Source organism: Thioclava sp. 'Guangxiensis' (assembly GCF_045348365.1).
Lineage (GTDB): Bacteria > Pseudomonadota > Alphaproteobacteria > Rhodobacterales > Rhodobacteraceae > Thioclava > Thioclava kandeliae.
Genome location: NZ_CP155822.1, coordinates 1,364,664 through 1,420,030 on the forward strand (window position 1 = coordinate 1,364,664; position 55,367 = coordinate 1,420,030).

Consider the following 55,367-nt stretch of genomic DNA (forward strand, 5'->3'; position numbering starts at 1 on the left):
GCCCTGTTGTCGGTGCTTACAGTGGCGCTGATCTTGTGGAAACTCTATCGCTTCGCCTGTTTCGGGGCGTGGTCCGGCGGGCGCCATTCGCAGGCCGCTCTGATGAAGTGGAAGGCAGGGCAGCACGCCGCCGCCATTGGCCTCCTTGACGGACGCCGCAGTCTGCGCGCGCGTTTGACCCGCGCGGCCATGATGGCCGCCCATTCCAATCTCAGCGATACCGAGGCGCGCGAAGAAACCGGCCGAGTGGCACATGGCCTGCTGGCCAAGGCACGCGGGGGGCTGCGCGGTCTGGAGCTTGCCGCGACGATCGGTCCGCTGATCGGCCTTCTGGGCACGGTGACAGGGATGATCTCGGCGTTTCAGGCCTTGCAGGAGGCGGGTGCCCGTGCCGATCCGTCCACGCTGGCGGGGGGGATCTGGGAGGCTCTTCTAACCACAGCGGCGGGTATGGCGGTGGCCATTCCGGCGCAGGTCGCGCTGACCTGGTTCGAGAGCATCACCGATCGGCTACGCGAGGATATGGAAGACACCGCGACACAGGTCTTTGTGTCCCGCGAGGCAACGCCAGAAACGATCCGCGCGCTTGCGGCGGAGTGAGACCCGATGTTCAATTTCGCGCCCGACCGTCCGCGCCGCAAGCCGGATCTGACCCCGATGATCGATGTGGTCTTTCTGCTTCTTGTTTTCTTCATGCTGGCATCGCGTTTCAGTCAGGATGTCAGTCTGCCGCTGGCCTCTGCCAGCGGGGCAGCCTCGGAATGGACAGGCGCGCCGCGGCTGGTCGATATCGGCCCCGAGGGTGTGGTCGAGCTGAACGGTGTCCCGCGGAGTTTCGATGATCTGCTGGCCGAGCTGGACCGGCTGACCGAGACCCGTGCCGATCCGGTGATCCTGCGCGCCAAGGAGGCGGATCTGCAGGATCTGGTTTCGGTGATGGACCGGCTGACCGCCGCTGGGTTCAGTCGCTTGATTCTGGTGGAGTGAGGCCCATGCAATTTGCGCCGCCCAAACGGCAGAAGGGCAATGCCTCGCTCTTGCCGATGATCAACGTGGTGTTCCTGCTGCTGATCTTTTTCCTGATCTCGGCAAAATTGGCGCCGCCCGAACCTTTCCCGACCGAGCCGCCGGTCTCGGTGGCAGCCTCCGAGGCCGAAGGCGAGTTCAGCGTTTATCTGGGCGCGGACGGGAAGCTGGGTTTTCGCGAACTGACCCTTGCCGCAAAGGATGATGTTACACCGCTGCTCGACGCGCTCGTTGCGGCGCGCGAGGCGTATTGTGCGCAGTCGGATTGTTCGGCGCAACCGGCGCATCTGCTATTGCGCGGAGATCAGAGTGCCGGGGCCACCCGTCTGGCCGCGCTATTGCCGGTTCTGGGCAAGGCCGGATTCGCTCAGGTCGAGCTGGTGACATCGCGGGGAGACGCCCGATGACCACGATGCGGATCTTCGAACTGGGCAGCTTTGCTATTGTCGCGGCGGCGCTGCATGTGCTGGCCTTCGGGCTTGTCTCGCGTGACGAGGGCTCGATGTCGGCAGGTGCTGCGGGCGATGCGATGGTCAGCCTCGAGGCAGCCGATGCGCAGGTCGCCGCTATGGTAGAGCAATGGGAAAATCCGCAGGTGCCGGAGCCGGTGATGCAGCTGTCTTCCGAGCCGCCGGTCATCCAGCCGCCCAAGATCGAGCTGCCGCCATCCGATCTGCCCATGTTGACCGACGCGCCGCCGATCCCCGAGGTCGAGAAGGCGGAACCCGAGGTTCCGCCGGAGCCGGAGCGCTCTGCCCTTGCGCCGGAGGCCACGGAGCGCCCGATGGCACGTCCCGAGAGGCCAGCACCCAAGCGTCAGGCCAAACCGGAGCCCACGCCGGAACCCGCACGCAAGTCGGACCGGACAAGTGCCGCACAGGCGGCACAGGCGGCCTCGGGCAGCGGCAATCGTGGTGCGGCGGGCGAGAACGGACAGGCCAAGGTTGCTACCCTCTCCAAGGCGCAGGCCGACAATCTTCGTGGCCGTTGGGGCGCGCAGATCCGCCAGCGGATCGAACGGCGCAAGCGGTATCCGTCTGCGGCGCGTGGCGCGCAGGGACAGGCTGTCGTGCGCTTGACGGTTTCGGCCGCAGGCCAGCTGGTCTCGGTGTCGCTCGCACGGTCCTCGGGCAATGCCGCAATCGATCAGGCGGCTGTGACCGCAGTGCAGCGGGCAGGGCAGTTTCCGGCCGCTCCCCGCGGGCTTGGCGCCTCCAGCCTGAGTTTTTCGCTGCCGATGAGCTTTGCGCGCCGGTAGGCTGGAAGGCTTCGTTGCTTTGGATATATGTATCGCTAACTATAGGCGGATATAGAGTCCGGAGAATGAGGGAATACGGATGCTGCAAGAATTTAAGGACTTCATTGCCAAGGGTAATGTGATGGACATGGCGGTGGGGATCATCGTCGGCGCGGCCTTCACCGCGATTGTCAAATCGATCGTGTCGGATCTGCTCAATCCGATTATCGGCCTCATCATCGGCGGGCTGGATTTCAGCAATATGTATGTCGTTCTTTCGGGCGATGTGCCGGCCGGATCGAGCTTGCAGAGCGCGCGTGATGCGGGGGCGGCGATCTTTGCCTATGGGGCCTTCCTGACCTCCGTGATCAATTTCCTCATCATTGCTTTCATCGTCTTCTTGCTGGTGCGTATGGTGAACCGCATCCGCAAGGCCGCCGAGAAGCCGCAGGAGGTTGCGCCGGAGGTGAAAACCGGCCCGAGCCAGCTGGATGTTCTGATCGATATCCGCGATGCGCTGAAAAAAGAGTGATTCTTGCCGTTTTTTGCGGTGATGCTTTCTTGAATAAACTCTGAAATTAGAAGATTCTTCGGCCCGGACGAGTTTGGGTCGAAGGAAACCATATGTCACTCGATGCGACGGATCGCCGGATACTGATGGTCCTGCAGCAGCAGGGCCGCATCTCGAACGCCGATCTGAGCGAGCGGGTCAATCTGTCGGCCTCCGCCTGTCATCGGCGTGTGCAGCGGCTCGAGGAAGAGGGCTATATCCGCGATTATGTCGCGCTTCTCGACCGCCGTAGGCTTGGTCGGAACACTACGGTCTTCGTCGAGATTACCCTCTCGAGCCAGAAAGACGAGGTGCTGCGCGCGTTCGAGAGCGAGGTGCGCAAGGTCCCCGAGGTTCTGGAATGCCATCTCATGGCGGGCAAAGCGGATTTCCTTTTGAAGGTCGTAGCGCAGGATACTGACGATTTCGCGCTGCTGCATCGCGCGCGTCTGGCCTCGCTTCCTGGCGTGGCGCAGCTTCAATCGAGCTTCTCGTTGCACGAAGTCCAGAACACCACAGCGCTTCCGATATAATTTAATCGCGATTTAAAGATTCAACCTTAGACAGTTCCAGTGCTCAGTGTGTGAGGTTGGGATGAGGCTTGAGGTAGCGATTCTGTTTTTTTCCATGTTGGTTGCGCCTTTGGCCCATCTGTCAGGCTCCGTTCCGGAACGGGTGGGGCTAGTGGTGATGATTGTGCCGCCATGGAGCGATGCAAGTGTCGTGGCAGAGGATGCGGGGGCGCAGCTGATCGGTCCGACACGCGCTCCGTTCGGGCAATTGGTTTCTATCGATAATATGGCGCAGGCCGAGCAATTGGAAAAGGCCGGTGCTTGGTTCCTCTTGGACGCCGAAAAGGTGGAATGGATATGCGGATGAATAGTATTCTGGCGTTTTTTCATGATGATAGTGATCAGCCCTTTGCTGGCCGCGAAGCTGCGATCAAATATCTCGCAATCGGCATGGTCGCTTCGGCGGCAGGGATTTCCATCGTGGCATGGATCATTGGCACGGCCTTCTGGATCGCATCCATCTCCGCGATAGGCTTCGCGGCGCTGGCGGTCTGGGGCTGGCGTCTGGGCGACACCAAGAAGGGTCGTTCGATTCTCGCGCAGGGGATGATCGGCCAGTGTTTCTCTTTTACCGCTGCCTTTGCCGGACATCCGTGGATCATCGATACCCATATGGCATTCTTCGTCATGTGTGCAATGGCTACCGCCCTTGTCGATGTGCGGGCGTTGACTGTGATTGCGGTCAGTACTGTGATCCACCAGGCTGGGCTCGGCCTTGCCTATCCGGTGCTCGTCTATCCCAGCACGGATGTTTACGAGAATATGGAGCGGATACTTCTGCATGGCGGGCTCTTCTCGCTGGAGGCTGGTGTGCTGATCGAGGTCGTGCGCCGCCGCCAGAAGCTCTTCCGCGATGCGATGGAGCGCATGGCCCAGCTGGAGGTGCTGACCGCCGAATCCTCTGCCGCCCGTGAAAAGGCCGAGCAGATGTCACAGGAGGCGAATGAGCACCGGAAGATCGCAGAGGCAGCAGCAGCAGAGGCGAAGCAATCCGGTGAGCTAGCGGCCCGTCAGGCCGAAGAGAAACACGCAGCCGATATGGCGGTCATGGAAGCCGAGCGGAAACAGACGGCCGAGCGCGAAGAGCGCCAGAAAAAGCAGGAAGCCTTCGTTGTGGCGCTGAAATCGGCGCTGGAACGTTTGGCAAACGGGGATCTCTCGGTGCGCATGACGATGCCTGACGATCCCAATTACGCCGACCTTGCCCAGAATTTCAATGTGTCGGTCGAACAGCTTGCGCGGACCGTGACGACCGCTTTCGAATGCTCTGCCGATATCCGCGCGCAGATTTCCGAGATCACTGCAGCAGCCGATAACCTGTCCTCGCGGTCCGAACGTCAGGCGAGCGCGCTGGGTGATGCGGCCGCGGCCATCAACCAGCTGACGGTGTCTATCGAGCAGGCCGCGATGGTCAGCCGCGATACCTCGACTTCCGCCGAGAAGGCCCGACAGGCCGCAGGTGAAAGCTCGACCGTCGTCGCGGAGTAGATCGAGGCGATGGCGGCAATTGAGGAAAGCTCGAACCAGATCGCCCGTATCTCGTCTGTGATTGACGATATCGCCTTCCAGACCAATCTTCTGGCGCTCAATGCCGGTGTCGAGGCGGCGCGGGCGGGTGATGCAGGGCGCGGCTTTGCCGTCGTTGCATCGGAAGTGCGGGAGCTGGCGCAGCGTTCCTCTTCGTCGGCGCAGGAAATCAGCAAGCTGATCGAGGCTTCCGGCCGTCAGGTGAAAACCGGTGCCGAGCTCGTGAACCGGACCGTTTCCGAGTTGGATCGGATCATCCGCCATGTCAGCCAGATCGCGACCCAGATCCGCGAACTGGCCGAGGCGGCAACCGAACAGTCACGCTCGGTGAATGAGGTGAACAGCTCGGTCGAGCAGCTCGACCGGACGACCCAGCAGAACGTGGCCATGCTCGAAGAGACCACGGCCGCCCATAACGCTCTGAACGAAATGGCAGGGCGCCTTGAGCAGACGATGTCGGTGTTCCGCCGAAATCTCGCGCAGGAGCAGGCGGGCTGGTCTGCCGAGCCTCAGGCGCGCGCGGGCTGAGGGCTTATTTCGGGCTGCGCTTTGCCAGAATGCGTTGTAGCGTGCGGCGATGCATATGCAGACGCCGCGCGGTCTCAGAAACATTGCGGTCGCAAAGCTCGTAGACACGCTGGATATGTTCCCACCGCACACGATCCGCGCTCATCGGGTTTTCCGGAGGCGCGGGTTGTGTATCTTCGCGGGCGAGAAGCGCGTTGGTGATATCGGTCGCATCTGCCGGCTTCGAGAGATAATCGGTTGCGCCCATCTTCACTGCGGCCACCGCGGTCGCGATTGCGCCATATCCGGTCAGAACCACGATCCGCGCATCCTCGCGGGCTTCACGCAGGGCTTCGACGACATCGAGCCCGTTGCCATCCTCTAGCCGCAGATCGATGACCGCATAGGCTGGGGCGGATTGTGCCACGAGGTTTTTGCCCTCGGCCACAGAGGCTGCCACGCGCACTTCGAAGCCACGCTTCTCCATTGCACGCGCAAGGCGTGTCAGAAAGGCCTGATCGTCATCGACCAGCAACAGGCTCCGGTCGGAGCCGATTTCGGCAGAGAGATCTTCAACCATTGGACAATCCGGACAGTTACAACGCTTGTCGTCTTTTACGCAGCGATGTGGACGGGGTCAAATGCTGCAGGGACGAAAGCGCCTAGGGTCAACTGTTTTTTGCGTGATCCAGATAGCAGCCGATACGGTCTGCCATCTCGTCGGGCGTGGCGTCGCGGTCGAAATAGTCCACATAGCCGAGATCCGGCAGGATGAGGTAGCTCTGCGTCGAATGGCTGATCAGGGTGTAGGGGTCGTTCGGGTCCTGAACCGAGAACAACACGCGATAGGCTTTCGCGACTTGTTTGATCTGTTCGGGGGTGCCTGTCAGGCCGATCATCTTCGGGCTCATGACATCGGTAAAGGCGGTAAGGCTCTCGGGCGTATCGCGGGCGCTATCCACCGACACGAAGACCGGCTGGACATCGTAGCCGCGCTCGTCAAGGATCTCGGTGGCCTGCGCATTCCGCATCGTGTCGAGCGGGCATACGTCGGGGCAATAGGTGTAGCCGAAATAGAGAATGGTCGGCCTGGTGAAGATATCCCTATCCGTTACGGTCTCGCCGGTTTCCGAAGTCAGCGTGAAGGCTCCCCCCAAATCCGCACGGGTCCCGCTACCCGCAGCGCGGCATTCGGCAAAGACATCTTTCGGGCCGCTTTGTGTGATCGCCCAGCCTGTCACGAGCCCTGCCAGAACGATTATGGCGCCCGCGATAGCGTAATGTTTGGTCTGGAGAGGCATCGCTTTTCTCCCGTATCGACGACAGACAAGTTGAAGTCACGGTGGTAAGAGGATTTTGCGTAACTGTTACCAGCAACGGCATCCTCTTTGAAGCTCGTAGATTGTCCTTGCTGTATTTTGACTTAACGGAAGGAAAGCCGCATGGTTGCTCCAGATCTGACGCTCCCTGCCAATCGGCCCACCTCCCATGAATGGGTGCGGCTGCGCACGCTGACATTCCTGCGTTGGACTGCGGTTATCGGGCAGCTGATGGCCATTCTGGTGGCGTGGTTCCTGCTCGGAATCGGGCTCAACCTTGTCTGGTGCCTGGCGACGGTCGGGACATCGGTGCTGGTCAATCTGCTGGCGCTGTTCCTGACGCCGGAAAGCCGCAGGTTGTCGCAGGGGGCGGTTCTGACGCTCCTGCTGTTTGACACGGCGCAGCTCGCGGTGCTGTTGCTGCTGACCGGCGGGCTGAACAATCCTTTCGCGCTGCTGATCCTTGTCCCTACCACGATTGCGGCGACCACACTTGAATGGCGGGCCACGATGCTGATCGGGGCGGTGACGCTGGTGCTGACGACGCTGGTGGCGGGGCTCTATATTCCGCTGGTATCGACCGGTGGCGAGGTGATCCAGCTGCCCGAACTGTTCGAGTTCGGATACTGGACGGCAATCGTGATCGGGGTGGTGTTCCTTGGTGCCTATGCGCAGCGGATATCGCATGACAGCCGCGTGATGGCCGAGGCCCTTCTGGCCGCGCAGCTGGCTCTGTCGCGCGAACAGAAGCTGACCGACCTGGGGGGAGTGGTGGCGGCTGCCGCGCATGAGCTGGGCACGCCGCTTGCCACGATCAAGCTGGTCTCGAGCGAGCTTGCCGACGAACTGGCCGATGACGAGGATCTGCGCGCGGATGCGCTCCTGATCCGCGAACAGGCCGACCGTTGCCGCGATATCCTGCGCTCGATGGGGCGGGCGGGGAAGGACGATCTGCATCTGCGCACCGCGCCGCTGATCTCGGTTCTGCGTGAGGCGGCCGAGCCACACATGGATCGCGGTAAGGAAATTATCTTTACGACAGAACCGATTGGCGATGGCAGTGATAAGCAACCGGCGATCTATCGCTATCCCGAGTTGATCCATGCGCTGCGTAATCTAGTGCAGAATGCGGTGGATTTCGCTGACGGTCGGGTCTGGGTCGATGCGCTCTGGAGTGGCTCGACCATCGTTGTGCGGGTCTGTGATGACGGGCGCGGTTATGCGCCGGATGTGATCGGCCGGATCGGTGATCCTTTCCTGCACGGGCGCAGCTCGAATAGCCGCAAAGAATATGAGGGGATGGGGCTGGGGCTGTTCATTGCCAAGACCCTGCTCGAGCGGACGGGCGCACGGATCACCTTCCGTAACGGGACCACGCCTTTTGTCGCGGCCAATCGCAAGCCCGAACGCTCCGGCGCGATCGTGGAGCTGGCATGGCCGCTCGAGCGTCTTCTGGCACCCGAGCGCGAGGCCCTTGGCGAGAATGTTCCCATAGAGAGCTGATGCGAAACGTTTTATTAAGCTTAACTACGCATTAACCATTGTGTTGCATTCTTGGTCTCGGTTTATGGCGTGAGGCTGGGAAATGTTGGAAATTTTGGTCATCACTGGGTTGGTTGCGATCGCATCTGCCGTTTCGGCGTCGGTGGCGATCTTGCTGCTTACACGCCTGCAGGCCGGACAGCGCAAGAAGGACGCGCGGTCCCTCCAGCCGATGATCGAGCAGACGGTCCTGCTCTTCGATGACGAGGAGCTTGTCGATGCGACCGCTCCGGCACGGACTCTTCTGGAAGCCTCCCCTCTGGCCTCGAGTGACTGGGGACGCCTCATCGCCTTCCTGACGCCGCGCTTCGAATCGGTGCGTGACCGGCTCGCGGGTATTGCCGAGATCGGGCGAATCGAGGTCTCCGGCTTTCCCGGTCCGAATGGCGGGGCGCCGTTGCGGCTCATTGCCGAGGATGTGAACGGCTTGACGCGGATCACATTGGTTGATCCGGAAGCCGAGGGCCAAGGGCTTCTGGTGGACGGGCTATCGCAGCGCGCGCTCGAGGACGAACTCGAGAACCTGCGCCATGCGCTCGATCTGTCGCCCTCTCTGGTTTGGCAGGAAAGCGCAGCCGGCGAGACGATCTGGGCCAACCGAGCCTATCTGCTGCGGGCCGGGTCTCTGGCGGAGGAAGAGGTTACGCTCAGCTGGCCACTCCCGCAGCTGTTCAAACTCGAACAGGAACAGACCGAATATGCGCCGCGCCGCGTGATGCTCCAGGACGAGGACGGGATCGATACATGGTTTGATTGCTACAGCTATCATCTGGGGGACAACTGGGTGCATTTCGCGCAATCGGCGGATGCCACGGTTTATGCTGAAAAAGCACTGCGCGATTTCGTCCAGACGCTGACCAAGACCTTTGCCGATCTGCCGATCGGGCTGGCCATCTTCAACCGTCAGCGCCAGTTGCAGCTCTTCAACCCCGCGCTCAGTGATCTGACCGCCCTCGGGGTGGATTTCCTCTCGAAACGTCCCTCGCTCTATGCCTTCCTCGACCGCCTGCGCGAGACCCGAATGATGGCCGAACCGAAGGATTACCGAAGCTGGCGCGAGCAGATGACCACGCTCGAGAAACAGGCGGCAGCCGGTTATCATTCCGAGACGTGGAACCTGCCCAATGGTCAGACCTATCGCGTGACAGGGCGTCCGCATCCCGACGGGGCGATCGCTTTCCTTTTCGAGGATATCACCTCCGAGATGACGTTGACGCGCAAGTTCCATACCGAACGCGAGATGGATCGCGCGGTGCTGGACAATATCGCGGAAGCCGTTGCCGTTTTCCTGCCGTCGGGCGAGCTGAATTCGGCCAATGCGGCCTATCATCGTCTTTGGCCCGCGCAATCGGCAGGGATGTGTCTGCATGATTCGTTGCGCGCATGGGCCGAGGCCTGTGTGCCGACCGAGGTCTGGAGCCGCGCGCGCCTGCGTTTGGGAGCGATGGCCGAGCGCGAGCCGCTGGCGGGGGATGTGACCCTGCGCGACGGGCGGGTAATTGCCTGCCGTTTCGTGCCACTGGCGGGCGGAGCCCTTATGGCGAGCTTTGCCGAAAAGGAACTGCTGGCCGAGGTAGAGCCGCTTCGCAAACTCGCAGCGCAATAGCGCCTTTGCATGGACGAACGGTCAGGATAGAACGGGCGCTATGACCGCTCCTATCCTGACCCTGCCTCTCGCCGATCCCGATGCCACCGCCAGACTTGGCCGCGTCATCGCCCCCTTCCTGAAAGCGGGCGATGTTCTGTTGCTCGACGGCCAGATCGGGGCAGGGAAAACCCATTTTTCTCGGGCGTTGATCCAGTATCGGCTCGAAAGGCTCGGCATGTTCGAGGATGTGCCCTCGCCGACCTTTACTCTCGTGCAGGTCTATGAGGCCGAGCCCGAGATCTGGCATAGCGATCTCTATCGCCTTTCCCATCCCGATGACGTTCTGGAGCTCGGGCTCGAGGAGGCCTTCCATGACGCGATCTGTCTGGTTGAATGGCCCGATCGTCTGGGAGATCTGGTCCCCCATGCCGCGCTGCACCTTGCCTTCTCGCTGACAGAAGATGGTGCGGCACGGCAGGTGGTCTTCAGCGGCGACGAGACATGGGCGCGGCGTCTGCCGGATATGCTGGAGGGGCTGTGATGGACATCGAGCGCTTCCTCGCGCAGGCAGGCTGGGGCGGTGCGCAGCGCGAGCCGCTTGCCGGCGATGCTTCTGCCCGTCGCTACGAGCGGGTCGGGGGAGAGCGCCCCGCCGTCCTCATGATCACCCAGCCGGGAGACGAGTTGCAACGGTTCCTCCGCATGACCGACTGGCTGGCGGCGCAGGGGTTTTCGGTCCCGCAGATCTATGCCCGCGCGCCAGAGCAGGGGTTGCTGCTGCTCGAGGATCTGGGGGATGACCTTGTGGCGCGGCTCATTGGCGCCGACCCCGCCCGCGAGGACGAGCTTTACGGTCTGATCACCGATGTGCTGGTTGCCCTGCGTGCGGTGACACCGCCCGCGGGTCTGACGGAACTGGATGGCCGCGGGCTTGCCGCGCTGACGAAGCTGACCGAGGACTGGTATCCGATGACGGCGGCGGATCTCTCGGGGGACATTGCCCGCGCGTTCGAGGCGCTGGATGACGGTCAGCGTGTTGTGTCGCTCCGGGATTTCCACGCCGAGAATGCGCTCCTTCTGCCCGCGCGGCAGGGCGTCGCCCGGCTCGGACTTCTGGATTATCAGGACGCGGTCCTGGCCCATCCCGCCTATGATCTCGTCTCGGCCCTGCAGGATGCACGGCGCGATGTCTCGCGCCAGACTGAAACAGCCCAGATCGCGCGCTATTGCGCCATGACGGGGCAGGATAACGCAAATTTTTCCGCCATTTACGCCTGTCTCGGGGCGCAGCGTGCGTTGCGCATTCTGGGAATTTTTGTGCGCCTGTGCGTGGCAATGGGCAAGCCGCGCTATCTCGAGTTCATGCCGCGCGTCTGGGGACATCTCGATCACAATCTGGCCCACCCCGCCCTCGCGCAATTGCGCGCAACGGTCATGGCAGCTATGCCGCGCCCCGATGTCCCCCTGATCGAGGAGATACGCCGACAATGTGCGACACGCCCGATAGTCTGATGTTGTTTGCCGCCGGTTTCGGCACGCGGATGGGGGCGCTGACCGCGGATTGTCCGAAGCCGCTCGTTGAGGTGGCGGGGCGTCCGCTCATTGATCATGCGCTCGATCTGGTCGTGGAGGCCGGGATCGGAAGGAGCGTCGCCAATATCCATTATCGCGGCGATCAGATCGTCCGGCATCTGGCAGGGTCCGATGTGATGATTTCCGACGAGACGGACGAGATTCTGGAAACCGGTGGCGGGCTGCGCAAGGCGCTTCCGCTTCTGGGGCAGGGGCCTGTGTTTACGCTCAATACCGATGCCATCTGGACAGGCCCGAATCCGCTCGCGGCCCTGCGCACAGCATGGGACCCGAAGAAGATGTCAGCGCTGCTGATGCTGGTGCCGCCGGAACGGGCGACGGGTCATAAAGGCGCGGGCGATTTTACCCTGACGGAGGGGCGCCTGACGCGTGGTCCCGGATTTGTCTATACTGGTGCGCAGCTTATCGATCCGTCAGAACTTTCGGAAATTCCTGAAGCCGCGTTTTCGCTGAACCTGCTCTGGGACAGGATGCTGGCACAGGGGCGGGTGTACGGTCTCGTCCATCCGGGCGGCTGGTGTGATGTCGGGCGTCCCGAAAGCATTCCGCTGGCCGAGGCGCTGCTGGAGCAGGCCGATGATTGAGCGCGGCATCTATGCGCTGCCTTGCGGCGTGGATTTTCCCCGCGAGCTGGTGGCAGGTCTGATCGCGCGGATGCAGGACCAGCCGCCCGAGGCCATGGCGCGGGTGCGGCTCTATCTGAACTCGGGGCGGATGCTACGCCGTGTGCGTGAGGAATTCGACCGAAATGGAGCGCGGTTTCTGCCGCAGCTGAAACTGGTGACCGATCTCGGGCGGGCGCCCATGCGCGGGCTGCCCCCCGCCGAGCCCGCGCTCCGGCGGCGGCTCGAGCTGGCGCAGCTGGTCGCGGGGCTGGTCGACCGTTTGCCGGGGTTCGAGGCGGGGCACGGGATCTTCGGGCTGGCTGACAGTCTGGCCACGCTGATGGCCGAGATGCAGAGCGAGGGCGTGACGCCCGACGATCTCGAGGCGCTGGAGATTGCCGATACCCATGCGCAACACTGGCGGTTGAGCCTTGATTTCATTCGCATTGTTGCCCGCTATTTCGAGGCTGACGCAACCCCCGATGCCGAAGCCCGCCAGCGCCGTGTGGTCGAGCAGATCATCGCGGATTGGGCGGAAGCAGGGCCGACAGATCCGATCATCGTGGCGGGTTCGACCGGCTCGCGCGGGGCCACGGGGCTGTTCATGCAGGCGGTTGCACGGCTTCCCCAAGGCGCGCTGGTGCTGCCGGGGTTTGATTTCTCGATGTCGGAGCATGCGTGGAAAAGCCTGAAGTCGGGCAGTTTCCCGATCGAGGATCACCCGCAATACCGCTATCGCGCGATGCTGGATGCGGTCGAGGCGGAGCCCGGCGATGTGCTCCGCTGGCATGACCGCTCCGAGCCTTCACCCGAGCGTAACGCGCTGATCTCGCTGGCGCTGCGCCCCGCACCGGTGACCGATCAATGGATGCGCGAGGGCGCGGATCTGCCCGATCTGCTGGACGCCTGCAAGGATCTGACGCTGATCGAGGCGCGTGATCCGCGCGCCGAGGCCAATGCCATCGCGCTGGTTTTGCGCGATGCGGCCGAGCGTGGGGTGCCGACCGCGCTCATCACGCCCGACCGGATGCTGACCCGGCGGGTGGCGGTGGCGCTTGACCGCTGGGGGATCATCCCTGATGACTCGGCGGGGCAACCGCTTCAGCAGACTGCGCCGGGGCGGCTCTTGCGCCATTTGGCGGCGATGCGTGGCGAGGCGCTGACGCTGGACGGGCTGCTAATCCTGCTCAAACATCCGCTGACCGCCACAGGCTCGACGATGCGCGGGACGCATCTTCGCTATACCCGTGAACTGGAGCTGGATCTGCGCCGCAACGGGCCGGCGTTCCCCGATCATCCGGCGTTGGTGGCATGGGCACAGAAATATGCCGATAAACCCGACTATGTTGAGAAACTGACATGGGCGAACTGGCTGGGCGCGTTTTTCCCCATGCTGATGTCGCCTTATGAACAGCCGCTTAGTGACTGTGTCAGCCACCATCTGGCCCTTGCGGCGCATCTGGCGACAGGGCCGGATGGCTCGGTCGAGGCGAGTGAACTCTGGCTGCAGGATGGCGGGCGCGAGGCATGGCGGGTGTTTTCCGAACTGGCCCGCGAGGCGGTGAATGGCGGCAGCTATACGGCAGCCTCCTATACCGATCTGGTCAATCACCTGCTGCAGGGGTCGATGACACGCGCGGGTCTTGCTGCCCATCGTGACATCACCATTTTCGGGGCGCTCGAGGCGCGGGTTCAGGGGGCCGAGCAGGTCATTCTGGCAGGGCTGAACGAGGGCTCGTGGCCCGAAGCCCCCGATCCCGATCCGTGGCTCTCGCGGCAGATGCGTCTGGCAGCGGGACTGTTGCTGCCCGAGCGCCAGACGGGTCTTTCGGCACATGACTTCCAGCAGGCGGTCGGTGCCCCGCGTGTGATCCTGACGCGCGCGAAACGCGATGCCGAGGCCGAGACCGTGCCCTCGCGCTGGGTAAACCGGCTGGTCAACCTGATGTCGGGCCTGCCCGACCGGCGTGGCCCTGAGGCGCTTGTCGAGATGCGCGTGCGCGGCGCGACATGGCTCGGGCTTGCCTCGAGCCTCGACCGTCCGCTGGGCGAGACCAAGCCCATGCGCCGCCCCTCGCCGCGCCCGCCGATTGAGGCGCGGCCCAAGGATCTGTCGGTCACGCAGGTGAAGACGCTGATCCGCGATCCCTATACGATCTATGCCCGAAAGGTGCTGCGGCTTTATCCGCTCAACCCGCTGCGCCCCGAGCCGGATGCGCTGCAACGGGGCAATGTGCTGCACGAGATCGTCGAGCGTTATGTGAAGGAGCGCCCCGAGGGCGAGCAGGCGGCAGAGGGTGAGCAGCGCCTCATCCGCATCGCCGAGGAGGTGCTCGGGCAATCGGTGCCATGGCCCTCAGTGCAGCGGCTCTGGCTCGCGCGGATCACCAAGATCGCGCAGCGATTTGCAACGGACGAGGTGGCGCGCGCCAAGCTGGGCAAACCCGCGATCATCGAGGAAAAGGGCGGGCTTGCCGTGCCCGACCTCGCGTTCCGCCTGACCGCCAAGCCCGACCGGATCGACATTCTGACAAACGGGTTGAGCCGGATTTACGACTATAAATCAGGGGTTCTACCCTCTGCAGGCGAGATGATCCATTTCGACAAACAGCTTCTGCTGGAGGCGGCGATGGTCAGGCGTGGGGCCTTCAGCCAGATCGGCCCGAGCGAGGTGGAAGGCATGACCTATATCCGTCTGGGCGGCGAGGGCGAGACGGCCCCCTATACCACGACAGTCGAGTTCAAACCCCGCGGCGGTGAGCTTCAGACCGAGACGGCGGAAGAGGCATGGGCCAAATTCTGCAAGCTGGTGGGCACTTACATGAAGCCGGAGCAGGGCTTTACCGCGCGGCGCGCAATGCACGGCGCGCAGGATAGCAGCGATTACGACCAGCTCTCTCGCTATGGCGAGTGGGAGCTGAGCGAGATACCGGACGGGGAAGATCTGACATGAGCACCACCCCCTTGCGCAATGACGCCACGCTCCGCCAGATCCGCGCGGCCTCGCCCACGGCCTCCACATGGCTTTCGGCCAATGCGGGGTCTGGCAAGACGCGGGTGCTGACCGACCGTGTCGCGCGGCTCCTGCTGAACGGGACCGAGCCGCAGAAGGTCCTGTGCCTGACCTATACCAAGGCGGCGGCAACCGAGATGCAGAACCGTCTGCTGAAACGTCTGGGCGAATGGGCGATGCTGCCCGATGACGCGCTACGCCAGCAACTTCTTGATCTGGGTGAGGAAATCACCATTGATGCCGAGCGTCTGGCCGAGGCGCGCAGGCTCTTTGCCAAAGCGATCGAGACGCCGGGCGGGTTGAAGATCCAGACCATCCACTCTTTCTGTGCAGCCCTCCTGCGGCGGTTCCCGCTTGAGGCGGGGGTGCCGCATGGGTTCTCGGAGATGGATGACCGCTCGGGCGATCTCTTGCGTCAGTCCATCCTCGAGGAGATTGCCACAGGTGAGGATTGCCCTGTGCTGGACGGGCTGGTGCGGTATTATTCAACCGATGATCTGGGCGGGCTGCTGGCCAATATCGCGGGCAACAAGGACGGGTTCGCACAGGATCTGACCCGCGACAAAATCCTTGCGCTTTATGGTCTGCCTCCCGGGTTCGACGCTCAGGCGCTGCTGGACGAGGTGTTTGACGCCCATGATCTGAAGACCCTGCGGGATCTGGTGGCGGTTATGGCCAAGGGGGCGGCGACCGATCAGAAAAATGCGCTGAAACTCGGCCTGATCACGGCACCCGATCTGGAGGCGCTGGCCATTCTGGAGGATGTCTGCCTGACGGGGGCCACGGCCAAGGCGCCGTTTTCGGCCAAAATCGGCACGGTCCCCACCAAGGCGACACAGAAGGCGGCGGGGACGGCGATGGACCCGTTCAACGAACTGATGGAGCGGGTCGAACAGGCCCGTCCCTTGCGTCTGGGGCTGCAAGCCGCCGACCGCACCGAGGCGTTGCAGACCTTCGCGCGGGTCTTCCTGCCGAAGCTCGAGGCGGCAAAGGCCGCGCGAGGCTGGCTCGATTTCGACGATCTGATCGAGCGGGCAGGACGGTTGTTGTCGGATAGCACCATGGCGCAATGGGTGCTGTTCCGGCTGGATGGCGGGATCGACCATATTCTCGTGGACGAGGCGCAGGATACCTCGCCCAGCCAGTGGAAGGTCATCGAGCGTCTGGCCGACGAGTTTACCGCAGGCGAGGGCGCGCGCGACGAGACGCGCACGATCTTCGTGGTGGGCGATCGCAAGCAGTCGATCTATTCCTTCCAGGGGGCGGATTTGCGCGCGTTCGAGGCGATGCAGCGGCATTTTGCGCAGAAATTCGCAGCCGTCGGGCGGCCTTTGCAGGAAGCGCAGCTTCTGCACAGCTTCCGGTCCTCGGCGGCGGTGCTGGGCCTGACCGATGTGACCTTTCTGGGCGAGGCCAATGAGGGTCTGGGCGGCGCGCCCGAGCATATCGCCTTTTTCGACCAGATGCCCGGTCGGGTAGATCTGTGGCCGGTGGTCGAGAAGACCGAGACCGAGCAGGAAGAGACATGGGAGAACCCCGTTGACCTGCGCACCGATACCGATCCGACCGTGGTGCTGGCCCGCACCGTGGCCGCCGAGATCCGCGCGATGATCGATCAGGGTGTGCGCCTGCCCGAGGGCAAGGAGAGCCGGCCGCTGCATGAGGGCGATATCCTCATTCTGGTGCAGCGGCGCGGCGCGCTCTTTTCCGAGATCATCCGCGCGTGCAAGGCGGCGGGGCTGGCGATTGCCGGCGCCGACCGGTTGAAGCTGGGGGCGGAGCTGGCGGTGAAGGATATCCGCTCGGTGCTGGCCTTCCTTGCCACGGCCGAGGATGATCTGGCCTTGGCCGAGGCGCTGAAATCGCCGCTGTTTGGCTGGAGCGAGCAGGATCTCTATACGCTGGCGCAGCCGCGCAAGGGCTACCTGTGGGAGGCTTTGCGCAAATCCGAAAGCCATCCCGAAACGCTGAGGATCCTGCAGGATCTGCGCGATCAGGCCGATTTCCTGCGTCCGCATGATCTGATTGAGCGGCTCCTGACCCGCCATGGCGGGCGCGAGCGGCTGATCGCGCGGCTGGGGGTCGAGGCCGAGGACGGGATCGACGAGCTGATCTCGCAGGCGCTGGCATTCGAGCGGGCCGAGGTGCCGAGCCTGACGGGGTTCCTCGTGTGGCTCGATGCCGATGATGTCGAGGTCAAACGCCAGCTGGCCGGGGCGGGGCGCTCGATCCGTGTGATGACGGTGCATGGCTCCAAAGGGCTCGAGGCGCCGGTAGTCATCCTGCCCGATACGGGCAAGCCGCATGTCAAGGCACGGCCGCTCAATATCTACCGGCTCGAGGATGGCACGGCGGCATGGGCCGCGCCGTCTGCCGACCGGTCTCCCGAGGAGGCGGATGCGCAGGCGGCCAATGTCGCGCGCCAGACCGAGGAGAAGATGCGTCTCCTCTATGTGGCGATGACGCGGGCCGAGAAATGGCTGATTGTGGCCGCGCAGGGCAAGATCGGCGAGGGCGATGACAGCTGGTATTCGATGATCTCGACCGGCCTTGTGCAGGCAGGGGACCGCCCCGCCACGGGCCATTCCCCCGATCTGCAGAGCCTGGGAGAGATCCGCCGCGTGCAATATGGCACCTGGCCCGAGGCGGGGTTCAAGGCCGGGCGCGTGGTCGAGACTTATCCCGAGCTGCCCGATTGGGCGCGTCTGCCCGCCTTGCGCCCCGAGCGCCCGAAGCGGGTGCTGACGCCTTCGGATCTGGGCGGGGCGAAAGCATTGGCGGGCGATCTGCCCGGTATCTTCGACGAGGAGGCGGCCAAACGGCGCGGGCGCCAGATCCATATGTTGCTCGAGCATCTCCCTAACTGGCCCGAGGCCGACTGGGAGGACTGGGCACGCGATCTGCTGCTGAGTGGCGAGGACGCGGCCCATGAGACCGAGCTACCCGCGCTGATGGCCGAGGCCCGCGCAGTGCTGGCCTCCCCCGCGATGCAGCCTTTCCTTGCGCCCGAGGCTCTGGCCGAGGTGGAGCTGACGGCCACGCTGGACGGTGAACTGATGCACGGGATTATCGACCGGCTTCTGGTCGGGCCGGATCTCGTGCAGGTGCTGGATTACAAATCGAACCAGATCGTGCCTGCCGATGTGGCGCAGACGCCGCTCGGACTGGTCCGCCAGCTGGCGGCCTATCGGGCCATGCTGCGCCAGATCTATCCCGACCGCCGGATCGAATGCGGTCTCCTGTGGACGGCGCAGGCGCGGATCGACTGGCTGGGGGACGCACAGATAGATGCGGCTTTGCGCACCGAGAGCGCATCTTGACGGCGCGGGGCCGCATACCTACGTTCTCATCAACTTAGTATTCAGGAGAAATCCCATGGCAACAGTCGCAGTCACCGACGCAACCTTCGATTCCGAAGTCCGTAAATCCGACGTCCCCGTCGTCGTCGATTTCTGGGCGGAATGGTGCGGCCCGTGCCGCCAGATCGGCCCGGCGCTCGAAGAGATCGCAGGCGAGATGGCCGGTAAGGTCAAGATCGTAAAGGTCAATGTCGACGAGAACCCCGAAAGCCCCGCCGCTCTTGGCGTGCGCGGTATTCCGGCGCTCTTCCTGTTCAAGGATGGCGAGGTCGTCTCCAACAAGATCGGCGCGGCTCCGAAAGCGGCGCTTCAGAACTGGATCAACGACGCGATCTGATCGTTTTGATATCGCTCTGAAAAGGCGCCTTCCGGGGCGTCTTTTTTATGCCGGTTCAGCCGGTCGAATGGCTTGAGATCGCAAAGCTCTGCGGGTGGAATTTTGGCTGGCCATCGCTCATTGTGGTGACATCCGGCGTGGCCTTCAGCCCGAGGGCGGTCAGAAATTCTGTATAGGGGCCCTCTTCAAGGCGGGTATCAAGCCGCACGAACCTTCCCGCAAGCCCTGCCATGAGCGAGGTGGTCAGTCGGATCGCATCCTGGCTCCCTGTGGCGGTAACCGGTCCGATAAGTGTGCCGCGCCCGAAGCGCCTGCGCATGCCAAACCCCGTGATTTGTCCGCGCGCCTCGATCACATAGCAATCCGAACGATCCGCCAAAACGGCAAGCAGAGCGCGCCGGTCGGCCTCATAGCTTTCTCCGTCAAGCGCATAGATGGCCTGCAGATCTTGCGCTTCGGCCTTGCGGACTTCGCGGGCGATAGAAAAATCGCATGGCAGGATCCCCTCGTATTTATAGACAGGCAGATCCGCCCGCATTCCGAGATCACGATAGGAGGCGACATCATTTTTGCAGGCGTTGAGAAAAACGCCTCCGGTGCTGCGGCTTCGCGTGCTCCGGTCGATCATTTCATGCGCCAGCGTTCCGAACAGGCTGGTTCGGGCCAGTTTGGGATGGGCAATCACCATCCCGATGGAGGTCAGATCGCCCTGATAGGGGAAATACATTGCCGAACCATGCACCCGATCCAGCGCATCGACCGCCACAATCCCGTGCCCGATCTGTAGATTGGTCTCCCAATCGGCCCGCCGATGTGGCCAGCCCAAAGAGACCGAGAGGCCGTGCAGCGCATCGAGATGTTCGAACCCCATCGGCCTGAAAACGAGGTCGAGAGTGTCCGTGTGATGTCGGGGTGGATGGAGATAGGCCATATATATAGTGCCCTCAAGAGGCGATCGGGGTGGGTATGTCGATGTCTGCCTCCGGCACCGGCCAGCCTTTGGCATGCAGATGCGCCAGAAGACGGGCCTCGAATTCGGGGCGGGCGGCATTGAGCGCCTGATCACGCAGGAACCATGTCAGGTATTTAGCGAAATTCTGGCGTTTTGCCAGCATTTCCAGCGCTGCATCAAGCCCCATATGTGGCACGGAGCCCGCGATATGGTGGAAGTCGACCTGCGCGAAGAGAAGCGCGGGTTTGCGCAGGATATAGCCCTCGAAGGCGACCGAGGAGTTCTGCGTGATTACATAGGAACAGCGGCGCAGCAACTCGGGCGTGCCGCCTTCCTGCACCGAGAAATGCGGATAGCGGTTGGCCAGCGCCACCAGCATCTGGCGTTCGGCGGGGGTATAGTCCTCATTCGGATGGAGCGTGGCAATTACCGGCTGGGTCACGCGCACCATCACCGTCTCGATCATCTCCATGGGGCTCATCGACTGGAAACTGCGATGCTCGGAGAGCCGGCCCTGCAGGGGCATCAGCGCGAAGCCCTCATCGGTGACCTTGTCCTTGCCCAGCACCTTCTCGCGCAAGGCGCGGTAGAAGGTCTTGGCCGCCTGCGTGTCGATTTTGCGGGCGGGGAATTTCTTGTGTGCGACAGGCCATTCCCAGCGTGCGGCCTGCGCCTCCACATGCCAGTAGGCACCGGTATAACTGCGGCGGCAGGTCAGCGCCCGGTCATGGGTGGGCTCTTCCATATGATAGAGCGCATAGCCCTTCTTCTCGGGCGCTTCCAGCCGCGCGTTGAGCGTGCTTTCCTCGACCGATACCGTCCATCCGACGGATTCCACCGCGCCGATGACGCGCTGGAAAAAGTTGTGCTGCCCCGCGTTCAGGCGGGCGAGGGCAGGCGGATCAAGGTAAAGTGTAAGATGCTGGTCCATTTTATCAGCTTTCCACCGCTTATCCATTTCGGCAAGTGCCAAGGTAGGGTTGCAAGCGTTTTCCTGCGCCTACATATCAGGGTCAAACGGAGGTTTGTATGTCGGAAGATAAATTCCCAGGCTGGCACGGCACAACAATTATCGGTGTGCGTAAAGGTGGTAAGGTCGTGGTGGCGGGTGACGGTCAGGTCAGCCTTGGCCCGACAGTGATCAAGGGCACGGCGCGCAAGGTGCGCAGGCTCAGCCCCGGTGGCCATGATGTGGTGGCGGGATTTGCAGGCTCGACGGCGGATGCCTTCACGCTGCTCGAGCGTCTCGAGATCAAGCTGGAGGCCGCTCCCGGTCAGCTGGCGCGGGCTTGTGTGGAGCTGGCCAAGGACTGGCGCACCGATAAATATCTGAAAAATCTCGAGGCGATGCTGATCGTGACCGATGGCACCGATCTGTTTGTCATCACCGGCGCAGGCGATGTGCTCGAGCCCGAACATAATATCGCGGCGATCGGCTCGGGCGGGAATTATGCGCTGGCGGCGGCCCGCGGCCTGATCGAGACCGATCTGGATGCCGAGGACGTGGCGCGCAAGGCGATGGCGATTGCCGCCGATATCTGCGTCTATACCAATGGCAATGTGACGGTGGAAACGATTGGCTGATCTCTCGTGGGCAGATCTGCGGGCGGCCGTCGCGGCGGGCCATCTGAGCGAGGCACAGGCTGCCTCGGTACAGGCGCTGGCCGCGGCACGGGCCAGTCACCGCGCTGCCGAGGACGAGCCGTTCGAGCTGTTCCGTGGCTTTGCCGAGATCTTTGTAACCGTGGGTCTGGGCATCCTGATTGCGGGGGCCTTCGGGCTGACGCTGACCGCAGGTGTTCTGCTGCCCGATCCGCAGACGGTGTTTACCACCGGCGTGGTGATGATCTATTCGCTTTGGGCTGTGGTCACATGGGGTCTGGCCGAGTATTTCACCCGCAAGCGGCGGATGGTGCTGCCCTCGATTCTCCTGGTGCTGACCTATGGCGCCTCGGTCCTGCCGCTGGCGATCTGGTGTCTGGGCCATGTGTTCAGCCTGCAATCCAGCCCCAAAGCCGTCGTGCTGACGCTGTCGGTGGTGATGGCGGGGGCGCTGGCGGCGTGGTATCGCCGCTTCCGGCTGCCCTTCACCATGGTGCTGATCGCGCTTTGCGGGCTGGCGGGGTGTTTCGTGCTCTTCGGCTCGACCGAGGATCTCTTCACTGCGCCCTTCACCGCCTTTGACGAGACGATGGATCTGCGCAATTCGACGCTGGCGCTTGGCACGCTGATCTTCGGGCTAGCGGCCTTTGCGGGCGGTATGTGGTTCGATATGCGTGACCCGCACCGGCTGGGGCGGGCCTCGGCCAGCGGGTTCTGGCTGCATCTGTGTGCAGCCCCCGCGCTCGTCAATACGGTGGCGATGACCTTTATCGGCATGGGGCCGGGGCTGGGCTATGCGCTTCTGGCCCTGTCTCTGGTCGCGATCGCCCTGCTGGCGCTGATCATCGACCGTCGTTCTTTCCTGACCGTGGGCATCGGCTATCTGATCTTTCTGGTCAGCTGGCTGACCGATGCCGAGACCCCGACCGATAACTGGTTCGAGGTCTCGGCCACGGTTCTCTTCTTTACCGGCATCGTGCTGACCGCGCTTGGCGCGTGGTGGACGGGGCTGCGTGTCGCGCTGATGCGCGCGCTGCCCGAGTTTCCCGGCAAGTCAGCCCTGCCGCCCTATAAAACGGAGTAATCCATGAGCACTCTCACCCCGCGTGAAATCGTATCCGAGCTTGACCGCTTCATCATCGGCCAGTCCGAGGCCAAGAAGGCCGTAGCTGTGGCCCTGCGCAACCGCTGGCGCCGCCACAAGCTGTCCGATGACATCCGCGACGAAGTCTATCCCAAGAACATCCTGATGATCGGCCCGACCGGCGTCGGCAAGACCGAGATCTCGCGTCGCTTGGCGAAACTGGCCAAGGCGCCCTTCCTGAAGGTCGAGGCGACCAAGTTCACCGAAGTGGGCTATGTGGGCCGCGATGTCGAGCAGATCATCCGCGATCTGACCGATGTGGCATTGGTCGAGACCCGCGAGCATATGCGTGAAGAGGTCAAGGCCCGCGCCCACGCAGCCGCCGAAGAGCGCGTGATCGAGGCGATTGCCGGCACCGACGCCCGTGAGTCGACCCGCGAGATGTTCCGCAAGAAGCTGCGCGACGGGATGCTGGACGATAAGGAAATCGAGATCGAGATCTCCGATCCCACGGGCGGCATGCCTTTGGGCATGATGGGCGGCCAGCCTGGCATGGAGCAACAGATGCAGGGGCTGCAGGAACTGTTCAAGGCGTTCGGGTCAGGCCGGAAGCAGCGTCGCAAGGTCACGGTGAAGGAAAGCTATGAACTTCTGATTGCCGAGGAGGCCGACAAGCTGCTGGATGACGAGAAGGTCAAGGAGGCCGCGTTGGAGGCCGTGCAGCATGGCGGGATTGTGTTCATCGACGAGATCGACAAGGTCTGCGCGCGGCAGGAAACTCGTGGCGGCGATGTCTCGCGCGAGGGGGTGCAGCGGGATCTGCTGCCGCTGATCGAGGGCACGACGGTCTCGACCAAACATGGTCCGGTGAAGACCGACCATATCCTGTTCATCGCCTCGGGGGCCTTCCATATCGCCAAGCCTTCGGACCTTTTGCCCGAGCTGCAGGGCCGTCTGCCGATCCGTGTGGAACTGCGCGCGCTGACCGAGGCGGATTTCGTCCGTATCCTCACCGAGACCGACAATGCGCTGACCCGTCAGTATACCGCCTTGATGGGCACAGAGGAGGTGGTGGTGGAATTCACCGAGGACGGGATCGCCGCTCTGGCCCGAATTGCCGCCGAGGTGAACGCCACGGTCGAGAATATCGGGGCGCGCCGCCTTTATACCGTGATGGAACGGGTGTTCGAGGAACTGTCCTTCACCGCGCCGGATCGTGGCGGCGAAACGGTGCAGATCGATGCCGCCTTTGTCGAGAAAGAGGTGGGGGCTCTGGCCAAATCTTCCGATCTCAGTCGGTATGTTTTGTAACATATGCCTGATTTATGGGCGCAAGGCACTGCTTTGCGCCCCTATTTACGACAGGTTTGTAACCGTCGGATAAATTCTTATTGTTGAATTAACCTTTCTTGCCGACCCTTTTGATTAGGCCCCTCGTTCCGAGCGGCTGGAAATCGAAAGGAGAGCGTATGAGACTCCAACGATGGATGGTTGCCATTGGTTTGGCATTGGGGCTTTTGCCCCTGCAGGCACAAGCGCGCTGCGATCTGGCACTGGTTCTGGCACTCGACATTTCCGCCTCGATCGACAGTCGCGAGTATACTTTACAAAAAGACGGAATGGCCTTGGCTCTGGCCAATCCGGAGGTAATACAGGCCATCGAGGATCGTGGCGGGATCTGGCTTTACGGCTTCGAGTGGAGCGGGACCTACCAGATCTACGAGACCCTGCCTTGGGTCTTTGTGGATAGTCCCGATACGATCATTGGCGCGGCCGAGCGGATGCGGGCCATGCCGAGGCCGGTCAGCAATTATCCGACCGCTCTGGGCTATGCGTTGGGCGAGGCCGTGATCGCGCTCAACCGCGCACCCGAGAACTGCTATCGTAAGATCATCGATGTGGCAGGCGATGGCATCAATAACGCGGGCTTCCCGCCACAAAGCGCCTATGCCGCGGCCGATATGTCGGGGATCACGGTGAATGCGTTGGTGATCGAGGGAGAATTACCCTCGCCGATCCCCTATTTCGAGGCGCAGGTGCTTCACGGACCTGCGGCCTTTGTGGAAGTGGCGCAAAGCTATCAGGATTATCAGGAGGCGATGACGCGCAAACTCTTGCGGGAAATCTCGCCGGCTTCCTTCGTGATGCTGGAGCCTCGGCTGCAACCGGATTATCCGCGCAGTTTGCGAAGATAGACGTAATAGGCCCCTTCGCCGCCATGGCGCTGATGGGCCTGTGACACCTGCATCACCACGGGGCCGAGCGGCGGCAGACGTAGCCATTGCGGCACCTGATGGCGCAGAACACCGCGACGGGTCGGGATCGGATCCCAATCCTCCATGATCTTGCCCTTGCCGGTGATCACCAGAACCAGCCGGTGCCCGTGATCCTGCGCCCGCAGGATGAAGCTGATCAGCTCGGGATGGGCTTCCGCCTGTGTCATCCCGTGCAGGTCGATACGGGCATCGGGCACCAGCTTGCCGCGGGTCATCTGCTTATGGGCCTTGTGGTCCATGCGCAGGGGCTGGGTCCTGAGGCTTTCAGCGATCGGTTTGGGCGGGGTATGGTACCACCCCGTCCGCGGGGTCGCGCCGCCCAGCCGCAACTTGCCCAGATCAGCTTTAGGCGGATCGGGGAGGGGCTTCTCGAGGGGCGTCGGCGGTTTGGCCAGCGCCTCCTCATCCGGCTGCTCGGGTTTGCGTGTGCCATGAAAAAGCCGCGTGGTGCGTGCCACGCGGTCCCAGAGCTCGCGCTCCTCCTCGCTGAGTTTGCGTTTGCGCGCCATCCGCCTCAGCCCCGCCTTGTCTGGAGGGCGATGCAAAACGCCGCCCCTGTGGCGGCGTAGAGCGGAGATATGCAGGCGCGGGCCATCTTAGCCGCCCGTGGCCACGAGCACCCAGTTCGGGTCGGCTGCGCCCATCTTGCGGGCAAAGGTCCAGACATCGCGCTGTTTGCGGGCCGTGCGCGGGTCGCCTTCGACCACGTTGCCCTGCGCATCGCGCGAGACCGAGACCAGCTCGCCCACAAAGCGCACGGTCAGTTCGGCATCATTATCGCCATCAAGGGTGGCCGCATCCAGAGCCAGTTCGCGCAGGCCCATGAATTCGGCCTCGACCGTCAGGCCACGCGCCTTGCGATCGGCGATGGCTGCTGCGAATGCCTCGTAGACGGGCGGCGACAGGAAGGGTTTGACCTCGTCCAGCTGGCCCCGCTCGAAAGCCATCAGGATCATCTCGTAGGCCCCGCGGGCGCCTTTGAGGAAGCCACCGACCTCGAAGCTGGGCTCCAGCCGTTTCATCGCGGCCAGCGCATTGGCCGAGGACGAGCCCTCGGGCACATGGTCGGTGATGTCCAGATCGGGGCCGCCATCAATGACCTCGAATTTCTGTTTCGTCTCCTCGGGTCCCGGCGCGGTGTCCTTCGCGGAGCGTTCGAAGCCGTCGCGGGTTCCAAGCACGCTTTTGAGGCGCAGGATCAAAAAGATCGCGACAGCTGCAAGAACGATTAGCTGGATGATTGAGTTGTTCATCTGGGTCCCTTGGGCGACGGCATCTGGAGGGCGACTTGGTATTTCGCTCTTGGGCACATATGTATGACAGGAGGCCGTTCAAGTCCATGCCGTGATCTAATGCAGGCAAGAGGGCGGGAATGGCAGTTTTATGGACTGGATCAAGGACTAACCCATGTGGATCTTTCTGGCCTTTCTGCTGGTGCCGATTATCGAGATCGGCCTGTTCATTCAGGTCGGCGGGCTGATCGGGCTGTGGCCAACGCTCGCCATCGTCGTGCTGACGGCGATCATCGGGACTTCGCTCGTGCGCTCGCAAGGGGCCCAGGCCATGGCCGAGTTGCGCCGCTCGATGGCGGAGCTGAATGATCCGTCCCGTCCCTTGGCGCATGGTGCGCTGATCCTGCTGGCGGGGGCGCTGTTGCTGACGCCGGGGTTCTTCACGGATGCTTGTGGTCTCTTGCTACTGATCCCGGCTGTGCGTGACTGGGTGACGGGACAGCTGGCCAAGCGCGTGAAGATGCAGAGCTTCCAGATGGGTGGCGGGATGGGGTCGCAAGGCTTTGATGATCCGCGTGACTTCGGTTCTGCCCAAAATCGCGGCGCTAAACAGGGGCCGGGCGTAATTGACGGCGAATTTGAAGAAATTGATTCCGAAAACCCGCCCCGTCCGGGGAATTCCGGCTGGACGCGGCATTGAAGAGAAGGCCGCGCCAGTGCTAGACATTTCGTTAAAGTGATTTGGAGAACGATATGACCGAAGAAACCACTGCGGCCGCTCCGGCAGCTGGGGATGCCCAGCAGGCTCTGAAGATGCAGATCCTTGCGCAATTCGTGCGGGATATGTCCTTCGAGAATATGGTCGCCCAGAAAGGTCTGACCTCGGCGGATGTCCAGCCCGAGATGCAGGTTCAGGTCAGCCTTGATGCCAAGAAGCGTCAGGCCGACAACCAGTACGAGGTGATCTGCAAGTTCAAGGTCACGTCGAACAACAAATCCACCAATACGCCGCTCTATCTTCTGGAGCTGGAATATGGCGGGATCTTCCATGTCGAGGGCGTGCCGGCCGACCAGATGCACCCCTTCCTGCTGATCGAGTGCCCGCGCCAGCTGTTCCCCTTCATCCGCCGGATCGTCTCGGATGTGACGCGCGATGGCGGCTTCCCGCCCTTCAACCTCGAAATGGTTGATTTCGTGCAGCTTTACCGCTCCGAACTGGCGCGCCGCGCCGAGGTTCAGGCCGCTTCCGGCGAAACCGCCAACTAAGCCTGACGGGGTAGGCGTGGGCGCGGCCTGAGACAGGCTGCCCCCGCGACAATCTGTCTCCCGCGACGATCTGCCCCCGTGACTTTTGACGCCGCTGCAAGCATCTCTTGCAGCGGCGTTCGCTATTGAGGAGTGTGCGATGACCGATCTTATCCCTGCCTGGGTCGGCGAGGAGCTGACCCCCGTCGACAAGCTCGAGGCGCATCGTCTCGGGCTGCGGCACAAGGCTGTTTCGGTTTTCGTGATGTCGGGGCGCGAGGTGCTTATCCAGAAACGCGCCGAGGGCAAATACCACTCGGCGGGTCTTTGGGCCAATAGCTGCTGCACCCATCCCCATTGGGACGAGGCGCAGCATGACTGCGCCATCCGTCGTATGCGTCAGGAGCTGGGGATCACGGGGCTCTACCCGAGCCATGCCGACCGGCTGGAATACCGCGCGGATGTGGGGGGCGGGCTGATCGAGCACGAGGTGGTGGATGTGTTTCTGGCCGATGCGCCCCGCGATCTGGCGGTGAGCCCTGCGCCCGAAGAGGTGGCCGAGGTCAAATGGGTCGATCTGCATGATCTGGCCGCCGAGGTCGACCGGCATCCCCATCGTTTCTCGCGCTGGCTATCGATCTATATGACGGGTCATAAAGACCGGATTTTCAAAAGCCTCGGCTGAGAGCCGCGTCGACCGGATCACATTTGTTGATCTCGGCAATATTCCCCGCAAATTGTCGCCGCCGGACTGGAAAAATCTTCCGATAGCTGCAACTGTTTCGCAAAATACCGCGAAAAGGGGCAGTCAGGTGCGCGTCACAAAATTAGGTCTGGCAGGGGTCGTGCTTTCCGTAATCGGAGGGGCGGCATTGGCGCAGGGCAATCTTCAATTTCAGGTTGCCGGCGGCGACGAGGATCTGACAGAGGCGCTGAAGGGCGCCTCGCTCGTGGTCAGCGCCGAGGATAAGACAGGGGACGATGCGCCCGATGCGCAGGATCTCTTTGGCTCGGCCCGCGCCGATTATGCCCGTATTCTCGCCGCGCTTTATGATGAGGGATATTATTCGCCCACGATCTCGATTCTGGTGAATGGCAAGGAAGCCGCGAGCATCGCCCCGCTCGATGCGCCTTCGACCATTTCCTCGATCCAGATTACGGTCGATCCCGGCCCGAAATTCACCTTCTCGCAGGCCGATATCGCGCCGCTTGCGCCCAAGACCGAATTGCCTGACGGTTTCAAGGCGGGGCAGACCGCGCGCACCAGCGTGATCCGGTCTGCCGCGCAGACCGCCGTCACTGGCTGGGAGGCGCAGGGCCATGCCAAGGCCGATGTGGCGTCCCAGAAGATCACCGCCGACCATCGCAGCGACACGCTGGCCACCGATATACGCCTAGATCCGGGCCCGAAGGTCAGTTTCGGTAACCTGACGATCACCGGTTACAAGCGCATGCGCGAGGAACGGATCCGTGCAATCGCGGGCTTCCCCAAAGGACAGGTCTTCGATCCCGACGAGCTGGAGCTGGTGCGCACCCGCCTCCGCCGCGCCAGTGTCTTCAGCTCGATGACCTTGACCGAGGCCGATGCTCTCAATCCTGACGACTCGCTCGATTATACGCTCGGCGTGGTCGAGGATAAGCGCCGCCGTCTGGGGGCGGGTGTCGAATACCAGACCGTGGACGGGCTGACGCTCTCGGGCTACTGGCTGCACCGCAACCTCTTTGGCGGGGCCGAGCGGCTGCGGGTGGATGCGGATGTCTCCGGGATCGGTGGTTCGGATGGTGGCGCGGATTACAGCCTCGGCGTGCGCATCGACCGTCCGGCGACCTTCTCACCCGATACCTCGGCCTATGCCGAGACCTCTGTTTCCCGTGAATCAACCGATGATTACGACGAGAACGCCTTCGAGATCGGCGCGGGTCTGACGCGCTATTTCAACGAGGATATCACTGGCGAACTGGGCTTGGCCTATAACTGGTCGCAGGTGACCGATGATGTGGGCGATACCTATTTCAGCCAGATCTCTGCTCCCGGCACGCTGACCATCGACAAGCGCGACAGCTCGACCGACGCGACCAAAGGATATTACGCCAAGATCGGGCTGACGCCTTTCGTGGGCCTCAACTCCTCGACGGGCACCGGTCTGCAATCCACCGGTGACCTGCGCGGCTATTTCGGCTTTGGCGCCGATGACCGTTTCGTGCTTGCTGGACGGGCACAATACGGCATCGTTGTGGGGTCCTCGCTCGAAGAGACTCCGCGTGATTATCTGTTCTACTCGGGCGGTGGCGGCACCGTGCGCGGCCAACCCTACCAGTCATTGGGCGTCACCAAGCTCGAAGACGGCACGCTCAAGACCGGTGGCACCGAATTTGCGGGGCTTTCGGGCGAATTCCGCATGGGTATTACCGAAAGCATCGGGGCGGTGGCCTTCTATGACATGGGCTGGGTCGGTGATGACGGCACGGGAGACTGGCAATCCGGCGCAGGTCTGGGCCTGCGCTACAAGACCGGCATCGGTCCGATCCGTCTGGATGTGGCCGCACCGGTTGATGGGGATACGGGCGAGGGCGTGCAGCTTTACGTCGGTTTGGGGCAGGCATTCTGATGATGAAGAAACTTGCAATCGCACTGGTCGCGCTCTGGCCGCTTATGGGCTTTGCGCAGGATACGACGACCACCCAATCGGCGGATGGTCAGTCCACGACCACCCAGACCGAGGATGGCACCACCGTCAAGACCACCGGTAGTGACACGTCTGATGAGTCCAAGCGTGACCGCTCCTATCTGACCGGCCTGATCGAGGACAAGCTCTCGGGCGAGGGGCGCACGATCCGTCTGGACGGGTTCAAGGGGGCACTGTCCTCGCGCGCGACTTTCGACAAGCTGACGATTTCCGATGATCAGGGTCCGTGGCTCGTGATTAACAATGCGGGGCTTTCGTGGAACCGCTCGGCCATTCTGCGCGGCAATATCGACATCAAGGAGCTGTCGGCAAGCTCGATCGAGCTGACCCGCCTGCCTGCTGCTCAGAAAGGCGTCGAGGTGCCCGATGCCGAGGCCAAGCCCTTCTCGCTGCCCGATCTTCCGGTGTCGCTGAATGTCGACAAGCTGGATGTGGGCGAGGTGAAGCTGGGCGAGGCAATTCTGGGCGAGCCGATCACCTTCAAGGTCAACGGATCGCTCGGGCTGGCGGATGGCTCCGGCAAGGCCAAGCTGACGGTTGACCGCACCGATGATGTCGAGGGTCAGTTCTCGCTCAATGCCGCCTATTCGAATAGTGATCAGACCCTGTCGCTGGACCTCCTGACCAAGGAAGGCAAGGGCGGGCTCGTGTCGAAGAAACTGGGCCTGCCGGGGGCGCCTGCGGTGACGCTGGCGGTCTCGGGCGATGGCCCGCTGAGCGATTTCTCGGCCGATATGGCGCTTTCGACCGATGGTCAGCAGCGTCTGACGGGCAAGGTGGTGCTGGGCCAGACCCAAGGCGATGATGGCACCGACAAGACCTTCAAGGCGACGCTGTCGGGCGACGTGACCCCGATGCTGGAGCCCGAATACCACGACTTCTTCGGCAAGAATATCTCGCTGGATGTGGAGGGCGTGTCCAAAGCCTCGGGCGAGACCGATATCAACCAGCTATCGCTCGATGCGCAGGCCGTGGATGTGAAGGGCTCGCTGGCGCTGGCGGCGGGCGGCTTGCCGGACCGCTTCGATCTGGATCTCAATCTGGGGCTTGATACCGGCGAGCCGGTCGTGCTGCCGGTGACAGGCGCCCAGACCACGCTGCAGGATGCCTCGTTGAAACTCAGCTATGACAAGGCCGATGGCGATAACTGGACCCTGACGGGGCTTGTCGATGCGCTGAAAAGCCCGACCGTCTCGCTGGATAAGGTGAACCTGGACGGCGCGGGCACGATCACGCAGGATGCGGATGCACCGGCTGTGGCGGGCAATGTGACCTTTGACACGCAAGGCATCGCGATGGGCGATCCGGCGTTGGCCGAGGCGGTGGGGCCTGCTCTGACGGGGCGCACCGATTTTGCATGGACCAAGGGCAGCCCGATCAAACTGACCACCCTGCGGGTGGCGGGGCGCGATTACGGGCTGGAGGGGGATGTCTCCTTCGAGAACCCGACCGATGGTCTGGTGATCACCACAGATGCGCAGATCCGCCATGACAATCTGGCGCGTCTGGCGCAGATCTCGGGGCGCGATCTTTCGGGCTCCATCCTCGGGGCGGTGAAGGGCAGCTTCACGGTGCTCAGTGGCGCCTTTGACGCCGATGTGGATGTGACGGGCCAGAATATTGCCATCGGTCAACCGCAGGCGGATGCCGCACTCGCGGGCCAGTCGAAGATCGTGATCTCGGCCAAGCGCGACGAGAACGGCCTTGTGCTGCGCAACTTCTCGGCGGATGCCAGGGCGCTGACGGCCAAGGCCTCGGGGTCGCTTGCCACCGGCAATGCGGATGTCACGGCCACGGCTTCGGCCAATCTGAACGTGCTGGGCGCGGGCTATGGTGGTGCGGTCGATCTGAACGCGCATTATACCGAAGGCGGAGAGGGCCGCCGCGTGGTGCTTAATGCCACCGGCAACGGCGTGGCCGTGGGCCAGCCGCAGCTGAACAAATTCCTGCAGGGCAAAACGGTAATCGACCTGAATGCGCTGGAGAAAGATGGCGATATCTCGCTCGATCAGTTCAATATCTCGAACCCCAATCTGAAGGCCACGGGCTCCGGCGCGCTGAAGGACGGGCAGGGAGAGATCGATGTGAACCTGACGAGCGATCTGTCGGGGCTGGGCGCGCCTTACCGCGGCAAGATCACCGCCGATGCAGCGGTGAAGGAGCGCGCGGATGGCCGCCTGATCACGCTCAAGGCCAATGCCGCCAATGTGGCGGTGGGTCAGTCTCAGGCCGATAAGCTTCTGGCGGGCAATTCCGCGCTGGAACTGGCGGTCCTGCAGAACGGCACGGATATCGAGCTGCAGAAATTCACCCTTTCGAACCCGCAGCTGAGCGCCGATGCCAGCGGCACGGTGACCTCGGGCGCGCGCAAGATCGATCTGAATGCGCGGCTGGCCAATACCGCCCTTCTGGCACCGGGTTTCCCCGGTCCACTGACGGTGAAGGGGCAGGTGACCGATAATGGCAGCCAGTATGGTGTGAATATCTCGGCGAATGGACCGGGCAACACCGATGCCACGGTCACCGGCACGCTGGCGTCCGATTTCGGCACGGCCAATCTGGCGGTGAAGGGCGGCACGCAATCGGCGCTGGCCAATGCGTTTATCTCGCCGCGCTCGGTCGAGGGGCCGCTGCGCTTCGATCTGGACCTGAACGGGCCACTGGCGCTCAATTCGCTGTCGGGCACCGTCTCGGGGCAGGGGCTGCGGTTCAGTGCGCCGACGCTGTCGCTGTCGCTGGAAGGGATCAATGTGGATGCCCAGCTGGGCAATGGCCGCGTAAACCTGACCACCAGCGCCAATTTCCAGGAAGGTGGCACGGTGAAAGTGTCGGGCCCGATCACGCTTTCGGCGCCCTATAATAGCGATCTGACCATTGCGCTGGACCGCGCGCGCTTCCGTGACCCGAACCTCTATGACACCCGTGTCACGGGGCAGCTGGGGATCAATGGCGCGCTGACCGGCGGGGCGAAGATCGCGGGCAAGCTCGCGCTCTCGGATACCGAGATCCGCGTGCCCTCGACCGGCCTTGGCGGGGTGGAATCCATTCCCGATATCACCCATGTGGCGGAATCCGCGGCCTCGCGCGCCACGCGGGCCAAGGCGGGTGTGCTCGAGACCGAAAGCGAGAGCTCGGGAGGGTCTTCGGTGGCCTTCCCGCTCGATATTACCATCTCGGCGCCCAACCAGCTGTTCGTGCGCGGACGCGGGCTCGATGCCGAACTGGGTGGCCAGCTGCGGATTACCGGCACCACGGCCAATGTTATCCCGATCGGCAGTTTCGAGCTGGTGCGCGGGCGGCTTGATGTGCTCAATCAGCGCTTCACGCTCGATAACGGCTCCATCGCGCTGCAGGGCGAGTTTGTGCCCTATATCGATTTCTCGGCGACCACGACGAAGAATGACTACGCGATCACGCTGGGGATCTCGGGGGAGGCGACCTCGCCCGATCTGGATGTGACCTCTTCGCCGGAGCTGCCGCAGGAAGAGGTGCTGGCACAGCTGCTGTTCGGGCAGGGGCTGAACAATATCTCGGCGCTGCAGGCGGCAGAGCTTGCGTCCGCTGTGGCGACGCTGGCCGGACGCAACGATAACGGGATCATGTCCAAGCTGCGCAATAGCACGGGGCTCGATGATCTGGATGTCGGCACCGATAGCGATGGCAATGCCACCGTGACCGCCGGCAAATATATCTCGGACAAGATCTACACCGATGTCGAGCTGGGCTCTTCGGGCCAGACCGAGATCAATCTCAATCTCGATCTGACCAAAACCATCACGGCCAAAGGTTCGGTCGGGTCGGATGGCGATAGCGGGATCGGCGTCTATCTGGAGAAAGACTACTGAAAAGGGGCCTTCGGGCCCCTTTTTCATTCCGTCTGTTCGGGTAGCGGTTTGGTAGAGCCGGTGCGCTCCTTGCGCAATTCGGCATTGAAGGCGGCGCCGAACAGGATCGCGAAGGCCGAGAGATAGAGCCACAGCAAAAGCGCAATGACCGCCCCAATGGAGCCATACAGTTTGGAATAGCTGGCGAAATTGCTGAGATAGAAGGTCAGCCCGTAGCTGGCCGCTCCCCAGACCAGCGTGGCGATCACCGCGCCCAGCGTAAACAGCTTCTCGCGCGGGCGGCCCATTTTGCGCGGGCCGTAGCGGTAAAGAATGCCCAGCACCGTCAGCATCAGAAGGAACATCGCAGCCCAGGGCAAGCCGGAGAGCATCAGGTTGGTCAGCGCCATCAGCGCCGGATTGCTGTGGAAGGGCAGGACGTTGAGAAAGACCGGCACGGCCACAATGGTGGCCAGCGCCACGATCATCACCGCGACCAGCGCCATCGTCATGAAATAGGCGAAGAACAGGCTCCAGATCGTATTGCGCGGCTTTACCCCGTGGATCACGTTCAGTCCGAGCACCAATGCGCCCACGCCTGCGCGTGCCGAAAACAGCGTGATGGCCAGTGAGACGATCGTGCCCCAGCCGATGGAGGAATTGGTCGAGATCAGCCAGCTCTGGATTTGTGCGTAAAGCAGGTTCCATGCCTGCGGCGGAATGAAATTATCGGCCACCGCCAGATAGGTGCGGATGGTGTTGGCATCGGCGAAGGCGGTCCAGATCGCAATGGTGGCCGACACACCCGGAAAGACTGCGAACATCGCATAGAAGGCCACGCCCGCCGCGATCAGCCCGATATTGGCATTTGCCAGTCGTCCGACCAGCTGTGCCGTGAATCTCCACGAAAGGCTCAGGATATGGGGGGAAATGACGGCCACAGTGTCTCCTTTTCGCTTGTTAGCTAAGCGGCAAGACAGGTTTTGGGCAATGGGTCGGAGAAAATCTGTCTGACGCATTGCCCTTTTGGTCACGGTTTCGTATCCAAACTCCAATCGTCAGGACCCGGGTGCGACTCCCGGGTGGCTCTTCCGGCCGCCGATCCGCCGGAGAAACCCGTTAAAAAACGAACCGAAGATTCCGTGAAGCCCGCAAGATCCGCAGGCCGAGACGGTTAGGATATGACATGAACCTTGATGCTTATCGCAAATCTTGGGTCGGCAGCTTGCGTGCAGACGTGCTGTCGGGCCTTGTTGTGGCGCTGGCGCTGATCCCCGAAGCCATCGCCTTTTCCATTATCGCCGGTGTGGACCCCAAAGTGGGTCTCTATGCCAGCTTCTCCATTGCCGTGATCACCGCCATCGTGGGCGGCCGTCCGGGGATGATCTCGGCGGCCACCGCCGCCACCGCCGTCCTGATGGGCAGCCTCGTACGCGACCACGGGCTGGAATATCTGCTGGCGGCTACCGTGCTGGCGGGTCTGATCCAGATCCTGATCGGCGTCAGCCGTGTGAGCTTCGTGATGCGATTTGTCTCGAAATCGGTGATGACCGGTTTTGTGAACGCGCTGGCGATCCTCATCTTCATGGCGCAGATCCCCGAGATGGATCCGTCGAGAGTGCCGATGTTCACCTTTGTGGTGATTGCGGTGGCCTTGGCGATCATCTACATCCTGCCGCGCTTCACCAAGGCGGTTCCCTCGCCGCTGGTGGCGATCGTGATCCTCACGGCCTGTTCCATCGGCTTCGGGTGGGATGTGCGCACCGTGGGCGATATGGGCAAGCTGCCCGATGCGCTGCCGGTCTTCCTGCTCCCCGATGTGCCGTTCAACCTCGAGACACTGAAGATCATCTTCCCCTATGCGCTGGGGGTGGCCGTGGTCGGGCTTCTGGAAAGCCTGATGACGCAGAACCTGATCAATGACCTGACGGATACGAAATCCTCGCGCAATCAGGAATGTGTGGGGCAGGGCATCGCCAACGGGATCACCGGTTTCATCGGTGGTATGGCAGGCTGTGCGATGATCGGCCAGTCGATGATCAATATCAAATCCGGCGGTCGCGGGCGTCTGTCGACGTTGGTGGCGGGCGTGATGCTGCTGATCTTCTGTGTAGTGCTGGGCCCGTGGGTCAGCCAGATCCCGATGGGGGCGCTGGTGGCGATCATGATCATGGTGTCGATCGGCACGTTCAGCTGGTCCTCGATCCGCGATCTGGCGACCCATCCCAAGACCTCGAGCGCGGTGATGCTGGCCGTGGTGGTTGTGGTTGTGGCGACCCATAACCTTGCCATCGGTGTGTTGGTGGGTGTGCTGCTATCGGGCTGCTTCTTTGCGGCCAAGATCGCGCGCCAGTTCCATCTGACCTCCGAGCTGTCGTCCGACGGGCGCGTGCGCACCTATCGGGTGCACGGGCAGCTCTTCTATGGTGCCACGGAAGATTTCATGGCAGCCTTCGATTTCCACGAGACGCTGGATCGGGTGGTGATCGATGTGACCGATGCCAAGATCTGGGATCTTTCGGCGGTTTCTGCCGTTGACATGGCGGTGCTGAAATTCCGCCGTGACGGGGCGGAGGTCGAGCTGGTCGGGATGGACCGGATGTCGGAGAGCCTTGTCGGGCGTCTGGGGCAGGCCGATAAACCCGGTGCCGATGCGGCGCTTTCGGGCCATTAAGGAGAAGAGAATGGACAAAAAGATCATCTCTTTCGTCGACGGATCGCATTATTCCGCGAGCGTGTGCGACTATACCGCCTGGGCGATGGCGCGGCTGGGCGCACCGGCCGAGCTCGTTCATGTGCTGGGTCGTGCGCCCGAACCCAAGGAGGATCTGTCGGGGACGATCGCGCTTGGCGCGCGCTCGTCGCTGATGGAACAGCTGGCCACCATCGATGCACAGCGCGCCAAGCTTGTCTCGCAGCGGGGCCGTGCAATCCTCGAGGATGCACAGGCGCGGGTGATCGAGGCCGGTGGCACCGGAGTAACCACCCAGCTGCGCAATGGCGAGCTTCTGGATGCGGTGACCGAGCGCGAGGCGGAAGCCCGCGTCATGATCATCGGCAAACGCGGCGATCAGGCCGATATCGCGATGGACCATCTGGGCTCCAATCTCGAGCGGGCAATCCGCTCGAGCAAGGTGCCGGTGCTGGTAGCCAACCGTGCCTTTTCGCCGGTGGCCAAGGTGGCCATCGCCTATGATGGCGGGGTCTCGGCCAAGCGGGCGATGGCCGTGCTGGCCACCTCGCCGATCTTCACCGACCTGGAGGTGCAGGTGGTGTCGGTGGGCGAAGGGGCCGAGGCCAAAGCCCGCGAGGGCTGCGCGATGCTCGAAGGGTCGGGCCTGAAGACCCGTCCCGTGTCCATCGAGGGCGAGCCCGAGAAAGCGCTGGTGAAACATATCGAGAGTGACGGGATCGATATGATCGTGATGGGGGCCTACGGCCATTCGCGTATCCGCTCCTTCATCATCGGCTCGACCACCACCGCCTTGATCCGCGCCTGCAAGGTGCCGGTGCTGCTGATGCGCTAATCACGCATTCGCGACAGATCACACCCAAAAAAACGGGGCGCGTCACGGAACGGTGGCGCGCCTTTTTCGTTGTCTAGGTGAAACGCATGGAGGGCCGTGCGGTGTGGGATTTCCGCGCCCGGCCCGTAACCAGAGGAGACCATTTCATGGACAACGTTCTGCAAGTCAAACCCAAAGCCGAAAAAGTGAATACTGGTGTCGAAGGCAAGAAAGTCATGGCCAAAGCCGTGAACCAAGTTGCGTCCGACGTCTATAAGCTGGCGATCAAAACGCAGTTCTATCACTGGAATGTAGAGGGCCCGCTGTTCCGTCCGCTGCACCTTCTGACCGAGGAGCAATATGGCGAGTTGTTCGAGAGCGCCGATGTCATCGCCGAACGCGTGCGCGCCCTGGGCGAGCTGGCACCGATGAACCTCAAGCAACTCAACGCCTTCTCGCAGCTGGACGAGCTGGATGGCAAGCCCACGGCGGAAGAGATGATTGCCGATCTGGTGAAAGATCATGAGGCGATTGCTGCCCGCATTCAGGATGTGATCGAGCTGGCCGACGAGCATAACGACCACGCCACCGACGATCTTCTGGGTGGCGTTGCAGGCCAGCACGAGAAAATGGCATGGATGCTGCGTTCGCATCTTGCGAAATAAGCGGAGCGGATCTGCGATGGAAAACCGGGCATCAAGCCCGGTTTTTTTATGCCTTGAGGAGGCTGCCGCAAGGGCGCCCTGATTATGCGGCGTTTCGGGTATGCCATGCAGATAGCATAAAGCCCCGGCCTGAAGACCGGGGCTCTGGCGGCAGTGCCGTGAGTGTTATTTCAGGCGCTCGACAACCGCGTCCGAGAAGAGATCGACAAGGGCATTGTAATAGACCGGATCATCGACCGTAAGTGCCGTTGCATCGGTGCCCTCGGGCAGGGAGACAGCGATATTGGGGAAGCCGACATCCAGGTCATAGTGATCGAATTTGGCGTTGTCGGTGGCGGAATAGACGTTGATCTGCGCGCCCATCTTGGTGTCGCCAATATCCGCCAGATGATCCCAGGTGCTGGCAACTTCGGCGCTCGTGATGTCGACCTTGATGCTGGAGCCGAGCTTTTCGGCGTCATAGGCGGGACCCAGATCCGCGATGATCTGCGTCTCGACATCGGCAGCCATCTTTTCATAGAAAGCCGTTGCGGCCGGATCCGTCACGCCCTCGATATCGGTCGTCACGTTGACGCTGTTGACGGGGCCGGATGCGGCGAAAGCAGCGCCTGCGGAAAGCGCGAGCGCACTGGTCAGAGCAAGGATGCGTTTCATTCGTTTTCTCCATTTACGCGGCCCTCATCGGGGTCGCTCATATGGCAGATCAACGCGGATTGTCCGAAGCGGTTCCCCTAAGGAAGACGGCGGCGCGAAAGAACGGGCGGCTTTATGCCGATGAAATAAAATGAAAAAGCCCCGGACGCGATGCCGGGGCTTTGGAGTTGATTGATAGATGGCTCAGGCCAGAAGAGTTTCGGTCGAGCTGAAGAACATGGCCTGACTCACCGCCGATTGAACCTGTGTCTCGGTATAGGGCTTGGTGATCAGGAAGGCCGGTTCGGGGCGTTCACCCGTCAGCAGACGTTCCGGGAAGGCGGTGATGAACACGACCGGCAGATTGTCGAACTGGCCGAGGATGTCGTTGACAGCATCGATCCCCGAGGAGTTGTCGGCCAGCTGGATGTCCGCCAGAATAAGATCGGGCTTCTCGCGCGCGGCAAGTTCCACGGCCTCGGTACGGGTACGGGCAATGCCGGTTACCTGATGGCCGAGTTCTTCGACGATCGCGCGGATGTCCATCGCGATGATAGCTTCATCCTCGATGATCATGACCTTGCCAGCGACCGAGTTCTCCATCTCGCGCAGAGCGATTTCGACCAGTTCTTCGGCCTCGGCAGTCTCGATCTGCATGATCGACCCGACTTCCTCGAAACGGAACCCCTCGATCGTATGCAAGAGAAGCGCCTCGCGGGTATTGGGCGTCAGGCTCGCCATGTGGTCCTGCGCGCGCATCTCCAGGCTGCCTGTGGCTTCGTCCAGCGGCGCGCCTGCGGAGGCCCAGACCAGATGGAAGGCATGGAACAAAGCGACCTTCGGATCCGTTTCCTGTTTGAAGATACCATCCTCGGCCAGAATGGCCTCAAGGGTCGCCGCCGCGTAGCGATCACCCGTGTCTTGGCTCCCCGTCAGCGCACGCGCGTAACGGCGCAGGTAAGGCAGGTTCGCAGCGATTGCGCCGGCGATATCGGTGGGCATGTAAAAACTCCCAAATTTTCGTTTTCCAAGGAACCAACGTCATTGTGCCGCGTTTGGTTCCATGTAAAAACAGCTGTGATCGGAACCATAGGTATGACCAACGAAATGGCTGACGACAAGTCGCGAGCCAGCATAAAGGAGCAGATCAATCAGAACCTGAAGAAAGCTTTCGACCAGGCGCTGAATGAGGATGTTCCCGATCGCTTTAAAGATCTGCTGGCACAATTACGTGCAAAGGAGGGCGACAAATGACTTCGCCCTCCTCTGACACCAAAACGATCCTTGATCCGCGCGACGAGTTGCCAGAGCACCTGCCAGCCCTGCGGGCCTTTGCGATGTCGCTGACGCGCAACTCGGCGACTGCGGATGACCTCGTGCAGGATACGATTGTGAAAGCATGGTCGAATATCGAGAAATTTCAGGTGGGCACCAACATGCGCGCTTGGCTTTTTACGATCCTGCGCAACACGTTCTATTCTGACCGCCGCAAGCGCAAACGCGAAGTGGCCGATCCGGACGGTGTGCATGCCGCAGCCTTGTGCGAACGGCCCGCCCATGACGGGCGGCTGGCAATGAACGATTTCATGGTGGCCTTCGATCAGCTGACGCCGGAACATCGCGAAGTGCTTATTCTCGTGGGGGCATCGGGATTCTCCTATGAGGAAGCGGCCGAGACCATGGGGGTTGCCGTCGGCACCGTCAAAAGCCGTGCCAACCGCGCTCGCGCGCGACTGGCCGAAATGTTGAAGCTGGAGGAGGGCGAAGATATCCTCTCCGGTATGGATGCCACATCGCTGGCGGTAATTGGTAAATCTGGGACTGCCGCTGCATGACACGAAAAGAAGGATCGACGGGGTCGTTCATCGACCGCCTCGGTGTGCGCCTTGCGATCTTTCTCGCAGTGGCTCTGTTCCCGCTACTGCTGATTTCGGCCATCCAGTCCAACTCGCTGCTTCAGGAAGCGCGGGCGCGGTCCGAGGCCGCGTTGATGGGGGAAACATTGCAGGCTGTGACAGGCGAGACCCGCCTGTTGCAGCAGGCGCAGGCCGAGGCACGGTTCCTCGCCTATACCCTGCCACCATTCCTCAACGATATGGATGCGTGCAGCGCGCAGATGCGCAAGGCGGTGGAGGCCGATCCCGCACTGTCGCTTGCGGCGTTTGTCGACAAGAACGGGCAGATGGAATGTTCATCGCGCAATGTGACCTATGATTTTTCCAAAGATGAGCATGTCCAGGGCATCCTGCCGTTGGAAACGCCCAGCTTTGTGCTCAATCCGCACGGGCCTGTCTCCGGCACTGCAGTGATCGGCGCGACCCATCCGGTCTATAGCGTGGATGGCGAGAAGCTCGGTTTCGTCTCGCTGAGCTTGCCGCATTCCTCGGTGCTCCATAAGGAAAGCGAGCCCGATACTCTCGGGTATGACGTTGATAACGCGCTGGTTATCATGACGTTCGATGCCAATGGTTCGGTGCTCACATCGTCGGGTGACCTGAAAAAAGCGCAGACTTATCTGCCCGCGCACCGTGCGCTGAAAGCGCTGGCCGGCCCTAATGCTCTGACCTTCACAGCCCGTTCCAATTCGGGGCAGGAGCGGGTCTATTCCGTGCTCGAGCTTCTGCCGGGGCAGCTATACGCTATGGGAAGCTGGCCCGCAAAATCGTCGATCTCGATGAACCCCGTGGCGGATGTTTCCCCCATCCTTGTGCCGACCCTGATGTGGCTGGCCAGCCTGCTTGTGGCCTATTTTGCTATGCAAAAGCTGGTGATCGGCCATGTGAAGCGGCTGTCACGGGCCTTGCGTGGTTTTGCCTCCGGGTCGCGTCGCGTTGGCAACCTGAACTATGCGGGGGCGCCGAAGGAAATTCAGGATCTGGCACTCTCCTACGAGAAGATGACCGAGACGATCCTGCATGATGAGGCCGAGCTGGAGGATATGATCCACCATCAGGAAGTGCTTCTGCGTGAGGTCCATCACCGCGTGAAGAACAATCTTCAGCTGATCGCCTCGATCATTTCGATGCAGATCCGCAAGGCGCGCTCGCCCGAGACCAAAGAGCTTATGAAGGGCCTTCAGGAGCGGGTCATCAGCTTGGCGACGATTCACCGCGGGCTTTACCAGACCTCGGGTCTGACCGACATCACGGCCAACGAGCTGCTGCCCGATATCGTGAGGCAGATCTCCGCGCTGGCTACGGGGCCGGAACGGCGCATCGATGTAAACTGTCACGTTGACGAGATCCGCCTGACGCCGGATCAGGCCGTGCCGCTCTCGTTGCTGCTGACAGAAGCGATGACCAATGCGATGAAATACGCTGGCACGAAAGACGGGTCGCGTCCCGATTTGCAAATCTCGCTTTGCAAGATAGGGGGCGGATATGTGCGGCTGGCGCTTGAGAACTCGATGGATCCCGATGCCGAACCCGCCTCACCGGATAAAAGCTCCGGTTTGGGGTCGCAGCTGTCGCAGGCCTTCGTGCAACAACTCAATGGCGAGCTGAAATCGGCAGCCGAGGCGGACCGTTATCGCCTGACGGCCGAGTTCAAGCTGGCCGAGTTGCAGGAAGCCGAGCTCCGTCATGCGCGCGATGACGAAGACGATGAAGAGGACGAGGAGTAAGGGGCCAGTCGGCCCCTTATTTCTTGGCGAGCGCGGTTTTCAGGCGCTCGAAGCTTGCCTTGGTGTTCTTGGTTTCCGATTCGGCAATGAAAGCATCGAGCGCGGGCCAGACCTTGATCGCCTTATCGACCACCGGGTCCGATCCAGCGGCATAGAGCCCAGCCTGAATCATCATCTCGGCCTTGTCATAGGCCCCCATCAGGCGGCGTGCCTCCTTGATGAGTTCGTTTTCCTGCGGCGTTGCGGCATCGGGCAGGGACCGCGAGACCGAGCGCAGCAGATCGATCGCCGGAAACCGCCCGCGTTCGGCGATCTTGCGGTCCATCACAACGTGGCCGTCCAGCGTTCCGCGCAGGATATCGGCCACCGGCTCTTCCATATCCGAGCCAGGCACGAGGACCGAGAAAACCGCCGTGATATCGCCCGCCCCCTCGGGACCGGGCCCCGAGCGTTCGGCAAGCCCCATGATCTGCTGTGAGGTGGAAGGCGGGAAGCCACGCAGGGTGGCCGCCTCGCCACCCGCCAGTGCGACTTCACGATGGGCCTCGGCAAAGCGGGTAATACTATCGGCCAGAAACAGCACATGCTGCCCTTTGTCACGGAAATGCTCGGCCACGGTCATCGCGGCCATCGCGCAGCGGCGGCGGACCAGAGGCGATTGGTCCGAGGTTGCGGCGACGATGATCGAGCGCGCCATCCCTTCCGGCCCGAGAACCTTTTCCACGAATTCGCGCAATTCACGGCCGCGTTCACCGATCAGGGCGATCACGGCGACATCCGCTTCCACACCTTTTGCAAAATTGGCCAGAAGCGAGGATTTGCCCACGCCGGAACCGGCGAAGAGGCCTATCCGCTGCCCCTTGACCAGAGGAAGGAGCGTGTTGAAGACGGCCAGTCCAGTTTCAAGGCGGCTGCCCAGCCGGCGGCGTTGGGCCGCGGCAGGGGGGCGGGCGCGGATATTACGCTCAATTGCGCCGCGCATCAGCGGCTGACCATCCAGCGGATTTCCGAACGGGTCGATGATTCGACCGATCCACGAACTGTCGGGAGAAATTCCGGTTTGTCCGAGAAGATCGACGCGATCATCTATCGCGAGCCCGTCTGCCGCCCCATCGGCCAGGAGTTTGACGTGATCGGGTTCGAGAGCGAGAACTTCGGCGCCGATCTTCAACCCTGACTGGCAAATGATTTCAGCGCGATCTCCAAGGGTTGCAACGCGCGATAGGCCTGTTGCCTCGATCACGCCCTGCCCGACGCGGCTGATCCTGCCCACCGTATGGACTGCGCCAAAGTCCGAAATTGACGAGCGCAGCAAGTCCAAATCTGCATAAGCCATTCTGGCCTCCAATCGTTTTCTAAATGTTTTTTAATGAATCACTCTTAAGCCTTGGTTGAAATCTGAGAGGAGAAACCTCCGTGTTCGAAAAAATCGATGTGATGAATATGGCTGAGTCGATGGCACGCCATGCCGCTCAGCGCCAATCCGCAGTTTCGCGGAACATGGCGAATGCCGACACGCCCGACTACAAGGCGCAGGACGTGACGCCCTTCGCCGAGACCTATCAGGAAGAGGTCGCGATGCCGATGAAGGCAACGCGCTCCGGCCATATCGGTGCGGATAATCTGGTGACATCGCAGACGGTGACCCGCAGCGATTCCGGCACGGCGTCTCCTAATGGCAATACGGTCTCGCTGGAAGACGAGATGGTTAAGGCGGTCGAAACAAAGCGCCAGCACGATCTTGCGTTAACCATATACAAATCAACTTTGAACATTCTGAGAACAAGCGTTGCACGGAGCTGATCATGACTGATTTTGGCGATTCTTTTTCTCTTTCCGCATCGGGCATGAAGGCTCAGGCGCAGCGCCTGCGTTATGTCTCGGAAAATATCGCGAATGCGGATACGCCCGGCTATCACCGCAAACTCACCGAGTTCAAACAGGTGATGGAAGATGGCGGGGCGACAGGTAAAGTCGAACTCGGGAAGGTCGATCTGGATCGCAGCGACCTCAAGCAGATCTATGATCCGGGCAATCCGCTTGCCGACGCGAATGGCTACTATGACGGGTCGAATGTCGATCTGGTCGTCGAGATCGCTGACGCGCGAGAGGCGCAGCGCAGTTACGAAGCAAATATCAAAATGTTCGACCAGACGAGGCAGATGTCCTCGGCTCTGCTCGATATTCTACGCCGCTAACCCCTAGGAGAAGTCTAGAATGGACGTAAAATCATCCCTCGCCTTGCAGGGCTATGCCCAAGGTCGCTCGGCCGCGCAACTCGGGGCGGAGAAAGATCAGTCAGGCGCATCTTCTGCGAGTGAGAATCCGTTTGCCGCATTGGCGACCGACTTTGTCGATACGGTCAAGAATGGCGAGGAAACCGCCAAGGCCGCGATGACCGGTGATGCTGATCCCCACCAGCTGGTTCAGGCGCTGTCGCAGACCGAACTGGCCGTGGAGGCGGCGGTGACCCTGCGGAATAAAGTCGTTGAGGCTTATCAGGAAATCCTGAGGATGCCGGTGTAATTATGAATGACGTCATCTTCTTCGATACATTGCGCGAGGCACTATGGGTCGCTGTGATGATTGCCGCCCCCATGCTGGCCGTCGCCCTGATTGCCGGTGTCGCGATCGGTCTCTTTCAGGCGCTGACCTCGGTGCAGGAGATGACACTGACCTTCGTTCCCAAGGTCGGGGCGATGCTCATCGTATTCTGGGTGTCGATGTCCTTCATGTCGGAACGGTTGGTCGATTTCTTCACGGCAGACATCATTCCTTTGATTGCGGGGAGCTGACCCATGGATAATGCGATTTACGCGGCGCTGACCCGTCAGTCGGGTCTGATGAACGAGATGAACGTGGTGGCGAATAATATCGCCAACGTCTCCACAACAGGCTTCCGCAAGGAAGGTGTCATCTTCGCGGAATATGTGGCGGATCTCGACGGGGCGGAACCGTCGCTTTCGATGGCCTATGGCAACGGGCGCGAGATATCGACCTTGCAGGGGGGGCTGACCGCAACGGGCAATAATTTCGACTTCGCGATCCAGGGGGATGGCTATTTCATGGTCGAGACGCCGCAGGGCAACGCCTTGACCCGTGCGGGGAATTTCGTGCCTTCGGCCGAAGGGATCTTGCAGAACCAGGATGGTTATCCGGTGCTTGATTCGGGCGGTGGCCCGATCTTTGTGCCCTCGGAGGGCGAGCTGTCGATGGCACAGGATGGCACGATGTCGGTCAATGGTGAACCTATTGCCCAGCTCGGCATTTACGACCCCGCCGATCCGGCTGCGATGACCCATTCGGGCGGAACGCTGTTCTATCCGGAAGGGGGAGCACAAGCGCAGGAGTTTCCGCAGGTCCTTCAAGGATTTGTTGAGGAATCGAATGTAGACCCGATCACAGAGGTCGCGCGCATGGTCGAAGTGCAGCGTGCCTATGAGATGGGACAGAAATTCCTAGATCGCGAAGATGAACGCATCCGTAGCGTGATATCGACGCTGACGAAGTAAGGAGAAGCCTTATGCGTGCTCTACAGATTGCCGCCACCGGGATGAGCGCTCAACAGATGCGTGTTGAGGTCATTTCGAACAACCTCGCGAATATGTCGACGACCGGCTACAACGCCCGTCGTGCCGAATTTGCCGATCTGACCTACCAGCAATTGACCCGTCCCGGCACGATCAGTGCCAGTGATGGCTCCGTGGTGCCCTCGGGGGTGCAGCTGGGTCTCGGTGTGCGGCCGACGGCTGTGACGCAGATCCTCGAGCAGGGGTCTCTTGTGAGCACCGGCGGCGATCTGGATGTCGCAATCGACGGTATCGGGTATCTCGAGGTCGAGATGCCCTCGGGCGTGTCGGCCTATACGCGTGATGGCGGGCTAAAACGCTCCGCAGATGGCGAGATTGTCACTTCGGACGGCTATGTCGTAGTTCCGGGGATCACGATCCCCGATGATGCGACCTCGGTTGCCATTAATACTTCCGGCGAGGTCTATGCCTATTTCAGCGATCAGGTTCAGCCGCAGATGATGGGGCAGCTGACCCTTGCCAACTTCACCAACAAGAAGGGCCTCGAGGCGATCGGGTCGAACCTCTTCCTCGAGACGGGCGCCTCCGGTCCGCCGGTTGTAGGTGAGCCGGGTCAGGATGGTCTGGGGACTTTGCGTCAGGGCTATCTGGAAGAGAGCTCCGTCGATCCCGTGCGTGAGATCACCGAGCTGATCAAGGCGCAACGAGGTTACGAGTTGAATTCCAAGGTTATTTCGGCAGCCGACCAGATCCTGAGTGCGACGGTACAGGTGCGCTGATGCGTAGCCTTCTTCCGTTTCTCGCGGTCCTGGCGGCGGTCACCGCAACCGGCCTTCAGGCAGAGGTGGTGGTGGCGACGCGCACGTTACGGGCGCAGACGGTGCTTGCCCCCGAAGATCTCGGGATTGCCGATATGGATGTCCCGGGCGCCATCGTTGATCCTATCGATGCCGTCGGGCTCGAGACCCGTGTCGCGATCTATGCCGGTCGTCCGATCCGTCCAGAACATTTGAGCGCGCCAGCGATTATCGAGCGGAATCAGACCGTATCGCTCGCTTATAACCGCGGCTCTCTGACGATTATTACAGAAGGGCGTGCGCTCGAGCGCGCGGCTATCGGAGATAGTATCCGCGTGATGAATGTCTCTTCCCGCACCACCGTTTCGGCCACGATTTCGGCGGATGGAACCGCCTATGTGAACAAGGACTGATTGTTATGCGCCGCCTGACCCTTCTTTTGATGACCCTTTCGATCCTTGGCTGCCAGCGTCTTGGCGAAGTCGGTCGGACGCCGGATCTGACGCCGGTCGAGAATACGAATGAATATTTTGCCATGAACACGATCCCGATGCCGGAATTGCCCGAAGACCGTTCGCCGGTATCGCAAGCGTCGCTCTGGTCGGGAACGCCGAAATCGCTTCTGGGCGACCGTCGCGCTGCGCGCAAAGGCGATATCATGACGGTGGTTATCGAGATCGACGATAGCGCCAATTTCTCGAATTCGAGCGATCGTAGCCGGTCCGAATCGCAGTCGATGGGCATTCCGTCGCTCTTCGGTATCCCGGAGCAAATCAACAAGGCGCTGCCGGATGGCGCGAGTATGGATAGCGCGGTTTCCACCAATTCCAGCTCGTCTTTCAATGGTGATGGCAATGTCTCGCGCAACGAGCAATTAACCCTGCGGATTGCCGCAACCATCATCGACGTGCTCCCAAATGGCGTTCTGCGGGTGCAGGGCAGTCAGGAGGTCCGGGTAAATTACGAGGTGCGCGAGCTGATCGTGACCGGATATGTCCGCCCCGAGGATATCAGCCGCCAGAACGAGATTACCTATGACAAGATCGCAGGTGCCCGGATCTCCTATGGTGGTCGTGGACAGATCTCGGATGTGCAGCAGCCGCGGATCGGCTCGCAGATCGCCGATATCATCATGCCGTTCTGAGGGGAGTTAGATGGGTAAGTTACTTCCGGTCATCTTCGTGATCCTCGGGCTTGCGATTGGCGGCGGTGCAGGCTTCTTCCTGCGCCCCGCTCCGCCCCCGCCTGAGGAAACGGCAAGCGCCGAAGGCGATGGCGCAGCCGAGGGAGAGCACGCCGCCGAGGATGGGGAGGCCGCAGAAGGCGAGGAGGGGGTGCCGACCTCCGAATTCGTCAAGCTCAACAACCAGTTCGTTGTGCCCCTGCTGGATGCGACCCGAGTTCGCGCGATGGTGATCCTCTCACTGTCGGTCGAGATGCCGGTCGGTGGCACGGAGCGCGTCTATGCGGTCGAGCCAAGACTGCGCGATTCCTTCCTGCAGGTTCTGTTCGATCATGCGAATAATGGCGGTTTCGAAGGGGTCTATACTTCGACCGACAGGATGACAGAACTGCGTCGGGCTCTGTTGGAAACCGCGCGCACTGTGGTGGGCAAAGACGTCAAAAGCATCCTCGTGTCGGATATTCTCCGCCAAGATAGCTGAGGAACGGCGCAGGTCCTTATGATTGACATGCGCGGAAATTTGCGAGTCTTGCGCGTCCAGCTAGTAAACTACACAAGCATTGTGCGCGGCTTACATTGGCAAGCTCCTCCGAAAACGCCTATATGGGGCGAAAGACAGGAGTTTGCCCGTGACGATCCATTTGCATGAGGGAGATCTGCCGGAAGGGTTGGATCTTGGCGCGGTAGTGGCCATTGATACCGAAACGATGGGGCTTGATCCGCGCAGGGACCGCCTGTGCCTCGTGCAGCTCAGTAGCGGCGACGGTAACGCCCATTTGGTCCAGATCGCCAAGGGGCAGACGGAGGCCCCGCGCCTGTGTGCCCTGCTGGCCGATCCCGAGATCGAGAAACTTTTCCACTTCGCGCGGTTCGACATCGCAGCGCTTTATAACGCCTTCGGTGTTGTGACTGCGCCGGTGTTCTGTACAAAGGTCGCCTCGAAGATGGTGCGCACCTTCACCGACCGCCATGGCCTGAAACTGCTTTTGCAAGAGGTGGCGGGGGTCGATATCTCCAAACAGCAGCAGAGCTCCGATTGGGGCGCTCCGGTTCTGACCGAGGCGCAGAAAGAATATGCGGCCTCCGATGTCCTGCATCTGCACAAGCTGAAGGCGGGGCTTCTGCCGCGTCTCGTGCGCGAGGACCGTCTGCAGCTCGCCCAGGCCTGTTTCGACTTCCTGCCCGCCCGTGCCCAACTGGATCTTCTGGGATGGGACGAGCCGAGCGATATCTTCCATCACTAAGCCCAGTCCTCCATGATCCGTGACAACCGCCATTCCATGCTGGTCACCTGGGCCAAGACGCTGCTTCCTCTTGCGGCGCTTGTTCTGCTGTCGTCGGTCTTCCTGATCGGGCATCGGGTGGAGCCGGGCACGGTCATTCCCTATTCCGATGTCGATATCGAGGAACTGGCGCGTGAGCCGCAAGTGGTGGCGCCGGAATATGCCGGTGTCACAAAAGAAGGCGCTGCCCTTTCGGTGCGCGGTTCGCGGGCGATACTCCAGCCCGGAAATGGCGACGGGAGTTCGGTGCAGCAGCTTGTGGCCAAGCTCCAGACACGGTCCGGGCTCGTGGTCGATCTCAATGCGACGGCGGGTCAGATCCGCCCCGATGAAGATCTGATAGAGTTGAGCGAGGGTGTGGCGATGCAGACATCGACCGATTACCGGATGCGCTCCGACCTGATCGAGATCAGCACGGACCAGACCCGCGTCCTTTCGCCCGGTGCGGTGCATGGCGAGGCGCCGATGGGGGTGCTCGATGCGGGTGCGATGGAGCTTTCCCAGCCCGAGCCGGGTGGGTCCAATAATCTGCTCTTCACCAAGGGCGTGAAGCTGGTATACCAGCCCCAAGAATGAAGGTGGTGTGATGCGGCAAATCTTGACGGCAATCATTGTGGCGGCTTCGATGGCGATCCCGTCGCTTGGCGCGGCGCAACAGGTGGATTTTGGCGGGCTGTCGACGAATACGAAGGCTCCAGTGGAGATCACCTCCGACAGTCTGCAGGTCGACCAGTCGACCGGTGAGGCTGTCTTCCGTGGGAATGTTCTCGTTGTGCAGGACGATATGCGCCTGAAAGCGGCGGAACTGCATGTGGAATACGGTCAGACGCAGAGCGAGATCAACCGGCTGATCGCTTCAGGCGGTGTTACGCTGGTGTCGGCGAGTGATGCGGCCAAGTCGCAGGATGCGGTCTATGACGTGCGCAATGGCAATCTGGTCATGACGGGTGATGTGCTGCTGACCCAAGGCGATAACGCGCTCTCCGGTAACAAGCTGACGGTCGATCTGACGACCGGGACAGGGCAGATGGACGGGCGCGTGCGCACGATTCTGGCGCCCGGGGGGCAATGATGGACGCAGCACCCGAACCGGCCAGCCATGGGCTGAGCGTAACCAATCTGCGCAAGGGCTACCGCAAGAAGGTGGTTCTGCGTGATGTGTCGCTGCGGCTGAACCGTGGCGAGGTGGTAGCGCTGCTAGGCCCAAACGGTTCGGGCAAGACCACCTGTTTTTACAATATCGCGGGGCTGATCACGCCGGATGCGGGGCAGGTGAGCATTGATGGTCGCAACGTGACCGGTCTGCCCATGTATCGCCGCGCGCGATTCGGAATCGGCTATCTTCCGCAGGAAGCGTCGATCTTCCGCGGGTTGACGGTCGAGCAAAATATTATGGCCGTTTTGGAAATAGCGGTGGAGGACCGTCACCGCCGCCGTGAACGGCTCGAGGAATTGCTAAGCGATTTCTCGATCGAACATCTGCGCAATTCGCCCGCTCTGGCGCTTTCGGGGGGCGAACGCCGCCGCTGCGAAATCGCGCGCTGCCTCGCAGCGGACCCGAAATATCTGCTGCTCGACGAGCCCTTCGCGGGCGTCGACCCGATCGCGGTGGGCGATATCCGCCATCTGGTGGCGCAGTTGAAAGAGCGTGGCATCGGGGTGCTGATCACCGATCATAACGTGCGTGAAACACTTGAAATCGTTGATCGCGCCTACATCCTGCACGATGGTCAGGTGCTCATGTCGGGCACGACGGAAGAGGTCGTCAATAACGAGGACGTCCGTCGCGTCTATCTCGGTCAGGATTTCCGCTTCCAGTAACTGGCGGATTTTACAGCGATGTGAGGCCGTAAGAACGTGCCGTCACATGGCTGTCATGTGCTGCAATGCGGCGACGATCACCCGTTGACTTCCCCTTGGGATCGTTCCCAAATGTAATCAAATGCGTGATCTGGTCATCATATTCCCGATGCTTTGCGCAGCCCTCACGGTGGCTGCCCGGTCCGCTTTTTTCCTTGCCCGATGTCGGGAACGAGCAGGAAAGGTGTGCCCCCTCACAGAATTTAACCGACTGTAAATATGGTGCCGAGCACCGTTGGTCAGTCATAAAGGAAGGAGACGCCATGCGTTACCAAATTAGCGGCAAACAGCTTGATATCGGTGAAGCTCTGCAGACCCATGTCAAAACCGAGCTGGGCAGCACGGTCGAGAAATATTCTCAACGACCGACCGATGCCACCGTCGTGTTTTCGAAAAACGCGCATGAGTATATCTGCGAAGCGACCGTGCACCTGTCCACGGGTCTGACTGCGCAGGCCAAAGGCGTAGCGACCGAGGTCTATGCTGCCTTCGACGCCCTTCAGGAAAAAATGGATAAACAGCTGCGCCGCCATAAGCGCCGGCTGAAAGACCATCAGGCGGCACGCACCACCGCAGTTGAATTCGAAGCGGCAGGGCTTTATGTGCTGGCACCGGAAGAGGAAGACGAATCGACCGGCGCGGAAGGGGGCGATGCGCCCATGATCGTGGCGGAGATGGAGACGCGGGTTCAGACCCTCTCTGTCGGTGATGCGGTGATGCAGATGGAGCTCGCCCATAAGCCGCTTTTGGTCTTCCGCAACGAAAAACATGGCGGGGTTAATGTTGTCTATCAGCGTGAAGATGGCAATATTGGCTGGATTGACCCCCGTCACAGCAAGTAAGCGCCTGATCTCCGAAAGGCGCGGAAAAAGGACCGATGGATCTATCCTCTCTGCTTCGCCCGTCAGCCGTTCGCGCGGTTGCCAATGTGGCTAGCAAAAAGCGTCTGTTTCAGGATCTGGCAGATATCGCGGCACAGGCTTACGGGCTTGATGCCGCGGTTATCGTGGATGCGCTGCAGGAGCGCGAAAGCCTAGGGCCGACCGGTGTGGGCCATGGCGTCGCGCTGCCGCATGCGCGTCTGCACGGGCTGGATCACGTTGTGGGCGTGTTCATGCGTCTGGAAAAACCGCTCGATTTCGATGCGGTGGACCGCCAGCCTGTGGATCTGGTCTTTGGCCTTCTGGCACCCAAAAGCTCGGGCGTGGACCACCTGAAAGCGTTGGCGCTCGTGTCGCGCACGATGCGCAATGAAGACACCTGCAAAAAACTGCGCTCCAACACCGATCCGGCTGCCCTGCATGGCGTATTGACCACCACGCATGGGCTTGCGGCCTAGGCCGTCCAGTCGGTGAAGCCGAACTGCATGTAATCACGGGAATAGGCGTCTTTCACCGCCTGTTCCAGCTCTGCCGAATAAAGGTCGGCCAAGGCGACACGCCCCTGATCGGACACCGGCAGGGGCGCTTTGCTGTCCAGCCCCACCGTTTTCAGGAGATAGGGCAGGTCCGTGGCCATCCGGTCCTCGCGCACCAGCAGGTCTGGCGTGGCAAAGCTGGCAAAGGCCTGCAGCATGGTCGACTGGCTCGCCCAGAGCTGGTGCACAGGCAGGCTGGTCTGACTGTTGAGGCTGGATTTCAACCAGAGCGCAAACTCCAGCAAGGCAGCGCGATGGGCCGTCAGATCGAGCGACTGTCCGTCCTTGGGCAAGGGCAGTTTGTAGGTCATGCGCAGCGCCTCGCGGGTCTGGGCGAAATTGTCCCAATCCAGGAGCGCGATAAAGGCCAGATGCACCCGCATCACCGGATGGCGCAACACGGTGAAGCTACGATGCTGCGGGGTCTGGCGTTTCCACTGTCGCAGGGTCTTTTGCGAGAAACCTTCGGTAATCTCGCCCAATGTCCCCATCCAGCCGCGCAGCTCCACATCGGAGGCAGGGCGTAGCGGCATATAAAGCAGGCCGGCCTTGCCGGAGCTGGTCCCGATGAAACCCGGCACATTCGGCCCGCGGCGGGGCTCGAAATTGGGGGTGCGCGAGAGGTTGAACCGGTCAAGACGGGCGAGTGAGGCCTCCATCTGCGCGAAATTCGTGACCTTCTCCTCCAACCCTTCGGGGTTCTGCACGACCAGACTGTCGGGTAGGGCATCGGGGCCATCGGCCACGCCCAGCCATTTGGCCAATCCGTTGAGCACCTCGATATCCTGCGCATCCTCGTAATCGATATAGAAGGCGCTCTGGCCCGAGACCTGAAGCGCGTTCATTATCTTGATCTGGAAATTCTGCAGTGCCTCGAGATGGTCCTCGAATTCCACCGCATCAAACTCGGCTTGTGCCACGCGGCGGTGCTTGGCATCGCCAAGCTTCCACTGACCGGTCGAGCGCGCGATCTTCAGGCTGACATAGCTTTCGATCGGATTGCGGGTCAGCACGATCTTGGCGCATTTGGGGTCGTTGAGCATCGGCCCGAGCACGCGCGGATCATGTTCGTGGAAATAACGGCAGCCGTTCAGACCCGGCGCCTTGCGGATCTTTTTCCACAGCTCCTTGGGGTCGGCATCGCGCGTGGCCTTGCTGACGCCCAACAGTTCGGCCTTGTTGGGATAGCCGATCAGGACAGGGTTGAAGGCCTCGCCATGGCAATGGGTATCGGGCAGCATATTGATGGCCGCTTCCAGCAGGTTGGAGCCGGTGCGCATCTCGGCCAGAATGACGAAGCTTTCGAAATTTGCCATAGGATCACTTCAATAATGGAGCGCGCTTGCGGCGCGATGTCAGGGAGTCGGGAGAACTCACGATAGAGAAATCCCCCATCAGTTGCGGCTGCATGCCTTGGTTCTTGAGGTTCTGCAGGAATTGCCCGAAGCCGGTCAGGTCCACCATCTGTGGCATCTCGGTGATGCGGCGCGCCGAGCGCGGGCTGATCTCATCGATGATGGTCTGCATATGCTCGGTCGGATTTTCCAGATATTCCTGCAGGTTCCAGAACCGCACCCGTGCCTTCACATACATAGACCGCAGGATCTCCAGCTCGGCCAGCTCGTTCTTCTGCAGCCATGCGGCCTCTTTGCGCACCACCGAAAAGGGTTCGGTCGAGCGGAAAAGCGGGATGGCCCAGGCGCCCGTGATGATCGAGATCTGCGCATTGGGATCGGTTGCGGTGAACCAGCCAAGCGCCTGATTGTCCTTGGCGCTCATCATGAAACACTGCCGCTCGCCGCGCGCGTTCCAGAGCAGGTTGGTCAGGAAGGCCTGCGGAGCATGGTCACGGATCTCCTTATTGGCGGGCAGGCAGCCGTTGAACATCGGGTCACGGCCCGCAAACTCCACCCCCCAAGGCGCAAAAAGCCGCCCGTGCACGCGTCCGGCCACATGTTTCGACAGCCAGCCCTCGAAATTCTCGTAAAGGTCGGAGAACCCCTGAAACAGCGAATAGGGGCCAGCTGTCTTGCCGTTCTCGTGGTCGCGATGCGGAAAACGCGACTGCATATAGAGGCCGGGTCGACCGCGCGTCCGGCGTTCAACCGCTTTGGTAAACAGCCGGTCGATCTTGGACGGGTTCGGCTCGGCAATCTTCTCGGCGGGTTTCTTGACACGCAGGAAGGTCGAATAGAGCCGGTCCGCCTTGGGCCAGATCTTGCGCGCCATGAAACAGTCCGAGCGGCGCAGAAGCTGCAGGTGGTCATCGTAGAAGATATGCGGTTTGCCCTGAAAATCGAATTTGGTCAGGGTGAGCGAGCGGCTTTCGATGGAGGTGGCATAGATGCGGGCGAGCGACTGGAAATAGCTCTCGTCGGGGATCCAGACCTTCTTGAAGTAGCGGTCATAGATGGCACGGTCCTTATCTTTGAGGATCGCGGTCAGGGTCTTGCGGGTCAGACACCACCATTGGCTGCCCATATGCGGCACGAGCCCTTCGGGAAGCTTGCGGTTCACACCCAGCCGGCGCTGGAGGGCGACGTAATCATCGAAGAGGCGGCGGTGTTTGCGCCACGAGAAGGGGAAGCGCAATGTGAAGCGTTCCATATCCAGCCCGCCCTGTGTCCAGCCGACCTCTGATGTGGTGACCGACTCGATGAAATCGGTCCAGGGACGGGCATCAAGGAAGGCGCGTAGCTCGTCGAGCGGGCGCAGCGGCAGGCAGGAGCCAGAGGCCAGATAGACATGGCGGGCGTCTGCGTGGCGGTCGAGCATCTGCTCGGCCCCCGCCTGCGCCGCGGCTACCAGCGACCATGTGCCCCATTCACAGGCGAAGCGCTCGCAGAACGAGACATGCGGAAACTCGGCAAGCGCCTTGACCATGCCATCATAGGCCGAGGCGGAGACGCGTTTGTCGACATGGATGACCACAGGAGCATCCTGCACCGCCCAGTGGCGGGCGACCTCCGCCGCGCGGTCGAGTGCCGTGTGGCACATCATGACAAAGCCCACGCTCATGCCCAGTTCCCCTTGGACATCAGGCCCAGAATTTCCAGCTGGCGCCAGTTGATGTATTTTTCGGACCAGCGGCACCACAGCTCGCCGTCATCGGCCAGCACTTCGGCATAGGCCTTATATTCGCGCGAGCCCGAATAATGCTGTTTGCGGGTGATCTCTTCCTCGACCTTGTCGTT

At 61.6% G+C, this 55,367-nt stretch carries 60 protein-coding genes and 1 other annotated feature (2 of these 61 cut by a window edge); of the genes, 47 read left to right on the forward strand and 13 right to left on the reverse strand.

What is annotated here, in order from left to right; all coding sequences use genetic code 11:
• The 9 genes from ABEB22_RS06745 to ABEB22_RS06785 form a co-directional block, all read left to right on the forward strand.
• Positions 1-600, forward strand: partial view of a MotA/TolQ/ExbB proton channel family protein gene (locus ABEB22_RS06745; protein WP_406871108.1) — the 3' portion only. The gene continues 93 nt to the left of window position 1, outside the view; the window shows 600 of its 693 coding nt (coding positions 94-693); its start codon lies beyond the left edge, outside the window; the stop codon is at positions 598-600.
• A gap of 6 nt (positions 601-606) precedes the next feature.
• A complete protein-coding gene (locus ABEB22_RS06750; RefSeq protein ID WP_406871109.1) occupies positions 607-987 on the forward strand; it encodes an ExbD/TolR family protein in 381 nt (126 codons plus the stop codon).
• Between the two features lie 5 nt (positions 988-992).
• Positions 993-1,433 carry an ExbD/TolR family protein gene (locus ABEB22_RS06755; RefSeq protein ID WP_406871110.1) on the forward strand — a complete coding sequence of 147 codons (441 nt, stop codon included), beginning with the start codon at positions 993-995 and terminating at the stop codon, positions 1,431-1,433.
• Positions 1,430-2,284, forward strand: a complete 855-nt coding sequence (locus tag ABEB22_RS06760) for a TonB family protein (protein ID WP_406871111.1) — start codon at positions 1,430-1,432, stop codon at positions 2,282-2,284. Before ABEB22_RS06755 ends, ABEB22_RS06760 begins: the two co-directional genes overlap by 4 nt.
• Before the next feature lie 79 nt (positions 2,285-2,363).
• The gene (gene mscL / locus ABEB22_RS06765) at positions 2,364-2,795 is read left to right on the forward strand and encodes a large conductance mechanosensitive channel protein MscL (RefSeq protein WP_339113634.1); all 432 of its coding nucleotides are present in this window, start codon (positions 2,364-2,366) and stop codon (positions 2,793-2,795) included.
• A 92-nt stretch (positions 2,796-2,887) separates the two neighbouring features.
• Positions 2,888-3,346, forward strand: coding sequence for an Lrp/AsnC family transcriptional regulator (locus tag ABEB22_RS06770; protein WP_339113633.1), 459 nt, complete (start codon positions 2,888-2,890; stop codon positions 3,344-3,346).
• Positions 3,347-3,407: 61 nt separating this feature from the next.
• Positions 3,408-3,692 (forward strand): hypothetical protein, encoded by a 285-nt coding sequence (locus ABEB22_RS06775; RefSeq protein ID WP_350934786.1) that lies wholly within the window; start codon positions 3,408-3,410, stop codon positions 3,690-3,692.
• The gene (locus tag ABEB22_RS06780) at positions 3,689-4,873 is read left to right on the forward strand and encodes a hypothetical protein (protein ID WP_406869914.1); all 1,185 of its coding nucleotides are present in this window, start codon (positions 3,689-3,691) and stop codon (positions 4,871-4,873) included. The genes ABEB22_RS06775 and ABEB22_RS06780 overlap by 4 nt, the downstream gene beginning before the upstream one ends.
• A 9-nt stretch (positions 4,874-4,882) precedes the next feature.
• Entirely contained in the window at positions 4,883-5,440 is a 558-nt protein-coding gene (locus ABEB22_RS06785) for a methyl-accepting chemotaxis protein (protein ID WP_406869915.1), read from the forward strand.
• Positions 5,441-5,444: 4 nt separating this feature from the next.
• On the opposite strand, the gene ABEB22_RS06790 is transcribed toward ABEB22_RS06785, so the two are convergent.
• Together ABEB22_RS06790 and ABEB22_RS06795 are read right to left on the reverse strand one after the other, a co-directional pair.
• Positions 5,445-5,999, reverse strand: coding sequence for an ActR/PrrA/RegA family redox response regulator transcription factor (locus ABEB22_RS06790; protein WP_339113630.1), 555 nt, complete (start codon positions 5,997-5,999; stop codon positions 5,445-5,447).
• A gap of 88 nt (positions 6,000-6,087) precedes the next feature.
• A complete protein-coding gene (locus ABEB22_RS06795) occupies positions 6,088-6,720 on the reverse strand; it encodes an SCO family protein (protein ID WP_339113629.1) in 633 nt (210 codons plus the stop codon).
• Between the two features lie 141 nt (positions 6,721-6,861).
• Between ABEB22_RS06795 and regB the strand changes: the two genes are divergently transcribed.
• From regB to trxA, 8 genes are all read left to right on the forward strand, one after another.
• Complete coding sequence (gene regB, locus ABEB22_RS06800) at positions 6,862-8,241, forward strand: sensor histidine kinase RegB (protein ID WP_339113628.1); 1,380 nt, start codon at positions 6,862-6,864, stop codon at positions 8,239-8,241.
• Between the two features lie 151 nt (positions 8,242-8,392).
• Complete coding sequence (locus ABEB22_RS06805; protein WP_406869916.1) at positions 8,393-9,886, forward strand: PAS-domain containing protein; 1,494 nt, start codon at positions 8,393-8,395, stop codon at positions 9,884-9,886.
• 40 nt (positions 9,887-9,926) lie between these two features.
• Positions 9,927-10,409, forward strand: coding sequence for a tRNA (adenosine(37)-N6)-threonylcarbamoyltransferase complex ATPase subunit type 1 TsaE (tsaE, locus tag ABEB22_RS06810; RefSeq protein ID WP_339113626.1), 483 nt, complete (start codon positions 9,927-9,929; stop codon positions 10,407-10,409).
• Positions 10,409-11,380, forward strand: a complete 972-nt coding sequence (locus ABEB22_RS06815; RefSeq protein ID WP_406869917.1) for an aminoglycoside phosphotransferase family protein — start codon at positions 10,409-10,411, stop codon at positions 11,378-11,380. Before tsaE ends, ABEB22_RS06815 begins: the two co-directional genes overlap by 1 nt.
• On the forward strand, positions 11,356-12,045 hold the full coding sequence (locus ABEB22_RS06820; RefSeq protein WP_406869918.1) for a nucleotidyltransferase family protein: 690 nt from the start codon (positions 11,356-11,358) through the stop codon (positions 12,043-12,045). Before ABEB22_RS06815 ends, ABEB22_RS06820 begins: the two co-directional genes overlap by 25 nt.
• On the forward strand, positions 12,038-15,019 hold the full coding sequence (gene addB / locus ABEB22_RS06825) for a double-strand break repair protein AddB (RefSeq protein WP_406869919.1): 2,982 nt from the start codon (positions 12,038-12,040) through the stop codon (positions 15,017-15,019). Before ABEB22_RS06820 ends, addB begins: the two co-directional genes overlap by 8 nt.
• Positions 15,016-18,399 carry a double-strand break repair helicase AddA gene (gene addA, locus ABEB22_RS06830; protein ID WP_406869920.1) on the forward strand — a complete coding sequence of 1,128 codons (3,384 nt, stop codon included), beginning with the start codon at positions 15,016-15,018 and terminating at the stop codon, positions 18,397-18,399. The genes addB and addA overlap by 4 nt, the downstream gene beginning before the upstream one ends.
• A gap of 55 nt (positions 18,400-18,454) precedes the next feature.
• Positions 18,455-18,775 (forward strand): thioredoxin, encoded by a 321-nt coding sequence (gene trxA, locus ABEB22_RS06835; RefSeq protein ID WP_339113621.1) that lies wholly within the window; start codon positions 18,455-18,457, stop codon positions 18,773-18,775.
• Between the two features lie 55 nt (positions 18,776-18,830).
• Here trxA and ABEB22_RS06840 read toward each other — a convergent pair whose 3' ends face one another.
• Positions 18,831-19,646, reverse strand: coding sequence for a hypothetical protein (locus ABEB22_RS06840; RefSeq protein ID WP_406869921.1), 816 nt, complete (start codon positions 19,644-19,646; stop codon positions 18,831-18,833).
• Positions 19,647-19,719: 73 nt separating this feature from the next.
• Complete coding sequence (locus ABEB22_RS06845; RefSeq protein WP_406869922.1) at positions 19,720-20,658, reverse strand: hypothetical protein; 939 nt, start codon at positions 20,656-20,658, stop codon at positions 19,720-19,722.
• Positions 20,659-20,756: 98 nt separating this feature from the next.
• Here ABEB22_RS06845 and hslV point away from each other — a divergent pair, with 98 nt between their 5' ends.
• From hslV to ABEB22_RS06865, 4 genes are all read left to right on the forward strand, one after another.
• Positions 20,757-21,311, forward strand: a complete 555-nt coding sequence (gene hslV, locus ABEB22_RS06850; protein WP_339113618.1) for an ATP-dependent protease subunit HslV — start codon at positions 20,757-20,759, stop codon at positions 21,309-21,311.
• A complete protein-coding gene (locus tag ABEB22_RS06855) occupies positions 21,304-22,413 on the forward strand; it encodes a hypothetical protein (RefSeq protein WP_350934808.1) in 1,110 nt (369 codons plus the stop codon). Before hslV ends, ABEB22_RS06855 begins: the two co-directional genes overlap by 8 nt.
• A gap of 3 nt (positions 22,414-22,416) precedes the next feature.
• Positions 22,417-23,724, forward strand: a complete 1,308-nt coding sequence (gene hslU / locus ABEB22_RS06860; RefSeq protein ID WP_339113616.1) for an ATP-dependent protease ATPase subunit HslU — start codon at positions 22,417-22,419, stop codon at positions 23,722-23,724.
• 158 nt (positions 23,725-23,882) lie between these two features.
• Positions 23,883-24,608: a DUF1194 domain-containing protein gene (locus tag ABEB22_RS06865; protein WP_339113615.1), complete on the forward strand. Its 726-nt coding sequence runs from the start codon at positions 23,883-23,885 to the stop codon at positions 24,606-24,608.
• On the opposite strand, the gene ABEB22_RS06870 is transcribed toward ABEB22_RS06865, so the two are convergent.
• On the reverse strand, positions 24,584-25,198 hold the full coding sequence (locus tag ABEB22_RS06870; protein WP_406869923.1) for a Smr/MutS family protein: 615 nt from the start codon (positions 25,196-25,198) through the stop codon (positions 24,584-24,586). The two genes, ABEB22_RS06865 and ABEB22_RS06870, sit on opposite strands and share 25 nt — an antisense overlap.
• An 87-nt stretch (positions 25,199-25,285) precedes the next feature.
• The gene (locus ABEB22_RS06875) at positions 25,286-25,942 is read right to left on the reverse strand and encodes a Tim44/TimA family putative adaptor protein (protein WP_406869924.1); all 657 of its coding nucleotides are present in this window, start codon (positions 25,940-25,942) and stop codon (positions 25,286-25,288) included.
• Between the two features lie 154 nt (positions 25,943-26,096).
• Between ABEB22_RS06875 and ABEB22_RS06880 the strand changes: the two genes are divergently transcribed.
• The 5 genes from ABEB22_RS06880 (at position 26,097) to ABEB22_RS06900 (ending at position 33,698) form a co-directional block, all read left to right on the forward strand.
• Entirely contained in the window at positions 26,097-26,621 is a 525-nt protein-coding gene (locus tag ABEB22_RS06880) for an FxsA family protein (protein WP_350934816.1), read from the forward strand.
• A gap of 53 nt (positions 26,622-26,674) precedes the next feature.
• Positions 26,675-27,187: a protein-export chaperone SecB gene (gene secB / locus ABEB22_RS06885; protein WP_339113611.1), complete on the forward strand. Its 513-nt coding sequence runs from the start codon at positions 26,675-26,677 to the stop codon at positions 27,185-27,187.
• A 139-nt stretch (positions 27,188-27,326) separates the two neighbouring features.
• Positions 27,327-27,851 (forward strand): NUDIX domain-containing protein, encoded by a 525-nt coding sequence (locus tag ABEB22_RS06890; protein ID WP_339113610.1) that lies wholly within the window; start codon positions 27,327-27,329, stop codon positions 27,849-27,851.
• 127 nt (positions 27,852-27,978) lie between these two features.
• Positions 27,979-29,775: an autotransporter assembly complex protein TamA gene (locus ABEB22_RS06895; protein ID WP_406869925.1), complete on the forward strand. Its 1,797-nt coding sequence runs from the start codon at positions 27,979-27,981 to the stop codon at positions 29,773-29,775.
• A complete protein-coding gene (locus tag ABEB22_RS06900) occupies positions 29,775-33,698 on the forward strand; it encodes a translocation/assembly module TamB domain-containing protein (protein ID WP_406869926.1) in 3,924 nt (1,307 codons plus the stop codon). The genes ABEB22_RS06895 and ABEB22_RS06900 overlap by 1 nt, the downstream gene beginning before the upstream one ends.
• Positions 33,699-33,721: 23 nt before the next feature.
• Here the strand turns inward: ABEB22_RS06900 and ABEB22_RS06905 are convergent, their stop codons facing one another.
• On the reverse strand, positions 33,722-34,618 hold the full coding sequence (locus ABEB22_RS06905; RefSeq protein ID WP_339113607.1) for a YihY/virulence factor BrkB family protein: 897 nt from the start codon (positions 34,616-34,618) through the stop codon (positions 33,722-33,724).
• A gap of 117 nt (positions 34,619-34,735) precedes the next feature.
• Positions 34,736-34,793, forward strand: a sequence feature (sul1 is cis-regulatory element that is thought to sense ions involved in sulfur or methionine metabolism; They are found in Alphaproteobacteria).
• A 70-nt stretch (positions 34,794-34,863) separates the two neighbouring features.
• Here ABEB22_RS06905 and ABEB22_RS06910 point away from each other — a divergent pair.
• The 3 genes from ABEB22_RS06910 (at position 34,864) to ABEB22_RS06920 (ending at position 37,848) form a co-directional block, all read left to right on the forward strand.
• On the forward strand, positions 34,864-36,351 hold the full coding sequence (locus ABEB22_RS06910) for a SulP family inorganic anion transporter (protein WP_350934824.1): 1,488 nt from the start codon (positions 34,864-34,866) through the stop codon (positions 36,349-36,351).
• Between the two features lie 10 nt (positions 36,352-36,361).
• On the forward strand, positions 36,362-37,204 hold the full coding sequence (locus ABEB22_RS06915; protein ID WP_339113605.1) for a universal stress protein: 843 nt from the start codon (positions 36,362-36,364) through the stop codon (positions 37,202-37,204).
• 146 nt (positions 37,205-37,350) lie between these two features.
• Positions 37,351-37,848: a DNA starvation/stationary phase protection protein gene (locus ABEB22_RS06920; RefSeq protein ID WP_339113604.1), complete on the forward strand. Its 498-nt coding sequence runs from the start codon at positions 37,351-37,353 to the stop codon at positions 37,846-37,848.
• A 165-nt stretch (positions 37,849-38,013) separates the two neighbouring features.
• On the opposite strand, the gene ABEB22_RS06925 is transcribed toward ABEB22_RS06920, so the two are convergent.
• Together ABEB22_RS06925 and ABEB22_RS06930 are read right to left on the reverse strand one after the other, a co-directional pair.
• A complete protein-coding gene (locus tag ABEB22_RS06925; protein ID WP_339113603.1) occupies positions 38,014-38,502 on the reverse strand; it encodes a hypothetical protein in 489 nt (162 codons plus the stop codon).
• Between the two features lie 183 nt (positions 38,503-38,685).
• Positions 38,686-39,483, reverse strand: a complete 798-nt coding sequence (locus ABEB22_RS06930) for a response regulator (protein ID WP_339113602.1) — start codon at positions 39,481-39,483, stop codon at positions 38,686-38,688.
• A 93-nt stretch (positions 39,484-39,576) separates the two neighbouring features.
• Here ABEB22_RS06930 and ABEB22_RS06935 point away from each other — a divergent pair, with 93 nt between their 5' ends.
• The 3 genes from ABEB22_RS06935 to ABEB22_RS06945 are packed head-to-tail and all read left to right on the forward strand — an operon-like array spanning position 39,577 to position 42,103.
• Positions 39,577-39,735, forward strand: a complete 159-nt coding sequence (locus ABEB22_RS06935; protein ID WP_339113601.1) for a NepR family anti-sigma factor — start codon at positions 39,577-39,579, stop codon at positions 39,733-39,735.
• A complete protein-coding gene (locus tag ABEB22_RS06940; protein WP_339113600.1) occupies positions 39,732-40,316 on the forward strand; it encodes an RNA polymerase sigma factor in 585 nt (194 codons plus the stop codon). The genes ABEB22_RS06935 and ABEB22_RS06940 overlap by 4 nt, the downstream gene beginning before the upstream one ends.
• The gene (locus ABEB22_RS06945) at positions 40,313-42,103 is read left to right on the forward strand and encodes a sensor histidine kinase (RefSeq protein ID WP_406869927.1); all 1,791 of its coding nucleotides are present in this window, start codon (positions 40,313-40,315) and stop codon (positions 42,101-42,103) included. Before ABEB22_RS06940 ends, ABEB22_RS06945 begins: the two co-directional genes overlap by 4 nt.
• Before the next feature lie 16 nt (positions 42,104-42,119).
• Here the strand turns inward: ABEB22_RS06945 and ABEB22_RS06950 are convergent, their stop codons facing one another.
• The gene (locus tag ABEB22_RS06950) at positions 42,120-43,439 is read right to left on the reverse strand and encodes a FliI/YscN family ATPase (RefSeq protein WP_406869928.1); all 1,320 of its coding nucleotides are present in this window, start codon (positions 43,437-43,439) and stop codon (positions 42,120-42,122) included.
• An 80-nt stretch (positions 43,440-43,519) separates the two neighbouring features.
• On the opposite strand from ABEB22_RS06950, the gene ABEB22_RS06955 reads away from it, so the two are divergent.
• The 15 genes from ABEB22_RS06955 (at position 43,520) to ABEB22_RS07025 (ending at position 52,095) form a co-directional block, all read left to right on the forward strand.
• Entirely contained in the window at positions 43,520-43,906 is a 387-nt protein-coding gene (locus ABEB22_RS06955) for a FlgB family protein (RefSeq protein ID WP_339113597.1), read from the forward strand.
• Between the two features lie 2 nt (positions 43,907-43,908).
• Positions 43,909-44,301 carry a flagellar basal body rod protein FlgC gene (gene flgC / locus ABEB22_RS06960; RefSeq protein ID WP_339113596.1) on the forward strand — a complete coding sequence of 131 codons (393 nt, stop codon included), beginning with the start codon at positions 43,909-43,911 and terminating at the stop codon, positions 44,299-44,301.
• A gap of 19 nt (positions 44,302-44,320) precedes the next feature.
• The gene (gene fliE, locus ABEB22_RS06965; protein WP_339113595.1) at positions 44,321-44,629 is read left to right on the forward strand and encodes a flagellar hook-basal body complex protein FliE; all 309 of its coding nucleotides are present in this window, start codon (positions 44,321-44,323) and stop codon (positions 44,627-44,629) included.
• Between the two features lie 2 nt (positions 44,630-44,631).
• A complete protein-coding gene (locus ABEB22_RS06970) occupies positions 44,632-44,898 on the forward strand; it encodes a flagellar biosynthetic protein FliQ (protein ID WP_339113594.1) in 267 nt (88 codons plus the stop codon).
• Positions 44,899-44,901: 3 nt separating this feature from the next.
• Positions 44,902-45,615, forward strand: a complete 714-nt coding sequence (locus ABEB22_RS06975; RefSeq protein ID WP_350934838.1) for a flagellar hook-basal body complex protein — start codon at positions 44,902-44,904, stop codon at positions 45,613-45,615.
• Between the two features lie 11 nt (positions 45,616-45,626).
• Entirely contained in the window at positions 45,627-46,412 is a 786-nt protein-coding gene (flgG, locus tag ABEB22_RS06980; protein ID WP_339113592.1) for a flagellar basal-body rod protein FlgG, read from the forward strand.
• Entirely contained in the window at positions 46,412-46,843 is a 432-nt protein-coding gene (flgA, locus tag ABEB22_RS06985; protein WP_339113591.1) for a flagellar basal body P-ring formation chaperone FlgA, read from the forward strand. Before flgG ends, flgA begins: the two co-directional genes overlap by 1 nt.
• Positions 46,844-46,848: 5 nt before the next feature.
• Positions 46,849-47,574: a flagellar basal body L-ring protein FlgH gene (gene flgH, locus ABEB22_RS06990; protein ID WP_339113590.1), complete on the forward strand. Its 726-nt coding sequence runs from the start codon at positions 46,849-46,851 to the stop codon at positions 47,572-47,574.
• Between the two features lie 10 nt (positions 47,575-47,584).
• The gene (locus ABEB22_RS06995; RefSeq protein WP_350934841.1) at positions 47,585-48,094 is read left to right on the forward strand and encodes a flagellar basal body-associated FliL family protein; all 510 of its coding nucleotides are present in this window, start codon (positions 47,585-47,587) and stop codon (positions 48,092-48,094) included.
• 148 nt (positions 48,095-48,242) lie between these two features.
• Positions 48,243-48,857 carry a ribonuclease D gene (locus tag ABEB22_RS07000; protein ID WP_339113588.1) on the forward strand — a complete coding sequence of 205 codons (615 nt, stop codon included), beginning with the start codon at positions 48,243-48,245 and terminating at the stop codon, positions 48,855-48,857.
• 12 nt (positions 48,858-48,869) lie between these two features.
• Positions 48,870-49,472 carry a hypothetical protein gene (locus ABEB22_RS07005; RefSeq protein WP_339113587.1) on the forward strand — a complete coding sequence of 201 codons (603 nt, stop codon included), beginning with the start codon at positions 48,870-48,872 and terminating at the stop codon, positions 49,470-49,472.
• 10 nt (positions 49,473-49,482) lie between these two features.
• Complete coding sequence (gene lptA, locus ABEB22_RS07010) at positions 49,483-49,968, forward strand: lipopolysaccharide transport periplasmic protein LptA (protein ID WP_339113586.1); 486 nt, start codon at positions 49,483-49,485, stop codon at positions 49,966-49,968.
• Complete coding sequence (gene lptB, locus ABEB22_RS07015) at positions 49,968-50,717, forward strand: LPS export ABC transporter ATP-binding protein (RefSeq protein ID WP_406871133.1); 750 nt, start codon at positions 49,968-49,970, stop codon at positions 50,715-50,717. The genes lptA and lptB overlap by 1 nt, the downstream gene beginning before the upstream one ends.
• Before the next feature lie 302 nt (positions 50,718-51,019).
• Complete coding sequence (hpf, locus tag ABEB22_RS07020) at positions 51,020-51,598, forward strand: ribosome hibernation-promoting factor, HPF/YfiA family (RefSeq protein WP_339113584.1); 579 nt, start codon at positions 51,020-51,022, stop codon at positions 51,596-51,598.
• 35 nt (positions 51,599-51,633) lie between these two features.
• On the forward strand, positions 51,634-52,095 hold the full coding sequence (locus ABEB22_RS07025; protein ID WP_339113583.1) for a PTS sugar transporter subunit IIA: 462 nt from the start codon (positions 51,634-51,636) through the stop codon (positions 52,093-52,095).
• Here ABEB22_RS07025 and ABEB22_RS07030 read toward each other — a convergent pair.
• The 3 genes in view from ABEB22_RS07030 to ABEB22_RS07040 are tightly spaced (at most 4 nt apart) and all read right to left on the reverse strand, a layout consistent with a single transcriptional unit that may run on beyond the window.
• A complete protein-coding gene (locus tag ABEB22_RS07030) occupies positions 52,092-53,489 on the reverse strand; it encodes a nodulation protein NodH (protein WP_406869929.1) in 1,398 nt (465 codons plus the stop codon). The two genes, ABEB22_RS07025 and ABEB22_RS07030, sit on opposite strands and share 4 nt — an antisense overlap.
• A gap of 4 nt (positions 53,490-53,493) precedes the next feature.
• Positions 53,494-55,191 (reverse strand): beta-1,6-N-acetylglucosaminyltransferase, encoded by a 1,698-nt coding sequence (locus ABEB22_RS07035; protein ID WP_339113581.1) that lies wholly within the window; start codon positions 55,189-55,191, stop codon positions 53,494-53,496.
• Positions 55,188-55,367, reverse strand: partial view of a glycosyltransferase family 2 protein gene (locus ABEB22_RS07040; protein ID WP_339113580.1) — the final stretch only. It continues 831 nt past the right edge of the window; 180 of the gene's 1,011 nt are visible here — the last part of the coding sequence; its start codon lies off the right edge, out of view; it ends in the stop codon at positions 55,188-55,190. The genes ABEB22_RS07035 and ABEB22_RS07040 overlap by 4 nt, the downstream gene beginning before the upstream one ends.

Coding starts and splice junctions, on each gene's coding strand:
- ABEB22_RS06750 (WP_406871109.1), top strand. CDS start 607: ATGTTCAATTTCGCGCCCGACCGTCCGCGCCGCAAGCCGGATCTGACC.
- ABEB22_RS06755 (WP_406871110.1), top strand. CDS start 993: ATGCAATTTGCGCCGCCCAAACGGCAGAAGGGCAATGCCTCGCTCTTG.
- ABEB22_RS06760 (WP_406871111.1), top strand. CDS start 1,430: ATGACCACGATGCGGATCTTCGAACTGGGCAGCTTTGCTATTGTCGCG.
- mscL (WP_339113634.1), top strand. CDS start 2,364: ATGCTGCAAGAATTTAAGGACTTCATTGCCAAGGGTAATGTGATGGAC.
- ABEB22_RS06770 (WP_339113633.1), top strand. CDS start 2,888: ATGTCACTCGATGCGACGGATCGCCGGATACTGATGGTCCTGCAGCAG.
- ABEB22_RS06775 (WP_350934786.1), top strand. CDS start 3,408: ATGAGGCTTGAGGTAGCGATTCTGTTTTTTTCCATGTTGGTTGCGCCT.
- ABEB22_RS06780 (WP_406869914.1), top strand. CDS start 3,689: ATGAATAGTATTCTGGCGTTTTTTCATGATGATAGTGATCAGCCCTTT.
- ABEB22_RS06785 (WP_406869915.1), top strand. CDS start 4,883: ATGGCGGCAATTGAGGAAAGCTCGAACCAGATCGCCCGTATCTCGTCT.
- ABEB22_RS06790 (WP_339113630.1), bottom strand. CDS start 5,999: ATGGTTGAAGATCTCTCTGCCGAAATCGGCTCCGACCGGAGCCTGTTG.
- ABEB22_RS06795 (WP_339113629.1), bottom strand. CDS start 6,720: ATGCCTCTCCAGACCAAACATTACGCTATCGCGGGCGCCATAATCGTT.
- regB (WP_339113628.1), top strand. CDS start 6,862: ATGGTTGCTCCAGATCTGACGCTCCCTGCCAATCGGCCCACCTCCCAT.
- tsaE (WP_339113626.1), top strand. CDS start 9,927: ATGACCGCTCCTATCCTGACCCTGCCTCTCGCCGATCCCGATGCCACC.
- ABEB22_RS06815 (WP_406869917.1), top strand. CDS start 10,409: ATGGACATCGAGCGCTTCCTCGCGCAGGCAGGCTGGGGCGGTGCGCAG.
- ABEB22_RS06820 (WP_406869918.1), top strand. CDS start 11,356: ATGTGCGACACGCCCGATAGTCTGATGTTGTTTGCCGCCGGTTTCGGC.
- addB (WP_406869919.1), top strand. CDS start 12,038: ATGATTGAGCGCGGCATCTATGCGCTGCCTTGCGGCGTGGATTTTCCC.
- addA (WP_406869920.1), top strand. CDS start 15,016: ATGAGCACCACCCCCTTGCGCAATGACGCCACGCTCCGCCAGATCCGC.
- trxA (WP_339113621.1), top strand. CDS start 18,455: ATGGCAACAGTCGCAGTCACCGACGCAACCTTCGATTCCGAAGTCCGT.
- ABEB22_RS06840 (WP_406869921.1), bottom strand. CDS start 19,646: ATGGGGTTCGAACATCTCGATGCGCTGCACGGCCTCTCGGTCTCTTTG.
- ABEB22_RS06845 (WP_406869922.1), bottom strand. CDS start 20,658: ATGGACCAGCATCTTACACTTTACCTTGATCCGCCTGCCCTCGCCCGC.
- hslV (WP_339113618.1), top strand. CDS start 20,757: ATGTCGGAAGATAAATTCCCAGGCTGGCACGGCACAACAATTATCGGT.
- hslU (WP_339113616.1), top strand. CDS start 22,417: ATGAGCACTCTCACCCCGCGTGAAATCGTATCCGAGCTTGACCGCTTC.
- ABEB22_RS06865 (WP_339113615.1), top strand. CDS start 23,883: ATGAGACTCCAACGATGGATGGTTGCCATTGGTTTGGCATTGGGGCTT.
- ABEB22_RS06870 (WP_406869923.1), bottom strand. CDS start 25,198: ATGGCGCGCAAACGCAAACTCAGCGAGGAGGAGCGCGAGCTCTGGGAC.
- ABEB22_RS06875 (WP_406869924.1), bottom strand. CDS start 25,942: ATGAACAACTCAATCATCCAGCTAATCGTTCTTGCAGCTGTCGCGATC.
- ABEB22_RS06880 (WP_350934816.1), top strand. CDS start 26,097: ATGTGGATCTTTCTGGCCTTTCTGCTGGTGCCGATTATCGAGATCGGC.
- secB (WP_339113611.1), top strand. CDS start 26,675: ATGACCGAAGAAACCACTGCGGCCGCTCCGGCAGCTGGGGATGCCCAG.
- ABEB22_RS06890 (WP_339113610.1), top strand. CDS start 27,327: ATGACCGATCTTATCCCTGCCTGGGTCGGCGAGGAGCTGACCCCCGTC.
- ABEB22_RS06900 (WP_406869926.1), top strand. CDS start 29,775: ATGATGAAGAAACTTGCAATCGCACTGGTCGCGCTCTGGCCGCTTATG.
- ABEB22_RS06910 (WP_350934824.1), top strand. CDS start 34,864: ATGAACCTTGATGCTTATCGCAAATCTTGGGTCGGCAGCTTGCGTGCA.
- ABEB22_RS06915 (WP_339113605.1), top strand. CDS start 36,362: ATGGACAAAAAGATCATCTCTTTCGTCGACGGATCGCATTATTCCGCG.
- ABEB22_RS06920 (WP_339113604.1), top strand. CDS start 37,351: ATGGACAACGTTCTGCAAGTCAAACCCAAAGCCGAAAAAGTGAATACT.
- ABEB22_RS06925 (WP_339113603.1), bottom strand. CDS start 38,502: ATGAAACGCATCCTTGCTCTGACCAGTGCGCTCGCGCTTTCCGCAGGC.
- ABEB22_RS06930 (WP_339113602.1), bottom strand. CDS start 39,483: ATGCCCACCGATATCGCCGGCGCAATCGCTGCGAACCTGCCTTACCTG.
- ABEB22_RS06935 (WP_339113601.1), top strand. CDS start 39,577: ATGACCAACGAAATGGCTGACGACAAGTCGCGAGCCAGCATAAAGGAG.
- ABEB22_RS06940 (WP_339113600.1), top strand. CDS start 39,732: ATGACTTCGCCCTCCTCTGACACCAAAACGATCCTTGATCCGCGCGAC.
- ABEB22_RS06945 (WP_406869927.1), top strand. CDS start 40,313: ATGACACGAAAAGAAGGATCGACGGGGTCGTTCATCGACCGCCTCGGT.
- ABEB22_RS06950 (WP_406869928.1), bottom strand. CDS start 43,439: ATGGCTTATGCAGATTTGGACTTGCTGCGCTCGTCAATTTCGGACTTT.
- flgC (WP_339113596.1), top strand. CDS start 43,909: ATGACTGATTTTGGCGATTCTTTTTCTCTTTCCGCATCGGGCATGAAG.
- fliE (WP_339113595.1), top strand. CDS start 44,321: ATGGACGTAAAATCATCCCTCGCCTTGCAGGGCTATGCCCAAGGTCGC.
- ABEB22_RS06970 (WP_339113594.1), top strand. CDS start 44,632: ATGAATGACGTCATCTTCTTCGATACATTGCGCGAGGCACTATGGGTC.
- ABEB22_RS06975 (WP_350934838.1), top strand. CDS start 44,902: ATGGATAATGCGATTTACGCGGCGCTGACCCGTCAGTCGGGTCTGATG.
- flgG (WP_339113592.1), top strand. CDS start 45,627: ATGCGTGCTCTACAGATTGCCGCCACCGGGATGAGCGCTCAACAGATG.
- flgA (WP_339113591.1), top strand. CDS start 46,412: ATGCGTAGCCTTCTTCCGTTTCTCGCGGTCCTGGCGGCGGTCACCGCA.
- flgH (WP_339113590.1), top strand. CDS start 46,849: ATGCGCCGCCTGACCCTTCTTTTGATGACCCTTTCGATCCTTGGCTGC.
- ABEB22_RS06995 (WP_350934841.1), top strand. CDS start 47,585: ATGGGTAAGTTACTTCCGGTCATCTTCGTGATCCTCGGGCTTGCGATT.
- ABEB22_RS07005 (WP_339113587.1), top strand. CDS start 48,870: ATGATCCGTGACAACCGCCATTCCATGCTGGTCACCTGGGCCAAGACG.
- lptA (WP_339113586.1), top strand. CDS start 49,483: ATGCGGCAAATCTTGACGGCAATCATTGTGGCGGCTTCGATGGCGATC.
- lptB (WP_406871133.1), top strand. CDS start 49,968: ATGGACGCAGCACCCGAACCGGCCAGCCATGGGCTGAGCGTAACCAAT.
- hpf (WP_339113584.1), top strand. CDS start 51,020: ATGCGTTACCAAATTAGCGGCAAACAGCTTGATATCGGTGAAGCTCTG.
- ABEB22_RS07025 (WP_339113583.1), top strand. CDS start 51,634: ATGGATCTATCCTCTCTGCTTCGCCCGTCAGCCGTTCGCGCGGTTGCC.
- ABEB22_RS07030 (WP_406869929.1), bottom strand. CDS start 53,489: ATGGCAAATTTCGAAAGCTTCGTCATTCTGGCCGAGATGCGCACCGGC.
- ABEB22_RS07035 (WP_339113581.1), bottom strand. CDS start 55,191: ATGAGCGTGGGCTTTGTCATGATGTGCCACACGGCACTCGACCGCGCG.